The sequence below is a fragment of the Acinetobacter sp. FY731 genome (assembly GCF_059515905.1).
The window spans coordinates 115344-173014 of record NZ_JCAKNB010000002.1 but is presented as its reverse complement, the minus strand read 5'-3'; the positions used below and the strand labels follow the sequence as shown (position 1 = coordinate 173014).

Sequence of the window (57671 nt, the reverse complement as noted above, 5' to 3'; positions counted from 1 at the left end):
CCAGCAAATGGTGCATGGTTTGCGGAAATTCATTTGAATTCATATTTGAACAAACCAATTTCAAATGAAACAGTTAATCAGCTTATAAATCAATTAGAAAATAGACCGTTTCAGAATAGTAATGTGAGCTTTTTAAGTTCATTGACAAACTGTCAAATAAAGTCTTTTTGTAAGCTTGATCATATACAAGCGATACAAATTATTGCAGCTGGGTTGGATAACAAAACATCGAATCCAGATATTAATTCAGAAATTTATAAACTTTTAGCGCAATATTATGTGTCAATATTGGGTGACTATATTAAAGCAGAAGAGTTTTTAACTAAGGCAATTACGCTTAAAAATGATGTAAATGGTCATTTATTATTAACCCAAGTTTATCGATTACAGGGTAAAATTAAAGAGGCAAATGAGCAGTTACAGGTCGCTATATCTTTAGATCAAGATGGGGTTTGGTTTAAAGAGATTAATATAGAAAAAAGAAATCTTAATGGTGCTGTAAATCCGGGGAAATAGATGAAGGTTAGTGTGGTTCTACCTGCAAAGAATGAATCAGGTGCTATTGAAGCAACAATTTCCAAAATTTTGAATTTGAAATTAGTTGATGAAGTTTTAGTGGTTAATGATGGCTCGACAGATCAGACTGCTGAATTAGCAGATAAGGTTGGTGCACGTGTTATTTCTCACCCGTATTCAAAAGGTAATGGTGCTGCTATAAAAACAGGTGCTCGCAATGCATTGGGAGACATTATTGTATTTATGGATGCAGATGGGCAACATGATCCTCAAGATATTCCCAAATTATTAAAAAAGATTAATGCTGGCTATGACTTAGTTGTGGGGGCGCGCCAAAAAGGTTCACAAGCAAGTGTGGGGCGTGGTATTGCGAATAAGTTCTACAATAATTTAGCCACATATATGACAGAACATAAAGTCGAAGATTTAACTTCAGGTTTTAGAGCGGTTCGAGCGGAAAAATTTAGAGAATTTATTTATTTATTACCGAATGGATTTTCTTATCCAACAACTAGCACAATGGCATTTTTTAGAGCTGGCTATTCAATTTGTTATGTACCTATTCATGCGAGTCAACGTATTGGAAAAAGCCATATTCAACCATTAAGAGATAGTATTCGTTTTTTCTTGATCATTTTTAAAATTGCGACGTTATATGCACCACTAAAAATGTTTTTACCATTAGCTGTGCTATTGTTTCTTATGGGAACAGGATGGTATGGGTATACACTTTACGAATATCATCGTTTTACGAATATGAGCGCTTTATTTTATACAGGTAGTATTATGATTTTTCTGATGGGATTAATTTCAGAACAAATTACTGCTTTAATGTATAAAGAGAATTAATTTGATGTTGGAAAGCTTAAAACAGTTATGGGAAATTTTAACGCCACTAGATAAGCGTAAAGTTGTTTATGTGCTTATTTTAGTTGTGGGAATGGCATTGATCGAGTCTGCTGGGGTGATCTCGATTATGCCTTTTTTGGCTGTTTTATCGAATCCATCTGTGATTGAAACTACGCCAATATTAAAAAAAATATACGAAATTTTAGGTGCCGATAATACAAAACAAATGATTGTTTATTTAGGTATTATTTCTTTTGCTGTTGTTATATTCTCTACAATATTCAAAATAATTACACAATATGCTGTGAATAGGTTTTCAAATTTACAGAGACATTATTTTTCATCCAGATTATTAAAAACTTATTTAAATCAAAAATATGAATTTTTCATTCAAAATAATAGTTCGTTATTAATAAAAAATGTTTTATCTGAGGTTGATCAACTTATAGGTACAATGATTTTACCCACTCTAACAATGATGTCGTACGGGGTGGTGCTATTTGCAATGACTGGTATCTTATTAATATATGATCCAATTATGGCACTTGGGACAGCAGGTATTTTAGGTTTTTTTTATATTTCAATTTTTGTGTTTGTTAAAAGGAGACTTAGTCGTATTGGTGCTGAATTTACTCAAGCCAATACGGAGAGGTATCAAAGTTGTCAGGAAGCTTTTGGTGGTATTAAAGATGTCATTATTAATAATGCTAAACAGGGTTATATAGAACAATTTGAAAAATCATCACGGGTTTTTGCAAGGCATATCGCGACAAGGGATACTTTGGGGCAAATTCCACTAAATATAATTGAAACTATTGGATATGGTTCAATTATTGGTTTAGCTATATTGCTCGTTGTTTCAGGTAAAGATGTTTCACATATATTGCCAATTTTAGGGCTTTATGGTTTTGCAGCCTATAGAATGCTACCAGCTGCACAAAATATTTATAGATCAATTTCTCAGCTTAAATTTTCAGAGCAAGTATTGAAAGTTTTAATTCCAGAATTCCTTTTAGAAAAAGAAAGTATTGCCTCTGAATCTGTAACTAAGAAAGTTGAATTACAATTCAAAAAGTCTATTCGTTTGGAAAATATTAGTTTTGCCTATCCAAATCGTTTAGATAAAGCTGTGTTAACGAACTTTAGTCTTGAAGTTAAGAAAAATGCAAGTTTAGGCATAATGGGAAAGAGTGGAAGTGGTAAAAGTACACTTATGGATTTAATGTTAGGTCTATTAGTACCTCAAAGTGGGAAAATATATATAGATGATATTGAACTGAATGATAATAGTGTAGAAAACTGGCGTAGTTTAGTGGGATATATTCCTCAATTTATTTACTTGGCAGATAAATCTATTGCTGAGAACATAGCATTTGGCATTCCTAAAGACCAAATTGACTTAGAGCAAATCAAAAAGGTCGCAAAACTGGCTCAAATAGATAGTTTTATTACGCAAAATTTAAAAAATGGTTATGCGGAAATTGTTGGCGAAAGAGGAGTGATGCTTTCAGGCGGTCAAAGGCAGCGAATAGGGATTGCGCGTGCTTTATATAAGAATCCTGAAGTTATTTTTATGGATGAGGCTACAAGTGCATTGGATAGCGAAACTGAGCAATCTGTGAATGAAGCAATTCAATGTTTAAATGGCAAAATAACGATGGTTATTATTGCTCATAGAAATACAGCTATCCAACATTGTGAAACAATAATTAGTATTTAGTTTTATATAGGCGGTGAATGGTTTTGATGAATCAGGATTTATTAATTAGTATTATATTACCTGTCTACAATGTTCAAGACTATGTTGAAAAATGTTTAATTAGTATTTGTGAGCAAACATATTTGAAATTTGAATGTCTGATTATTGATGATGGTAGTTTGGATGGTTCAATAGATATTGCGAAAAAAATTGTAGAAAATGATAAACGATTTAAATTTTATCATAAGAAAAATGGCGGATTAAGTTCAGCTCGAAACTATGGTTTAAATTTTTTTAAAGGTCAATATGTTGTATTTGTAGATAGTGATGACTATTTAGATTGTAATTTTCTAGAGAAGTTATTAAATTCTATTGTTGAAAATAATGCGGATATTAGTGTTTGCGATATAAACTATGTAGATGAAGGAAATAATGTAATTGATGTTTTAGGGAATGATATTGATCGATATATTGAAAGTATGGATTATTTAAATGTTAATTCAAATATAAAAAATTTTGCATGGAATAAACTTTTTAAAAGAGAGATATTTAGTTGTTATCGGTTTAATGAGAACATTCGATATCATGAAGATTTGGATTTGATTTATAAGGTTATATTTCAAAAGAAAATTTCTTATGTTGCTCAACCATTATATTATTATGTTCAGCGTATGGGGTCTTTATCAAAAGTATTTAATGAAAGAGTATTATTGGATAAATTAACCATCTCTGATGGTTATTTACTTTTTGCAAAAAAACATAATTTTTTACATAGGATTAACTATATTAAATATGCGCAGGCGAAACTTGTTATCTATAGAACAGGAAAAGATATTGTAAAGTATTCTAATAATTATTTAAAAGATATGGAATATCTAAAAAAATCAATAGACCCAAATCTTATTTCATTTAAAAATATTATTAATATTTTATTTTTTGAGTGGAATGTGGCAATATCTCTATTGTTAATAAGGCTTTCCCCACAAATTTTTTATAAATTATTTGTCTATAGAAATAAGAAATTTTTAGTATAATGTAATTTGTAATATGGTTAAAATTAACAAATATGATAATTAAGAACATCGTTATTATTCTTGCTTCTGGTGTAGGGGCAAGATTTGGTTCTGAAAAGCCTAAACAGTTTATAAAGTTAGCAGGGAAAACAGTACTAGAACATACTTTAGATTGTTTTAATAGTCATAATAAGATTCATGAAATTATTGTTGTGACGTCACTGGAACAAAAAGAATTAATCCAATATATGGTATTGCAAGCAGGTTATTCAAAAATATCAAAAATAGTTGTTGGAGGAGTAACTCGACAAGAAAGCTCATGTGCTGGTATAAATGCTATTGAGGGTGATCAACATAAAGTTTTAGTTCATGATGCTGTTAGACCATTGCTTGATCATGCAACTATTGATAGATGCCTGAGTGCTTTAGATGTAGAGTCTTGTATTGATACTGTTGTATCGGCTAGCGATACAATAGTTAAAGCTGATATCAATGAATATATCGAAAGCATTCCTAGGCGTTCTGAATTAAGAATGGGACAAACTCCCCAAGGATTTATTGCAGGAGTATTACGGAAAGCCCATTTACTAGCTGCGCAGACCTCGAATATTGAAGTTACTGATGACTGTGGATTAGTTTTAAAATTTAATTTAGCACAAGTTAAATTAGTGGATGGAAATGTTAGCAATATTAAAATAACCTATCCTTCGGATATCTATTTAGCAGATCGCTTATTTCAACTACGTACTACACAAATATTAGATATCGATTTAAATTCTTTACAGAATAAAGTGCTTATTATTTTTGGGGCGAGCAGAGGAATTGGTTTGGATATCATGCAAATTGCACAGGAAAAAGGTGCTCATGTTATCGGGGTTTCTAGAAGCTCTAATGTAGACATAACGAATGTTTTATCAGTACGTACTACTTTAGAATCTGCTTTTCAAAAATTTGGAAAAATTGATTATGTAGTGAATACAGCTGGCATTTTAAAAACTGGATTACTAACCAGCCAGACTGAAGAAGCTATTGATGAGTTATTAGCAGTTAATATTAAAGGTAGCATTATTGTTGCTCAAGAATCTTTTAAATATCTGAAAGATACAGGTGGCGCAATTACATTATTTACTTCTAGCTCATATACGCGTGGTCGTGCTTTTTCAGCTGTTTATTCTGCAACTAAAGCGGCAATTGTAAATTTAGTACAAGGTTTGTCACAAGAATTTAAGCCTCATAATATTAATATTAATGCTATTAATCCTGAAAGAACAGCAACACCTATGCGTATTGAAAATTTTGGGCTCGAACCTAAAGAATCTTTATTAACAAGTAAAAGAGTTGCTGAAGTTACATTGGAAAGTTTATTAAAGAATATTACTGGCGAGGTAATTGATGTTCGTCAGTAAGTTGCTAAAAGAATGTGTTAATTATGGAATAGCTATTTTACTAGCAATTTTAGGTTGGATGTTTATTATCCCTTTTATTTACTTAATACCAAAGAATAAGCAACAGATAGCAGTAATTGGTAGGAATGGCGGTAAATTTTTAGATAATACTAAATATTTTTATTTACAGGTACTTGAGAGAAATGAACAATCGGTTACTTGTACTTTTATTACCGAAGATAAAAATGTCTATAATCTGCTAAATAGTGAAAATTTGCCAGTATTGCATTATCCATCTTTAAAGGCATATATTTACTGTATTAGATCAAATATTATTGTTGTTGATTCATTCGATTGGCCTAAAAAATTAAGACTTTTTTTAACATTTGGTAGTAAGCGCATTCAACTGTGGCATGGAGTGGGGTTTAAACGTATTGAATTAGATAAATTACGAAATGAAGTGTCCTCTAAAAAAATTATTTCATCTACTTGTTTTATAAAAATTCGTACCTGTTTAAGGAATATTACTGGTCGAAATATCAATTATAGTTTAGTTAATACAACATCTAAATTCTATTTAGAAAATGTTTTTCGGAACGCCTTTGATAGTGATTATTTTAGTGTGTATGGTTATCCGCGTAATAGTTATTCTGAAAACAAAAATAATTTAATTAATGTTGACACTAAAATTTTTGGATATTTACCAATATGGATTAAGAAAAAAGCAAGGATTATATTAGTTACACCAACTTTTAGAGAAAGTAGGGTAACGCCTATGGGGTTAAATAGTTTCAATTTGAATGCTATAGAGAAATGGTGTGATGAAAATAATGCTATTTTTATATTCAAATTTCATCCTTGGGAGCAAGGCAGTAGTGAAATAAAGGGGCGAAATATTTTCCAATATGATAAGGATGCAGATTTGTATCCATTATTTCCATTTGTTGCTGCGATGGTGAGTGATTATTCGTCAATATTTATGGATTTTTTATTATTCAATAAGCCAATTTATTTTCTTGTGCCAGATATTAAAGAGTACATCGCAAGAGATAGACAAATTCAATTTGATTTTTATAGCATGACACCAGGTGCGAAAGTTGGGTCTTGGGTAGAATTATTAGATGTTTTGTTGAAAAATGATATGGATGAAGTTGAGCGATTTAAACTAATGGAAAAAGCATTTGATGGTATAGATCAAAGTGGATCAACTACTGAGCTATTAAATTATTTTATTCAACAGAAATGGTTGGTATTAAGTAAAGCGAGTGTGTAATAGCATTAATTTTTTTAAACTATTATTTGCAATGTCTGACCATTTGTGAGAATAGATATTTAATAAAAATGGTTCTTTTATTGCAGAATCGAGTAGATGAGCAAGCTGAGTCGGTGCATTTGGAGGTGTAAGTAATTTTAAGTTCATAGTCTTGAGCATTGTTATTATATTTGGAGTATTAGTGGCAACTATACAAATTTTTAAAGTTGCATACTCACTGATTTTACAAGACGAAGCATTATCTAAAAACTCAGAATTTCGATAGGGTAACGTTAAGATATCACAACATGTCATTGCAATAGGTACTTCATTAAACGGAACATTTCCTAAATAGTGTATGAATTCATACTCTAAGCTTAAATCATTACGTTTTGTCCCCCCGAGCAAGATGTAAATATTTTTATTTAATATACGTATAAGTTTAACAGCTTCAATTAAATCATCAATTCCACGCTCTATTTCCATACTGCCAAAGTAACCTAAATAAACTTTGTTTAGATCTAAATTAAAATGTTTTCTAGATTCATTTTTCTTTCTAGGGTAAAAATGATTAGTATCGACACCATTTGGAACTAATATTGTTTTTTTGCACAATAATTCACAATCATTTTTTAGTTTTTTACTAGCAAACAAGCAACTATCGGCATGCTTGATTAAAAAATCAAATAAATTTTTGAAACCTAAATTCCTATATCCTGTAAAAACATCATATTTATCATAGATATCAAATATAAATTTAGCTCGACATAGTTTAGCTAAAATAAAAGACACTAAACCGATATAGCAATCCCCACTTGCAACGATAGTTTTAGGTCTATCTATTAATAGTATTTTTAGTATATTAATAATAAAAATAAAGCTAAATATGGGGGTGGATATGATTTTTAATGAGTCATGCTGATCTTTAATTTTTTCTTTACTATGATAATCCACTAACCATAAACTGGTTTTAGTTTCTTTAGACCAATAATAGGGTAATTGATAAATGCGTCCAAATTTTTCACAATAAGCATCTCGATTGGTGTAAAAACGTTTCCCAATAAATAATATGCTCATTTAAGACTCTTAATTAGATTATTGAATTTAAGTTTTAAATTTATCCATGAAAATTTTTGAGCAAAGTTACTGCAATTTTCAGGAGTTAGGGTTGATTGTTTTTTCAAAATTTCTATTGTTAATTTGGAGAAATTTTCATAATCATCATTATTAATTAAGAATCCCGTTTTTTTATCTTCAACAGCATCAACAATACCACCTGTTTTAAATGCAATAGTTGGTGTTCCATGTGCGGCAGCTTCTATTGCAACCATACCAAATCCTTCAGGGTCATCTAGAATATGCTGTACTGGAAATATATGTAAATCTGCGAGATAAAACCATGATGAAAGAAATTTATCATCGGAAATATTACCAATAAATACGATGCGATCTTCAATATTATGTTGCTTGGCAACATGTAAAATTTCTTCTTTGTTTTGAAGATTTTTATTTAAAGATTGTGAGGGCGTATCACCAATAATAACTAATTTTGTATTCGGAACTTTCGTAATAATTTGAGCTAAAGATAAGTCTACAAATTCTTTAAGGGCTTTTCTTTTTGTTAAGCGTCCAACAGAGATAAGAACTTTAGAGCTTTCCAAATTATAGTCATATTTCAATTGATCGATGAGTGATAAATTTTTATCTAATGGTGGATAAGTAACGCCTGGGTGAATAATTGTTATTTTATGATTAGGAATTTTCTTACTTTTACAAATTTCTAGGGTTGGTGTGCTATTTGCAATAATTTGATCTGCATGGCGAATAAACGGTATCCATATAGCGTTATATATAGGGTGGTTTGTCGCAATATCTAAACCGTGAATGTAAACAAGGCTTTTTTTTCTAAATATTTTTGCCCAAAATACAACAATAGGCGCTGTAAGCCCACTACCTGCAAATAAAATATCAGGTTTTTGCTTTAAGCAAATAAATAGTGTTTTAAAAAAAGAAAAAATTAAAAAGATTGGTAATGGATTGAGAGGGATTCCAATAAATTCACAATTTTTTGGCGCAAGTTTTTTAGCATCATAATGACTTAAAAGAATAGTTTCATGATCGTGACTAAGTTCATCAGCAATATGCCAATTCAAACGTTCCATACCACCAATGAGAGGTGGGAGGTTTCGAGTTACAAGTAAAATTCTTTTTTTATTCATAGTCACATGAAAGTTAAAGCTATTTTTATATTATAGGGGGTTTGCTTATTATTGCTATGTTAAATATAAGAAGCATTTATTTTTTTAATGTATTTTTTTCTTTATCATATCTAAAATTTTACTATTTCTTTAAGTATGAACTTCCTCTTGGTTTTATTGGCAAGCGTATTTATTTCACTTGCTTGGCTTATCCCCATACACTACCACCCCTGGGTAACCTATACGGGTGAGCTTTATGCTTTTTTTGCACTTATTACACTTGCTGTATTACTACTAAAAGAAAAAATTCATATTCCAAAAATAAGTCTAGGTTTAGTGGTGCTCGCTATTATTCCCATAGGACAATTTTTCTTTGGAAAAATTTTCTTTTTTAGTAATGCTTTAATGAGTTCTATTTATATATTAGGACTTTGGTTTACAATTGTTTTTGGCTACAACCTGAGTATTGGTAAGTTTGATAGAGAAAAAACATTTACTACATTAAGTTATGTATTTCTACTTTCGGGTGTTCTAACAGCTCTTATTGCAATTTGCCAATGGTTGAATTTAGATGAAATACTTCCGGGAATTACACGCCTAGTCAACGCACGACCTTATGCAAACTTCGCACAGCCAAATAACATGGCAACATTCTTGCTTATGGCATTACTTGCTTGCTTATATCTATATGAAAAACAAAAAATCAAAACATCTTGGTTAGTGAGTTGTGCCTTTGTCATACTGATTAGTCTTGCACTAAGCCAATCTAGAACATCATGGGTTGCCTGTGCCTGTATTATTGCCTATTTAGGGTATCAACAATTTAAAGGGCAGGTGAGTATCAAATGGTATTCGCTAAGTGTATGGCTGATTGCATTTATCGGGCTTATTTTCTTATTTCCTACTTTAGGCACATATCTGAGTCAATTTTCAGATTCACAAATTAAATCTGTTGATATTGCACGACGTGCAACAGGCGATATGTCGCGTTTAGCTATTTGGAAACAAATGTTACATGCTGTTGAATATAGACCTTGGTTTGGTTATGGTTGGTTCCAATCAAGCACGGCATACACAACTATTAGTGAATACTTTCAAGGACCTGTATGGGTGCGTAGTGCGCATAATTTTATCTTGGATTTCATTCTGTGGAATGGTGCAATTGTTGGTGTACCATTTTTAGCTTACTTTGCTTATTGGGGATATCAGCTTCAGAAGTATGTAAAATCGACAGAATCAATTATTGGGATTTTGATGGTTGGCGTATTCATTGTTCATGCAATGTTAGAGTTCCCACAAAACTATGCTTATTTCTTACTCCCTGTTGGTTTTATTATTGGTGTTATTCAGGCGCAACGCGTCTTGCAAACAGATATTGTTGTATCACCACTTTTCATGAAAGTAAGCTTTGCGATGGGAATTATTTTATTGGCTGCTATTTATCGAGATTATGATGTCGCATCAACTCGATTAAGTCAGGCGATGAAATATGAAAAATCACCTGAAAAAATTACCAATCATCAGCCTATATTTTTACTTACAGAGTTTAAACACAGAATTGACTGGGTGAAGATGGATCCTTATAGCAAAGCATCACCTCGGCAGATTGAAGATATTTCACATATTGTTTTACTTTATCCAACAAGTTATAACATGGTGAAATTTGCAAGATTACTTGCTTTTAATGGTTATGAAGCAGAAGCTAAGCATCAGTTAAAAATGATTAAAATTATTCGTAAGGCAGATGTTCCTTATGAAAACATTTTAAAACCTTAATGTTTAGATGCGAATTTAAAGCATGAAAAAGCCAGCAATATGCTGGCTTTTTTTATAAGTAAATATTTTAAAGCTGACTTTGAATGTAATTTTCAGTGCCAACACTTTCAACTAAATCGAGCTGAGTTGTTGTCCAATCTAAGTATTCTTCTTCTTTTTCAAGAATTTCTTGGACAATATCACGAGTAACGTAATCTAGTTCTTGCTCAGCTAAACCTACTGCTTTTTGAAGTGCTTCAATATTCTCTTTTACTTTTCGTACATCACAGTTCAAGATTTCAACCGTATGTTGACCAATATAAAGTTTACCTAGGTGTTGTAAGTTTGGTAGACCTTCTAAAAATAGAATGCGTTCAATTACTTTATCTGCATGCTTCATTTGGCGAATAGATTCTTTGTATTCAGCAGACCCGAGTTTTTCAATTCCCCAATCATTAAACATACGTGAATGTAAAAAATATTGGTTAATTGCAGTTAAATGATGATAAAGCACCTGATTTAGCTGGTTAATCACATCACGATTGCCTTTCATTAAACTACTCCATCCATTATTCAAAGCTTGTTCATCAAGCGACATATCTAATTATATTAACCAACAGAGGCATTATTAGCGAGTGATTTATAGAACAGCAAATGAAAATCGCAATCAAAATCAAAAGAAAGGAAGATCGTTCTAGGAAGGATGAAGTCAAGAAAAACCCGCTAGAGTCAGAAGCGGGGGAGAAATAATGATCTTTAGATCATTGGTTTTATAATTATGTTTATTTAAAAATCGGGTTAAGCTGCAATTGCTAAGCGAGAGGCAATCATTGAAATTTCATCGCTGATAATTGCGCGTGCTTCAGGAGCACAGCGACCACAGCAGGTACCAAGGTCTAGTAACTCACGTACTTCTTTGTAGCTATCTGCACCATTCGCGACAGCATCTTTAATGTCTTGATCTGTAATACCACGGCACAAACATACGTACATTGATACAACCATGAAAGAATAAATAAGATAAGTGATATTATTGATAATTATTATCGTTTGTCAATTAAAATCATTTAATTTGACGTTTATTGTGATTGAGTTTTTGAATAAAAAAACGCCACCTTATGGGTGGCATTTATGATGATTTTTTAAGTTATTGATTAATAACTACAATGCCATCCATCTCAACAAGAGCACCTTTAGGTAAGCTTGAAACACCTAATGCTGCACGAGCAGGATAAGGTTGAGCAAAATATTCGCCCATAATTTGGTTTACAAGTTGGAAATGAGATAAATCTGTTAGGAAGATATTTAATTTAGCGATATCAGCTAAAGAACCACCAGCTGCTTCACATACTGCTTTTACATTATCGAATACACGTCGAATTTGAGCCTCAATACCTTCTACAAGCTCCATGCTGTATGGATCTAAACCAATTTGACCAGAAAGATACAGAGTATTACCCACTAAAATAGCTTGAGAATAAGTACCAATAGCAGCAGGTGCATTTTCAGTATGAATCACTTGGCGGGACATCAATTTCTCCTTTTATCATTTACTTACATCATAATCGATAGAAGTTGTTGGCAGAAGCATTTCTTACATAAAATGGTTAACTCGCCTTAGACGCTGTATTTAATGTAATAGGGGCTTTTAAACGTGTAATACGAGGGAAGCCAAAATGCATACGCAAATCACGAATGACTTTTGCAATTTGTTTGCGGTCATTAACAACAATATTTACATAAGTTTTTGATTCATGCGGGCTGACGACTTCAACACCAACTTTGTCTTTACGGCATTGGTAGATCAGTTCTGAAATTTGTTCATCATTAAGTGCAAGGTCAATAATGAGATAGGCATTAAAGCTAACATCATTTACTTCTTCCGATGTCCATTGCAATGCCATGATATTTTCTGGGTGGTGTAAACGCTCATTGATTAAATTTGGACAACGGACACGATGCACAATTAAACCACGACGTGATAGGTTTCCTTGAATTGGATCGCCTAATACGGGGTTGCAACAATGTGCATATTTAACATCTACGCCTTCAGTACCTTGAATTAATCGATGTGAAGTATGTTCTTCTGGAATCTGATCTTGTGAGTAGAGATGGTTTGCCACAAGTTGTGGAAGTAAATCACCTACTGCAATTTGTTCAAATAAGCTTTCTTTTGAGCTTAAATGACGCCATTCAAGTAAATCTTGCCAATCACTCTCTGTTAAATCTTTTACAGAACGATTGAATAGCTTTAATGCGCGGTTTAATGCTTGCTGACCAACAAGTTGTTGTTCTTCTGTATCTTGTTCACGCAGAATATTTTGTAATGCTCTACGTGCTTTGTGCGTGTTAATGAAGCTCAACCAATCTGGATTTGGTGTTGCGAGTACATCGGTAATAATTTCGATCACTTGACCATTGAGCAATGGTGTCGATAACGGTTTGGTTTCACCATTAATTTTTGCACCAACAGCATGGTTACCTAAGAATAAGCTTGCTGAATATGCAAAATCGACAACAGTGGCACCCTGAGGAAGTTCATGTAAATGACCTTGTGGGGTGTACACCCAAATTTTATCTTGATGTAGATAATCTAGGAGTTCATTAAATGTAGTTTTTGCACAAGAGCCATCAACCAGTACATTTAAATTTTGCATAGATGCTTGAATTGCTGATCGGCAGGCTTGAGGTGCATTTTCACCAAGAACAACCCCGAAACGTGCAGCTTTACGCATTAACTCTGTTTGAATGGTGAGAGATAGTGTTGTTTTTTCGCCTTTTAAGCGCATCATTAAAGACTGGTTTCCGCCAGGAAGAGGGCGACGGATATGATCTGCAAAGCGTAATACTTGGAAATGTTCGCGTAAGATCTCGGCTAGGCGGTCACAGTCTGCAATGCTTTGTAGAATAATTTCAAATGCATGACTATGAGTAAGTTCTTGGAGATTAATATCATTTTTAATAAAGTGGCGAATAAGTTCAATATTATTATTTTTCTTTTTAATTCGACCAGTAATGGTGTTTGTTGTAAGTAAATCGTTTAGCTTCTGTTCCCAAATAGATTGATAATGGCAACGCTGCGGTTTAGTTTGAAGTAAGGCAGATTGCACATTTTCAAACATGTCTAAATCTAAGTTTTGGTAACATAGATGTTCTAGGTTGTCAGCCATTTCATTCATGCCGACAATACGTGCCATCGGAACAAAAATATCTGAAGTTTCTTGAGCAATACGAGCACGCTTATCAGGTCTTAAAGCTTCAAGCGTTGTCATGTTGTGATAACGGTCAGCGAGTTTGATGATGATAACGCGAGGATCTTGTAAGGTTGCTTGTAAAATTTTTCTGAATGATGCTGCTTTATTATATTCTTTATCACTGGAATGGCTGAGTTTTGTTACACCATCGACCAGTTCAGCAACGGTTTTTCCAAATTTTTCTGTAATGTCTTCTTTGCTAAATTCTGTATCTTCAATAACGTCATGAAGAAGTGCTGCCATTAATGTTTCAGCATCAAGCCGCATATGCGCCAAAATACAGCTTACAGCAATAGGATGAAGAATATAGGGTTCGCCACTTTTGCGCGTAATGCCATCATGCGCTATGTCTGCATAATCACAAGCCGCAAGCACTCTTTCGACATCGCTTTCACTTAAGTAAGCATCGATAATAGATTTAAGCTGCTGTTTGGCTTGGCTGACTTCTGCACCTGGCATAAACCACCTTTTAAATTTTAAAATTACGACATAAGGGGAGAGTGAAACTACTAATGAAAAGCAAATTGAGAAGTAAGTCAATTTATTTTTTCATTTTGGGAGTAAATAGTTTCAATTGAAAAAAATCTCTACCTTATATTTATAACCGTTATTTTTGAAAGATTAAAGTTCTAAAATTAAAAAAGCCTAGTTTTAAACTAGGCTTTTTTAAAGGTTAAATCTTATTGAAAAGAAAAACCATCTAAATTCAAGTTGTTTGCAGAAAGTGCAAGGTCAAGACTAGATGTTTGATAGTCTTGATCACGTTGTTTCAAAATGTCTTTAGAAACGTGACCAACTGCAATTTCACGTAAAGCAACAACTGTTGGCTTGTCATTGTCCCACTCAACAGTAGGTTCAATGCCTTGACGTGCCAATTGACGCGCGCGTTTGCTTGCCACTAGTACAAGCTCAAAGCGGTTGTCTACATGGTCTAAACAATCTTCAACGGTTACGCGTGCCATAAGGTTTCTCGTTTGAAATAATAAATTTTAACAGACTGAACAGTATAAGGTGCTTTGTCTTGAGACTCAAGTTTTAATCACTTCACTGAAGGAGTAATTAATTTCAAAATAAGTTCTTGGTGTCTATTTGCTTGTTGGGAAAGAGTCAGGCGGTTTGCAATAATTACTGCTTCTAAATCATGTAAAGCCTTATTAAAGTCATCATTAATAATTACATAATCAAAGTTTGTATATTGCTGCATATCTTCAACAGCACAACTTAAACGATGTTCAATAACTTCAACAGAGTCTGTACCACGGTTAGATAAGCGTTGACGCAAGTCAAACTGACTTGGCGGTAAAATGAAAATTTGTTTAGATTCAGGAAACAGTCTACGAACTTGCTGAGCACCTTGCCAGTCAATTTCAAGCAAAACGTCATGACCTTTTGCAAGTTGTTCTTTTACAGTAGCTTGTGCTGTACCGTAGTAATTACCAAAAACTTCTGCATATTCAACAAAACCACCTTGTTCAACAAGTTCAAGGAATGTTTCTTTTTCTGCAAAATGATAATGAACGCCGTCTAATTCGCCAGGGCGTTGTCCACGTGTCGTATGGGAGACAGAAACGTGTAAGTTGTTAACACGCTCAAGTAGGGCTTTAACTAAAGATGTTTTGCCTGTTCCTGAAGCAGCAGAAACGACAAACAAGAGACCCGACATGATATTTTTCCTGATATGATAAAATATCTTCTCTATTTTAGAGTAGAGCATGCTTAAACAAAATAGCTAAGCGTCGTTTTGTTTGTATTATTTTTCAATTCTTCTGCAAGTTGACTTGAACATCGAGGGTTTTATGGAAATTGTATTGGCTAATCCACGTGGTTTTTGTGCAGGTGTAGACCGTGCAATTGCGATCGTAAATCGCGCTCTTGAGTGTTTTAATCCACCTATTTATGTGCGTCATGAAGTGGTACACAATAAATTTGTAGTCGATGACTTACGTCAACGAGGAGCTATTTTTGTTGATGAACTAGATGAAGTTCCAGACGACAATATCGTTATTTTTAGTGCACATGGCGTATCGAAGGCCGTTCAACAAGAAGCAACACGTCGTGGATTAAAAGTATTTGATGCCACTTGTCCCTTGGTGACGAAAGTTCATATCGAAGTGACAAAATATGCACGTGAAGGTGTTGAAGCTATTTTAATTGGTCATGAAGGTCATCCTGAAGTTGAAGGAACAATGGGGCAGTATGACAAAAAAAATGGTGGTGACATTTATTTGGTAGAAGATGAAGATGATGTTGAAAAATTAACGGTCAATCATCCAAACAAGGTTGCTTTTGTAACACAAACAACGCTTTCAATTGATGATACTGCGAAAGTTATTGATGCTTTACGTCAAAAATTCCCAGAAATTCAAGGTCCTCGTAAAGATGATATTTGCTATGCAACGCAAAATCGTCAAGATGCGGTACGTGATTTAGCAACGCAATGTGATGTTGTGCTTGTTGTTGGTTCGCCCAATTCATCTAACTCTAATCGTTTACGTGAGCTTGCTGAAAGAATGGGTAAATCTGCCTATTTGGTTGATAATGCAGATCAATTGGATAAAGAATGGTTTGCTGAAGATTCAAAAATTGGTGTAACTGCTGGTGCATCGGCACCTGAAATTTTAATTAAACAAGTTATACAGCGCTTACAAGATTGGGGTGCTCAAGTACCAGAAGAACTTGCAGGACGTGAAGAAAATATTACGTTTAGTCTACCTAAAGAACTTCGCATTCCTGTGACTCAAGCATAATATTTTATGTAATTATTAGGTTTGTTGGTAAAAATAGATAATTACTGTTGGGTGGTTATCTATTTTTTGCCATTCGTCAAATATTTGTGTTTATTTAATTAAAATGAGATTAAGTTAAAACAATAATAAATGTGCTGCCATGCAGTGGTGATGAAAATATAAAAAATGGATTTACTTATATAGAGTTTGTTATTGCAATCTTAGTTCAAACTATCGCAATAGTGTTCGTAATATCATTAAAAAAAATTATTGATACAACAAAATATTTAAGTCTTTTGTTAGAGGTTTAGCATTCTATTTTAATGAATCGTTATCATCGGCTTGTTTTTCTAAGCAAGGAAGTAAAAGAGCATTTTGCTGGTGTGATAAATGCTGATGTTCAATTTTATTAGGTAACTTATTAATAAAATATGGTCGTGATGCCCTCTATAGTGTTAAGTCTAGAGTTTTAAAAAGATTGAGTACGGAATACAGTTTTGCGGATATTGAATTTAAATTTTGCAATTCAAAAATTAGAATAATTTAAGACTTAATTTTAATGAAAAGTAGCTTCATTTTTTATGAAGTGAATGAAAGTTGCTAATGATAAAAATAAATAATCAAAAAGGTGTGGGTATGGTTGAGGTATTGATTACATTACTTTTACTTGCAATTGGCGCGATGGGTTTTACCGCACTGCAATTAAAAGCTATCGAAGCAACTAATGAAGCTATGTCTAAAATTGAGGCAATGAATATTGCGCGAGATGTTGCCGAAAGGATTCGTGTAAATAAAGGAGGCTTGGCGACATATATTGCTGAGCTAAATAAAGTAACGCAAACAAATATAAGTACAGTAGGTCTAAAAAAATGTTTGGGAAGTACAGTTTGTACAAGTGCTGAAATGTCAAAATTTGATGCTGCTCAAATTGTAAGTCAGGCTCAAGCTACCGCTATGCAAATTTCTTTGCCGAATTGTCAGGTTTCTGGGGTGGTAAGTCGCATTTGTATTTATGTTGCATGGGGAAACACAAAACCAATTAATCATGCAGTGGATCGGCAAGCGTGTACATCTGGTGGTGCGTATTTACCTGAAGCGAAGTGCATTGTTATGGAACTATATTAATGCAAAATAATAAGTATCGATATGGTTTTACACTTGTTGAATTGATGGTTGCTATTGTACTTGGCTTACTGATTACCGCAGCGGCTGTTCAGTTATTTTTCACTGGGCAAATTTCAATGAGTGTGCAAAAGGGGATGGCAGATATTCAGGAAAGTGGGAATTTTGGTTTACGTTATATTAGTAGTGATGTTCGGCGAGCAAATTATGAAAATGTAGGGATTATTAATGATCGTTTGCTAAATGGTGGTGTCATTTTAACATCAAGAAGTGCACCGGCGTATGTTTCTAGCTCAATGTTTACATCTTCTGATATTCCAACCAACTATCCTAATGGTCTGACTATCCCTGTTCCATTAAGCTCAAGTAAAACCCAATTAAGCAATGTGCAAGATGTTGAAAAAGTAGAGTTAAAGTCAGATCAATTGGTAATTCAATACTATGCCGATCAAGATGGGACAGATTGTGAGGGAAATAGTTATACATCGGGGCGCTATATCGTGCAGCGCTATTTTTTAAGATTAGATACGAATGTTTCGAATGCTGAAGCAAATCAAGCTTTGGCACTTGCCTGTGAGGCAGGTTGGTATACAGAGACAAGTACAAGAATTTTTAAAAATCCAACCACTTCAACATTAGTTTTTGGGAAGACAGAGGGCGAAATTTTAATTCGTCGAGTAGATTATTTGCGTTTTTTACTCGGTATATCTAATAACGAAAGTAATAATAATTTTAGATATGTCACAGTGTCTGAATATCTTGCAATTAATGACTATCCAAGGCCAAGAATATCTGCAATTCAAGTTGGAATGTTACTTCGATCGAGTGATAGAGTAAATGTATCTGATCTACTATCAGTGGATAAGGTGTATACCGTTTTAGATCAAGATATTTCTTTAAAAGCACATAAAAATACAACAAGATATTTACGCAGAGTTGTGTCTCAGACCATTGCTTTAAGAAATGGAATGTACACAGAAGCGAAGGCTGTAATGTAATGAAAAAGCAGAAAGGTTCAACTTTGGTCATTGTGTTATTGCTGCTTATAGTTGTTACGGTAATAGGAACATTTGCTATACGACAGAGTATGTTGAATTTGAATGTTGCGACAAATAGTCAGGCACAGCAATTACTAATGCAGTCATCTGATGCTGTCTTATATCGAATGAGTAACTCAAATTTTGCGAGCACGAGCAGTAATCCAACATCATTATTAGGTTATGCACTGAAAAACTCTGGGAATGAGGTCGTTTTTTGCTTTAGAAGTCAATTAAAAGAAGATCTGACTTTTTCTGTTGGTACAACAAGTTTGTTGATTTGGAATGAGAATACTACCGATGTAACAGTGAATGGAATAGCAGGGTTTTGTGATTTATCAAATCAAGAAGATTATGCAAGTAGCCGAAAAGCTCAGATTACGCAGGTGGCAATTGTTGTAAACCCACCATCTAATATTCTATCAAAACCCTTGCAAAGCGTAACTTTAGGGAGTGATTTATCGAGTTTAGGTAAATTAGATGAAGATCAAACTAAGCGTATACGTGTTTATGTGACATCTGTTTTACCAAATTTGAGTACGGCAACAACAATAAAAATAGAAGCTTGTTTAAAAAGACCCAGTGGGAAACCTTTGTCAGGTAGTGCGGAAACAATAGATAGCTGTTTAACCAAAGAAAATGTTCCGTTTAATACACAGATGCAAGATTTTATTTTAGATACTTATTTGAGTATCGCAACATAACGCCCTATTACGGGGAGAACAAAAATGTATAAGAAAATTCAATTGAATAGAATAAGGCAACAAGCTCAAAAAATAACGATTTGTGCACTTTCTATAAGTCTAACGGGTATTTTTTCAATCTCAAGTGTGCATGCGAGTGATATTGAAATTTATAAAAATCCAAAGGTTAATGGATATACTATTGTCATGCTTGCGCTTGATAACTCTTATGGTATGGGGCGAATTGATGCTGGAAAAAATAAGTCTAGACTGACTATTTTAAAAGAATCTTTGACAGATGCTTTAGAGGGGGTGAAGGACAAGCAAGGGAATTTTATTGTTACTCCATTGCCCGACGATACAATGATTGGCTTATCGACATTCGGTATATCACCTAGGCATGGACGTATTGTTGTACCAGCAAGACCTTTAAATGAATGGGTGATTTCGGGCGTTAAAGATCAGCGACAATTATTAATTGAAGAAATTAATAAAATTTCGGTAACAGCAAGTACACCAATGAGTCTTCTTTATGGGGAAACTGTTGGGTATTTACTTGGAAATGCAATGACGCATCCTGTAACCATTACCACTAAGTGGGATGGAGTGGAAACGGGCATACATACAAAACTCGATCAAATTGTAGATGTATCCATTAAGTCACCTTTATTGCCAGGGGCTCTTGGTGGTAAATATAAAGCGCCAATGTCGAAACTTTCCAAAGAAGAGTAAATGAGTAAAACCATTTACTCTTTTTTATTGTTTTAAAATAAAAAATAGTGTGAATTTTGTCACATAATATTTGGAGTGAGTATGGTTAATGTACTTCTTATAAGAGGTAATTTCTTTTTATCGTGATAAATGGCCTTTCATCCCTTTTTATATTGTGTGAAATGTTTATTGAATGTTATTTTGTGTAAATATAAAAAAACTCTCAGATTATAAATTTGAGGAAGCTCATATTTTATTTTGAGTTTTGTACTAGTGTAGGGGTTGTTCCAGTGGGAATGAAAAGCAGGGTGTATTTGGGTTTAAGCAGAGCAAAAGGTTTTACATTAATTGAGCTTATGATTTCAATTGGTGTGCTTGCAATTATTACAACCATGGCAATTCCGACATTTAATAGTATGACTTTGAGTCAAAACTTAAATAAAAGTACTAGAGAGTTAACAGCAATATTTTCAGAAGCTAGAGCAAAGGCTGCTTTAGAAAGGCAAACAATAACGGTTAATCTTAATAGCCCAGCAGCAAATACAGATAATCAATTGAATTGGATGCCATCTGGCAAAGTTGTATTACGCTCAGGTGTTAATCAGATTCAATTTTTAGCAAACGGGCTGACGGGTACAGCAACAGATAGTACCTTTCAATTATGTGATCAGGCGCTTGAGGATTCTAAGCATTCAAAAATAGTGACGATTAATCGAATGGGCACAGTGCAAATAATCCGAGATGGGAGTTGCTCATGAATATTAGAACAAATCAGCAGGGTGTTGGCTTAATAGAAGTGCTGGTTTCTTTACTCATTTTGGGTATTGCTATCTTGGGATTTGTTGCATTACAAGTTCGTGCAGTTGAAGCAACATCAGAAGGTGTTTATCGGGTTCAAGCAATTAATTTAGCAAGAGATATATCTGAAAAAATTAGAACAAACAGAACTCAATTAGGGGCATATCGTACCTTTTTTGGATCAGGCCCTGAGGGGAGAGTTTCATTCAGTGTAAATTGCTATAGCAACTTTTGTACCCCTGCACAGAAAGCAGATTTTGATGTTGCCCAGACTTCTTTAGCTGCAGATCGCCTTGGTATGACCATGAACATGATTACATGTGATGGTGTTGTAAATGGACGAAGCTGTATTTATGTCGCTTGGGGAGATACAAGTGCTACTAATGGTGATGGGGCTAATGATTGCACAAGTAATGGGGCATATAGAGCAAACTCGAGTTGTGTTGTGATGGAGACCTATTAATGAAAACACAAAAAGGTTTCACATTGGTGGAGTTATTAGTTGCTTTAGTTTTAGGGTTAATAATTACAGCAACAGCACTTTTATTGTTTTTAACTGGACAAAAAAGTTACAGCATGCAGCAAGGGACTGCTGATATTCAGGACAATGCAAATTTTGGCTTAAATTTTATTACGCAAAGTGTGCGTTTAGCAAACTTAAATAACAGACAAGCTTTTATTAATGATCAGCTGAATAATGGTGGTGTAGTTCTTGCGCAAAATAATTTTAATACCGGTGTCGCAAGTGTGGCAGCGGGTTTTCTAAGCGCAAGTAATGGAGATACAGCTGGTACGGGTAATCAATGGCGTGGTGTTTCAAATGCTGCAACTCCTACAAGTAATACAACATTAGTACCCAGTGATCAGCTAGTTATTCAATATATTGCTCAAACAGATGGTCAGGATTGTGAAGGTAATCCATATGCTCCTGGGCGAGTTGTGATTGAGCGTTATTTTTTAAGAGTAGATACCAATTCTGAAGCGCGTGAAGGTAATGCTTTGGCTTTAGTTTGTGACGCAGGGTCATATGATACTACGGATACTACGGATACTACGGATACTACGGATACTACGGATATTACGGATATTACGGATATTACGATTATAGATGAAAATGCAGACTTAACAGGAAGCACAGGTACACGATACGGTGGGGCTGGGCAAATTTTAATGAAGCGCGTGGATTATTTCCGAGTTCTGTTAGGTGTTGAAAATTCAGCAGGAAATAAGCGTTATATTGGAATTCGGGAATATCGAAATTTAGAAGGTGTGAAGCCTAGAATTGTATCTGTATCTTTAGGTGTTTTAGCAAGATCAACACAACCGGTTGGTGAGGATGCTGTGATCAATCCGAACCAAATATTTGATGTGCTTGATCAACGAGTTCGAATTCACAGCAATGGTAACCCTCGAGGTTATATTCGTCAGGTGATTACACAGGAAATTGCAATACGTAATGGCTTAGGAGCAAGAGACTGATGCTTAGAAAAAAAGAACAGGGCGCAACTTTAATTATTGTGCTTATGCTACTTCTTGCTATTACGATTATTGGAACCTTAGCGGTACGTCAAAGTTTAGTGTCTTTAAATATTGCAACAAATAATCAAGCAACACAACTTATGATGCAAAGCTCTGATGCAGCAATATTTAATGTTGAGGACTCAACTAACCTTGCTCGAAGTTTGGCAAGAGATGGTATGTTTGGCTATATCAAAACAGATAATCATAAAGGTAAAGAACTTGTATTTTGCTTTAGAGGGACAAGTGCACAGTTTTTTAATTTAGCAAATGCGAGTTTGGCGTACTTGGAAGATGGTAGTGAGAAGCCTAATCTTGGTTCGATGGGTACGGCAGGCTATTGTCAAACGGGATCTTCAAATAACTTTTTTACAAGTAATCGTCGTGCTGTAATGACACAGGTTTCTATTAGTTTTGTTGCCAATGGAACAGGAAGTAAGCCATTTGAGGATTCTGTGCGTGGTACAGATGATGAAGTACCCATTGAAAAAAGAGAAAAAGTGATTGTGCATGCTATTTCTCTTATGCCAACAATATCTTCAGCAAGTACAGAAAATATAGATAAGTGTTTAAGAGGGTTAAGTAATACGACCAGTACGAATGTAGAAATAAGTATTACGAGTTGTTTAACGGGTCTAAATGTTCCTTTTACAGCACATGTAACAGAATATACATTGGGCCAGGAATTTTTATAAGGGGTAATGAAAATGAAATCATATTTAAAACAGCAAAATTATCCTATTAAGAAATTTTTGACTACATGTATTTCATCTGTAGCAACAGGTTTAGTTTGTACATCGGTTGCCGCGAGTGATATTGATATTTATCAAAATGCGACGGCTGGTGATACAACATTAATGTTTATGCTTGATATTTCTGGGAGTATGAGTAAATACAATTATACATCAGCAAAGGGCTATGCTTGTGATTTACCTAGTGGTGTGAGTGAAAAAAATAGCAATGGTTATGGGCAAGCTACGGAATCTACTATTCTCAATGGACCGAGTTATCGTCGACAATGGTGTGTTGGAACGGATGGCAAAAAATATTATGACCGCATTACACGCTTAAAAGATGGCATGATGGATTTACTATATGGTAATCCAGGACTAGGGATTACACGGCTCAGTGGCGATAAAGTGATAGGCTTATCTACTCTTGGTGCATATTCTGGTGGGTATAAAGATACAGGCGCTGTTTTAGTACCAGCTCGTCGCTTAGATGCTGTCGTGAATGGTTCAACCCAACGTGAAATTTTAATTAATCGTATTGGTGGTTTTAATGACTTTACAAATACACCAACAGCACGTTCGTATGCTGAAACAGTTGCTTATTTAATGGGAACAACAACGGCTGCATATCAGCGTAATGTGAATGAAATGCCTTATTATCGGAGTTATAAGTCGGGTGTAAATCTGATATTTCAACAGTGTACTCGATGGAATGCGTCATATAGCAGCTGTAATGCCTGGGGAGTTGCAAGCGGTTTACCTCAGGATTTGGCTGGGGTAACACAAGCTAGTTGTACGTTTAGACCAACGAATAATAGTAGTAATGTCAATGGAACCTGTTATGACTTAACTGGTGTAATTGAGTTAGCAAACTCAATTACCGGATTCCCATTTTCAGCATCAGAGACTAAAAATGGTAATGTATACCAATCTCCAAGTTCACTTACGCAAACGGTAGATGGTAAACAATGTAGCGGCCAAGGTATATACGTTCTTACAGATGGAGAACCTTCTAGTGACACTAGCTCATTACCTTTGGCGCAAGGTGCTTTAGGCAACTTGGGTAGTGAGTTTACTTGTGATAATAGTACTTGGAATTGTGTTAATAAATTAGCTGCTAGTATTTTAAATGAAGCAACAAACCCTAAAAATTTAAAATTCAAAACAGCTGTTGTGGGTTTTGGTAGTAGTTTTAATAATATTCCTTCGTTTGATAGAAAGCTGACACAAGCACAGAATTTAGCACCATTTTTAGATAATCAAGGAAAAAAGAGAAATAATTTAAGTAGTGTGGAGGAGGCTGCATATTGGGGTATTGTTGCTGAGGGTGGGTGGTATTCAGGTAATAGTTCGCAAGATATTGTGGACAGTGTAAACTCATTCTTAGGTGATTTAGGTAAAGAAATACCTGCTGTCACCACTGGAACACCTGAAATTCCAGTAGATGCTTTAATTCCATCAGCACTGCAAAACTATGCTTATTATCCTCAGTTTCAACCAACACCATCATCAGCTTCACAAATTTGGTTAGGTAATGTTAAAAAATATAAAGTAAGTACAACAGGTGATTTGGTTGATAAATTTGGTCGATTAATTGCGGATAAACAAGGGCGATTATTGCAAACAGTTTCAAATCCGCTGGCTGTTCCAGTTGAAATATTTGATTTATGGTCACCAAATGCAACATCTATACCAACAGATAGTGAAAGAGAAAATGCGCTGATAGGTGGTGCTAAGCTACAATTACAGTTAGATCCAAAAAATCCTAAAGAGCGAAAAATTTTTAGTACGCGTAATTTTTCAAAAGAACCAACTACAAATACTTTACATGAGTTTTCTAAAGAAAAGCTATCAGGAATGGGGCTTAAGAAAGGTGATAAAGCTGCTTCCTTACTAGAGTTGTTAGGCTATCTTGTAAAACCAACGGTGAGTGATACTACAAATATTTCTGCAACAGATCTTGAGAATACAGCTGGTATTCGTTTTGGCGCAGTGATGCATTCAAAACCTGTGTTACTCACTAATTCAGGACAAGTCACAACAGGAAGTAATACTTTAGGTTCAAAAAATAGGAAAGACTATATTTTATTTGGTACAACACAAGGCTTATTACATGTGGTTGATGCTGCAACTGGTGTGGAGAAGTTTTCATTTGTTCCAAATGAAATGATTGAAGACCAAAACTTAGCATTTGGTAGTCCAGATATTCCGTTTTTAGGCAAAGATAAAATGTTTTATGGTGTAGATGGTGAGTGGACTGCTTATACCGAATATGTTTTAGACAAAGATAGTACTCTTACGGTTGGTCTTGGGAAGGATGGTGCTGTAGGTTCGCAAATAGTATATGGTGGTTTACGTATGGGTGGGCGTAGCTATTATGCCCTAGATTTATCTAATATTGATCAACCTCAACTCAAATTCCAAATTACACCAAGTGGTACTTGTAGCACAGATAATCCATTGGGATGTATGGGACAAAGTTGGTCAAAACCAACTATTACGCATGTAAATTGGAAAGGTAAAAAAACATTAGTCATGCTTGTTGGCGGCGGTTACGATGCTGGCGGTGTGGATGGTAATGCAAAAGACTCACAAGGTGTTAAAGGCAACTATGCTGGATATGAAAGTGAGTCTTATGAACAAACAAATAAACGTGGTGCTGGTGTTTATATGTTTGATGCCTTAACTGGTAAGCTTTTATGGTGGTCTGGTGCAAATGCAACAGCAAGCACAGATCAATATGTTGCAACGCCTGCAGCTGATATGAAGTTTAGTGTTGTTAGTCAAATTAAAGCTGTCGATCGAAATTCTGATGGATTAAGTGATCATCTTTATTTTGGTGATTTAGGTGGGCAAGTTTGGCGTATTGATTTAAATAATGACTCAGAAGTAAGTAGTGATAAGTTTGCAAAAACGCCTGTTAAATTATTAAGTTTGGGTGGGACAGATCAAGCGAGAAAGCGTTTTTATGATATGCCAGCATTTTCAACATATACAGAAGGGACTAACATTTTTGGTGTAGTTTCTGTTGGCTCTGGAAATAGAAGTTTGCCATTAAAAGATTTTACCGTTGGTACTACAAATATCTCGCATGATGGTGTTTATAATATCTACGATAAAGATGTTGCGCGTTCAGATTTATATGATTTAGTGAATGAGTCTTCTACAAGTACTAATAAAGTATATAAATATGTACCTAGTGGTAAAGGTCAAACACAAGCCTTGTTAACAACGGTTGGTATAACTTTACAGCCTAAAACAACAGTGGGTATTACAACAGATTCTGCGAATAAACTACTCAATATTAATGATGATAACCGTTTTACTACAACCGCTACGGTGGCACCACTTGGTGCAACACAAGGTTGGTATTACTTATACGAGAGCAATAAATTACAGAGTGAGAAAGTTTATGCTACTCCACTTGTAATTAATAATGATTTATATGTTACGACATTTGATGGAAGTCGCCCTGGTTCTTCAGGTGCATGCGGTGCAGGTGTGAAAGGCGAGAGTTTTATGACTTTATTTTGTATGCCTTATGGTCAATGTAAGTCAGGATCTGCTGAAAATTATCGTTTGAATTTGGGTGCAGGTATTGTTGGTGGTGCCATTGGTGCTGGTGATGTTGAAGGGATGATTCGCCGTATTGTTGCAACACTAGATACTACAGGGCTTGAAAATAATGAAATTTTAAAACGTAAATATACAACTGGTAATAGACTAGTTCCGCAACGTTGGTATGTAAAATAATAATTTGGAGTGAATAAAAAGATGAGCTCTAGATTCTCTAGTTCTGGATTTACATTAATAGAGTTAATGATTGTTGTGATGGTTATTGCGATTTTTTCTTTAATTGCAATTCCATCATACCAATCATATGCTCGAACGGCGTTAGAGAGCCAAGTTCAACAAGAAATACAGAACTTGGCAATGCGCTTGGAACGACATAAATCACGTAATTTTAATTATAAAAATTTTGAAACTACACAGGTGGTTATACCATCTGGTGCTACTGGGAAAGATATTAAATATACACTTGAAATTAGAAATGGAGTTACTACGCGAATCCCAAGATTAGATCCAGATACTAATACACCAATAATAGATCCAGATACTAATGAACCGCTAACAGATGATGTTTCTTTACTATTAACAGATGAAAGAGTTTCTGGGCAAAATTGGGTCATTAAAGCGGAAGCAACAAATGAAAAAAACTTTAATTACCTACTGAGTAGTCAAGGAATTAGATGTAGAAATAAAGCAAAAGCGAATGTTACATTCACTGGTTGTTTGCCAGCGGGGACGGAGAGGTGGTAAGTGAATAAAGGTATGACATTAATAGAGCTAATGATTGTGATAGTGATTGTTTCTATTTTAGGCGCTGTTTCGTATCCAGCATATCAAAATCATTTAAAGAAAACTCAACGAGTAGAAATGCAGGCAGAACTTATAAAGTTATCCAGTCATTTACAACGCTATAAAATTGCAAATTTCACATTTATGCCTGCGAATACACCGATAACACTAGCAGACTTGGGATATACATTGGATAACGGCAGTTTGTTATTGCCAACAATTAAGCCTACATATGCAATTACTTTAAGTAATGTAGCTGCAAATACATGGACTTTAACCGCTGCTCCAATTAATAGTCAATTAGGTGATGGTTTTATCGTATTAAATCATCGTGGAGAGCGTTGCTGGAATAAGGGTACAGGTAAAACCAACGGTACTGCTTGTGTACTTACGGCAAGTACAAATTGGGACGGTAAATAAGTTAAATTCAAAATTGTGGATAAATCATTTTTTAACCTTTCACTTTCTTAGAATTTCAAGTAAAATACTGCCCTCTATGAAAGGGGTTTGAAATGTATCGATGGTCGATACACAGATAATCCGTAAAAACTATAAGGTTCTATCATGGTTGTTATTCGTCTTGCACGCGGTGGTGCTAAAAAACGTCCGTTCTATCAAATCATTGTGACTGATAGCCGTAATGCACGTGACGGTCGTTTCATCGAACGTATTGGCTTCTTCAACCCTACAGCTCAAGGTAAAGCAGAAAAACTTCGTTTAGATGCTGACCGTTTTGCTCATTGGGTTTCACAAGGTGCTCAACCTTCTGAACGTGTTGCTTCTTTAGCTGCTCAAGCTAAGAAAGCTGCAGCTGCTGCATAATTTCAAATTAAGTAGTAGATAGCCCATGACACCAACACAGAATGTTCCAGAAGATCGTATACAGATTGGACAGCTACGTTCAGCATATGGATTAAATGGGTGGCTCTGGGTTTATTCCAATACAGAACCTATGAGCAACATCTTTGACTATCTTCCTTGGTACATTGAGACTAAGGAAGGTTGGCAAACAGTAGATGTAAAACGCTGGAAACCTCATGGCAAAGGCTTAGTTGTTAGTTTAAAAGGTGTGAGCGATCGCACTGCTGCTGATGGCTTAGTTGGCGTAAATGTATGGATTTCTAAAGCGCAACTTCCAAAACCTGGAATGGATGAGTTTTATTGGTCTGATTTAAAAGGTCTAACAGTGTTAGGTCTTGGTGAAGAAGAACAAGAAGTAAATCTTGGTAAAATCCATGAAATGTTTGAAACAGGTGCTAACGATGTCATGGTGGTTCACGCAACACCAGATAGCGTTGATGCTGAAGAGCGTATGATTCCATGGCATAAAGATGTAGTACAGCGCGTTGATTTAGAAGCTGGTCGTATTTACGTGAATTGGGGCGTAGATTACTAATATTTTTTGGAAATAAGGGAGTCTGCGATGTTTTTTGCAGTCATTACGCTTTTTCCTGAAATGTTTGAAGCGATTACAGCCTACGGAATTAGCGGGCGTGCAGCAAAGCGCGAAATAGTACAAGTCACTTGTATTAATCCTCGTGATTATGCTGAGGGCAACTACAAAAGAGTGGATGAACGTCCATTTGGTGGCGGCCCTGGTATGGTAATGATGGCTGAGCCTTTGTCTCAAGCAATCAAACATGCCAAAGAGCTTGCAATGCAAGCAGGAGCGGTTCGAGTTCCAGTGGTGTATATGTCACCACAAGGAAAAACCCTAAACGAACCTGCGGTACAGCAATTTGTCGAATATGATGGATTAATTGTACTGTGTGGACGTTATGAAGGTGTCGATGAGCGTTTGATCCAACAATATGTTGATCAGGAATGGTCAATTGGAGATTACGTATTATCTGGCGGAGAGCTTCCTGCGATGGTTTTATTAGACAGTATTATTCGGAGACTTCCGAATGCAATGTCTGATGAGCAATCACACATTCAAGACTCCTTTGTGGATGGTCTTCTAGACTGCCCACAATATACCAAGCCAGATCATTTTGAAGGTTTGGATGTGCCTGAGGTGTTAAAATCTGGGCATCATGCAAATATTGAAAAATGGCGGTTTTTGCAGCGATATCAGCGAACACTTGAACGCCGCCCAGAGTTGGTGGAACAAGTAGAATTGACCAAGCAGCAAAAAAAATGGCTAAAAGATTCGCAAAATAAATCGTAATTTTTATGATTTAATTTGCAAAAAAATTCAAAGCTTTGTTTTGGATTAATACTTAATTGTTTTGATTAAGTATTCTTTAATAGGCTCTTTATGCATTGAAGTGGTCAAGCATAAAGAGAAAGATAATCGGGTGTATGCGCTTTAGCCTCTATACCCAGCGATGTTCAGACCTCTTCTGACTCGCACATATTGGAGATACCCCATGAGCGGTAAGCATCCTTTAGTACAAGCTGTTGAAAACGCACAATTAAGAACTGATCTTCCTGCATTTGCACCAGGTGATACAGTTATTGTTTCTGTAAAAGTTAAAGAGGGCGACCGTGAGCGTCTTCAGGCTTTTGAAGGTGTTGTAATTGCGAAGAAAAATCGTGGTTTAAACTCTGCGTTTACAGTACGTAAAATTTCTAGCGGTGTTGGTGTTGAACGTGTTTTCCAAACACATTCTCCAATCGTAGCTAAGGTTGAAGTTAAACGTCGTGGTGATGTTCGTCGCGCTAAACTTTACTACCTACGCGAATTGTCTGGTAAAGCAGCACGTATCCGTGAAAAATTACCAGCTCGTAAAGTTAAAGCTTAATTTAAAGTTTTACACGAGTTCGAAAAATGCGCCTTTGGGCGCATTTTTTTGTGCTTAAATTTTAAATATGCTGAACGAACATTGATAACAATACCTGCAGATTGTTACCATGACGTAGCTCATAAATAACCTAATTTTTATATGAAAAAATCGTCTCCTAAAATCCAGCGTCGTCATATTAGTGGTGTATTTCTTTTAAATAAGCCTTTGGGCATTAGTTCTAATGGTGCATTACAGAAAGTGCGTTGGTTGTTCCGCGCACAAAAGGCGGGGCATACAGGAGCTTTAGATCCTCTTGCTTCTGGACTTTTGCCTATTTGTTTGGGAGAGGCAACGAAGTTTTCACATTATTTATTAGACTCAGTTAAGCGCTACCAAACAACGATTCAGTTAGGGAATAGCACAACAACTGGAGATGTAGAAGGTGAAGTTTTCTTAGAAAAAGAAGTGCCAGAGTTAACCGAAATTAAAATTAAAGATGTATTGGAAAAATTTGTAGGGGATATTACTCAAGTTCCACCAATGTATTCTGCTTTAAAAAAAGATGGGCGTCCTTTATATGAATTAGCGCGTCAAGGTATTGAAATAGAACGTGAGGCACGTCCAATACATATTTTTGCTATTGAATTACTGTCTTTTACAAATGAAAGTATTACTTTGGATATTACCTGTTCTAAAGGCACATATATTCGTGTATTAGGTGAAGATATTGCTCAAGCTTTAAATACATACGGACATTTAACCTATCTGCATCGTATTCAAACAGGGGCATTTGAGCTTATTCCAAATTACACCATAGAATACTTGGAAAGCTTAACTGAAATGGAGCGTGAAGCTTTATTACTTCCAGTTTATGCACCTATTGATCACTTTCCAAAGATTCAAGTACCTGAAGGGCGTGCTGAATATTTTAGCCGAGGCATGGAAAGTAATATCGATCATAAGGCTGAAGAGCAAGTGGTGGTGTTTGATGGCGATAAATGTTTAGGTTTAGCCGAAATTACCGATAAGAAGAGATTGGTGCCGAAAAGAGTATTAAACTTGTAATACAGTTTTAACATTTGATAAAAAGCAAAAAAGGAAGAGACCCGTGGAAATTGAGATTATTCTCAGCTTAATTTTTTTTGCTTTTTGTGCAGGAGCAATTGATGCTGCTGTTGGTGGCGGTGGGCTGATTCAAATTCCCGCTATTATGGGTGCAATGCCGCAGCTAAGCCCTGCAACTGTTTTTGGTACCAATAAATTAGCATCCATTTGTGGTACGGCATCGGCAGCTTATAGTTTTTTAAAAAAAGTTAAATTACGTTGGAAGTTACTTGCTGTTATTGGGCTTTGTGCTTTTGTTAGCTCTTTTGCAGGTGCTGCAAGTGTTTCCATGATTCCAAAAGAAGTATTAAGACCATTTGTATTGGTCATGTTGATTGTCATTGCGATTTATACTTTTACTAAAAAGGAATTTGGTCAAGTACATGTGAGCCAAGAACTTACACCTAAGCTTTTAATATTGGCAGCTATTGGTAGTTTAGTTATTGGTTTTTATGATGGTATTTTTGGACCGGGAACGGGTAGTTTTTTCATTTTCTTTTTTATTCGGTTTTTACAAGTCGATTTTTTACATGCTTCGGCATTGTCAAAAATTGCAAACTTTATGACAAATTTTGCAGCCCTAAGTTTTTTTATTCCCACAGGTCATGTACTTTTTGCAATGGGATTAATGATGGCTGTTGCCAATGTTTGCGGTTCATTAGTGGGCGTAAAAATGGCACTAAAATATGGTAGTGGCTTTATTCGAATCTTATTTTTGATATTGGTTTCGATATTAATTGTTCGGCTGGGTTATCAAACATTTTTCACAGCTTAAAATAAAAGGGATGTTTTTACATCCCTTTTATTTTTATTTAAGTGGCTGCTTTACTTCCTGATCTTAGTGTTACGCCAATAGAAGCTAACATGACACATGCAAGTGCAATCCATTGTAAAAAGCCAATTTTTTCACCTAGTAAAAATAGCCCTGCTAATGCTGCAAGCGCAGGTGATAGGCTAGATAATGTTCCGTAGCTAAGTTTGTTCAAGCGCTTTAAAGCTTGTAAATCTAAAGCGTAAGGAATGGCTGTGGCTAAAATGGCAATAGCCAATGCTTTGCCCCAATATTGAGTATCGAGTAATGCTGATGCGTTGTTATATAAGCCTATTGGCAATAAACTAATTGCAGAAAGGGTAATGGCAATTGTGAGGGCATGCATGCCAATATTCTGGTGTACCACTTTTTGACCAAAGTAAATATAAAATGCCCAACATAGTCCAGCGGCAAGAGCACAAACAGCACCAAAAATAGAAAAATTATCGCTATGTGCTTGTCCCCATGGCACCATAAGTGCAATACCAGCTATTGCAAGTAATACCCAAACTAAATCACTACGTTGCTTAATTGAAAGCAATGCTAAACCTAAAGGACCAATAAACTCTAAGCCAACGGCAATTCCCTGAGGAAGTTTACCTAAGGACATATAAAATAAAACATTCATACAGCATAAAGCTGCGCTATAGCACAACAAATCTCGCCATTTTAAAAATGATAAACGCTTTAAAATATGCCAAGAGCGGAACATGATGCAGATAATAATTGCTGCAAAGCATAAGCGTAAAATAGTGACAGAAAGTGGATCCAAAACACTAAAAAGCTGTTTGGCAAATGAAGCACTAATTTGATACGAAATCATGGATAAAACCATGAATAAAACAGCAAGAAGTTGTGACTTTGGCATTTTTAAATATCACTATACCTAAGGCGGTATAGGTCTTGAGGTTGAGCGTTGAGTATAGCAATTCTATGTATTGTTTGATGTTGGAAATATTGCCAAAATGTAAATTCAAAGCTTTAAATTTAAATAATATTATTTATTGTTTACTGAGGAAAAATTTGAATTCAAAATATTTTAAATTCAAATTTTAGATTTTTTCTTTGCTTGCTGCGTTGTGTAGGTACAACCAATAGATGCGGTAATAATGGTGGCTAAAGCGAGCCATTGATTCCATGCAAGCTGTTCACCTAAGAAAATAAAGCCAGAAAAGGCAGCAATAGCAGGTTCAATACTCATTAATGTACCAAAACTTAATGCTGTTAAGTTTCTAAGAGCAATCATTTCCAAAGTAAAAGGTAATGCACTTGCAAGTGTGGCAAGAATAATAAAATATATTAAATTTGAAGGCTCAAAAACATTGACTGACATGCCTGAAATAAGGGCAATAGGCATTAAACACAACATGCCAATAAACATGCCTAAGCAAACAGTATGATTACCCGAAATGCCAGATGGTTTTTGTCCTGCGACAATATATAGTGCCCAACAAGCTCCAGCACCCAAAGCAAAAGCAATTCCAACTAAATCTAGACTTTGTGCAGCTTGCTGAAAGGGAAATAACAATACTAAGCCAATAATGGCAAGTCCAACCCAAATGAAATCGAACTTTTGTCTTGCATAATAAAGTGCAACACTTAAAGGTCCAATAAATTCAAAGGAAACAGCAATACCTAGGGGGAGTCTTTGAATGGATAAATAAAATAGAGCATTCATGCCTGCAAGAGCAATACCATAACCGATCACAGCAGACCATTTCACTTTCTTGAAATTGATTTTCCAAGCTTGAAAAATAAGTGCCAAAATTAATGAGCCGAGTAGCAAACGCATGGCAGAAATAGTTAAAGCAGGAAATTGTGCAAACAGATATTTGGCAAGAGCACCACTACTTTGCATACTAATCATGGCAATGAGTAATAAAAACAAAGCTTGGATGTGTGGTGCATTTTTTAAATTGGACATGAACTAAATTCGTAGAGTTTTCATTTGTAGCGAAGAATGAAAAGCTTTTATTAAGCAATAAAAAACCACAGCACGAATGCTGTGGTCTTCAATATAACCGAATATTAGAACAATACACGTACGCGAATTGTACCTTCAACTTCGTGAAGTGTATCAAGCGCTTCTTGAGATGCAGTTGCATCTACGTCCATGACTAAGTAACCAACGTCACCTTTAGTCATTAAAGATTGACCTGAGATGTTAATGCCGTGTTCAGCAAACAAGTTGTTAATTTTAGAAAGAACGCCTGGAATATTCTTATGAATGTGAAGTAAACGATGCTTACCTTCAGTCAATGGAAGTGCAATTTCAGGGAAGTTTACAGCAGATAAAGTCATACCTTTATCTGAGTAAGCAACGAATTTCTCGCCAACTTCTAAACCAATGTTTGCTTGCGCTTCGATTGTAGAACCACCAACGTGAGGTGTTAAAATCACGTTTGGAATGTTACGAAGAGGAGAAACAAATTCTTCACCGTTCGCTTTAGGTTCTTTAGGGAATACGTCAACAGCAGCACCCGCAAGGTGACCAGCTTTAAGCGAATCAGCCAAGTCTTCAATTACAACACATGTACCACGTGCCGCATTGATGAAGATTGCACCTTCTTTCATTTGTGCAAATTTTTCTTTAGTCATGAAGTTACGTGTAGACGGAACATCAGGAACATGTAGTGATACAACATCAGCATTTGCTAATAGCTCATCTAGGCTACCAACCTGACGTGCATTACCTAAAGGTAATTTAGTCACTGTATCGAAATAAATCACTTTCATACCCAAGCTTTCTGCAAGTACAGAAAGTTGAGAACCAATAGAGCCGTAACCAACGATACCTAATGTTTTACCGCGTGTTTCATACGAACCTACAGCAGATTTGTTCCAACCGCCAGCATGTGTGTCTGTAGATTTTTCAGGTACACGGCGAAGAAGGAGAATTGCTTCAGCAAGAACAAGTTCAGCAACTGAACGAGTGTTTGAATACGGTGCGTTAAATACAGGAATACCACGACGCATTGCTGCATCTAAATTCACTTGGTTTGTACCAATACAGAAACAACCAACAGCAATAAGCTTGTTCGCAGCTTCGAAAACTTCTTCAGTTAATTGAGTACGGGAACGAATACCAATGAAGTGAGCATCTTTAACCGCTTCTTTCAACGCTTCACCCTCAAGCGCAGTTTTACGGTAATCGATATTGGTGTATCCAGCAGCATTTAAAGTGTCGATTGCGTTTTGATGAACGCCTTCTAACAACAAGAAACGAATTTTATCTTTAGGCAAAGAAAGATGTTGGCTCATTACGGCTCCGCTACAAAGGCCAAATTTAGTGGCGATATAATAGCATAGGAAATTGGGTGATATACATTTCCTTTATGGCTTTGGGAGTAGGTATTTTTCTAAAATATGTGACAAGGTTTGTCGAAATTGGTCTAACTAACTGTGTAATTTCAAAGGCGACATTCTTAAAATACGATTTTCTGCGGGTTTTTGTAAAAATGGCATATAATACTGCCTCGTGTAAAAGCCACGTTGCAAAAATGTTGGTTTTATAAGCACGAATGGCTTTAAAAAATGTGCAATAGAACATGATAAATAATGTTCTAAAATCAGCATATTAAGGCTTCAAAAATAACTTGTTTACTTCTTGCAAGGTCTGAAAACGATGAACGCTCCAGTCGCTTTAACCCCAGAGTTATTGACCCAATTAACTGCAATTGTGGGTGAAAACCGCATTAAAACAGATGCAGATAGCCTCGAAAATTGGGGACGTGACCATACTAAGCACTTCGATCCAAATCCATCGGTTATCGTTTTTCCATCCACCACTGAACAAGTTCAAGAAATTGTAAAACTTGCGAACCAATTTAATGTTGCTGTTACCCCAAGCGGTGGTCGTACAGGTTTATCTGCGGGTGCTGTTGCTGCCAATGGTGAAATTGTCGTGAGCATGGACAAAATGAACCAAATTCTTGAATTCTTCCCAGCAGATCGTATGGTTCGAGTTCAAGCAGGTGTGGTGACTGAACAACTTCAAAACTATGCAGAAGAACAGGGCATGTACTACCCAGTAGATTTTGCATCTGCGGGTTCATCGCAAATTGGCGGTAACATTGGTACAAATGCTGGCGGTATTAAAGTTATTAAATACGGTATGACGCGTAACTGGGTTCTAGGTTTAACCGTTGTTACGGGTAAAGGTGACATCCTTCGTTTAAACAAAGGCATGATTAAAAACGCAACAGGTTATGCGCTTCAGCACTTATTTATTGGTGGTGAAGGTACTTTAGGTTTAGTAACAGAAGCTGAAATTAAACTTGAACGTCAGCCACACGATTTACAAGTAATGGTATTGGGCGTTCCAGATTTTGATGCAATTATGCCTGTGCTACACGCATTCCAAAAGAAAATTGACTTAACTGCATTTGAGTTCTTTGGTGAGCTTGCAATGCAAAAAGTACTTGATCATGGTCATGTTCAACGTCCGTTTGAAACAGAATGTCCATTTTATGTATTGCTAGAATTTGAAGCGCCGTATGAACCAATTATGGATGCTTCAATGGAAATTTTTGAGCATTGCATGGAACAAGGTTGGGTGCTTGATGGTGTGATGAGCCAAAGCTTAGACCAAGTGGAAAGCTTATGGCGTTTACGTGAAGATATTTCAGAATCTATTGCACCATTTACACCATACAAAAATGATATTTCTGTATTAATTACTCACGTTCCTGCATTTATTAAAGAAATTGATGCAATCGTGTCTGAAAACTATCCAGACTTTGAAATTTGCTGGTTCGGTCATATTGGTGACGGTAACTTGCACTTAAATATTTTAAAACCTGCCGATTTAAGCAAAGACGAATTCTTTGCAAAATGTCAGGTCGTGAATAAGTATGTGTTTGATACTGTGAAGAAATATGATGGTTCTATTTCTGCGGAACATGGTGTTGGTATGACGAAAAAGCCATACTTAGAGTACACGCGTACAGCAGAAGAAATTGAATACATGAAAGCGTTGAAACAAGTTTTTGACCCGAACGGTATTATGAATCCTGGTAAATTATTTGATCTTTAATCATGACATTTATAGTTTTTAAATGTGATTTTTAATGAATATTGAATACGGTGAAATATGTTTCTTCTTTCTATGAATTGAAGCATGTATTTCGCAAGAGGGTGTAGGTTTTATAGATAGACCTCTCCCTAACCCTCTCCTAAGAGGAGAGGGAATTTCATGAATATGTAAGTATTCTTTGAAGTAAGTTTTTAAATGTTTTGAAAAGTTAGATAGATTATGTTGTTACAGACTAACTATCGTGTAACTGTAAAAGGCATAGCATCATTGGTGTTATGCCTTTTTTATATTGAGTATTAAAAAATGATGAAAAAGTTATTCGTAATGGCAACGTGTGTGGGGCTTTTGGCTGGCTGTGCGACTACGAAGGATTTTGTGTCTAAAGTAGGGACTTCACATACGCCACTTGAGCAAGTTTTAAAGGCTCAACCTAATTTAAAAAATGAGTTGAATATGGTTGAAATTCGTCAGGTATTTAACCGTGTGGAATCTCCAAATGTGGCGCAAGTGATGGTGTTACAAGCAGGTTTAATGGATGATTCTGTGAGTGCGATTCGTACTATTTATAGTTTTAAATTGCAAGATAATGTTTGGAAGCAGGTAGATAAGAAAGAAGCGTATAAATGTGTACGTGGTAAGAATACGAAAGCTTTCCAAACAGCACTTTGCTCGTAATGTTAGTCTAAAATATGATTGATTTTTAAGGTTTTATACCTCATAAAAGCGTATCTATTGATACGCTTTTTTATTTGGGGAAATATAAGAACAATGAATATTTTAATTGTCGGGAATGGTTTTGATTTGTCGCATTATTTGCCGACCAAGTATGACCATTTTATGATTGCAATGGATGCGATAGAAAATTGGGATATTGCTAAAGGTGATATGGGCTTTGATGATCTATTTATAAAGGATTATTGGCATAAAAATAATGAAACAGAAGAATGGCAGAATAGTTTTTTTCAACATACAAAGGCAATGTATAAAACTGAAGAAATTAAAATTTCTGTCGATAAAATACAAAATCTACAGGCACAATTAAAAGAAAATGTTTGGTATCAGTATTTTTCTGATTATGTGAGAGAAGTTAAGACGTGGATTGATTTTGAATTAAAAATTTATGAAGCATTATCAACAGTTGAAATTTTTTTTGATAGATATCATGAGCTAAAAGATAATTTGGGTATTGTAAATAAGATTATTGTGGGATTGAATGGTCAAAATAGTAATAATTATTTATGTTTTAAAGAAAGAGAACGGTTAGTTTTAAAGTCACTGGGTATTATTGAAATAGAATCTGAACATAATGAAGAAATTTATAATATCTATAAAATTAAAGATAATTTTCTAGATGAATTTAAGGGTGATATTACGTTAGACTGTCAAAAAATAATTAGTTTTTTGATGGCTAATCTTTTAGACCTAAAGACAATATTTTCTGATTTTTTAATGACTGTAATTGATAACTTAGAAATAAACTTTACTCCTGAAAATGTCTTATTTTTAGATCTAATATATACATTTAACTATACCGTAACTTTAGTGAAAAAATATAATACTCCAAGGGGGATAGTTAAATATATACACGGTGAAAATGAGAAAAAAAACATTGTTTTAGGTGTTTCTGATTTAAGCGAACAATTTTTGAAAAATTATAAAACTTATGGATTTACTAAGTATCATCAAAAGCTTTTAAATGATACTGAATATCAGTTTTTAAGTGAGAGTGCACCATTTAAAGCTAATTTAAATTTCTGGATGTCAAAGACACAAAATCTTGATGATAAAGATTATTTTTCTACAATAGGTAGAGAGTATCAAACTAATATTTATATTTGGGGACACTCATTAGACAGATCTGATGAGAACTATATAAAGGAAATATTTTCATTTAATGAACCTAGAGATTGTAATGTTAGAGTTCAAATTTTTTATTTTGATATACAAGCTAAGTTTGATTTATTGGCAAACTTAATTGGTATTTTGACTAAAGAGAAAGTTGAAAAATGGATGAAAAAAGGTTGGCTTAAGTTTGAGCCTAACCCTGATATTGCAAAATTAAATAATATTACGCCTGTAGATTTACCGAAGCCTTGAACAGCATAAAGACAAAAAATCATCGCTCTGCTATAATACACCTACTCATCCCAAGGTGTATTGGCATGAGCAAAAATCTCACAGCAAAACCAAAGAAAACACATCTCGTGAATACGATGTACTTCTAAACAAACTTAACTCCATACAAATTTCAAAGTTAAAACTCAATGCATGTCATTGGGTAGAAACTTCATTTCCCTAAAATAAAAGTGGTTTAGGCAAAGTTGTCCCCACACGTAGAAATAAATGCAAAATATACAAACCGTAAAACTTAACCGTGCCACCTTTATGTTTCCGTTGGCGTTGGTACTTTTTGAATTTTCCGTCTATATCGGTAACGATTTAGTCCAACCTGCCATGCTTGCCATTACCAAAGACTTTGGCGTAAGCAGCGCGTGGGCACCATCTTCTATGTCATTTTACCTATTGGGTGGGGCATTTGTTGCATGGCTACTTGGACCACTTTCAGATCGCTTAGGACGTAAAAAAGTCCTATTGGGTGGCGTACTATTTTTTGTACTCACATGCTTACTTATTTTACTTACAACCAATATCGAAAGCTTTTTAGCACTGCGTTTTTTACAAGGTTTTGGTTTATCTGTTATTGCCGCCGTAGGTTATGCTGCCATTCAAGAAACCTTCGATGAACGCGATGCCATTAAAGTCATGGCACTTATGGCAAACGTATCATTACTTGCGCCATTGTTAGGACCTGTACTTGGCGCATTTATGATTGATCATGTGTCTTGGCATTGGGGCTTTATAGGCATTGCCGTTATTGCACTTATCAGTTGGTTTGGTTTAAAAGCCAAAATGCCCGATGTGAAAGTCAGCAGAACAAAAAAACCATTAAGCTATATATTAGATGACTTTAAACAAGTCTTTAAAAACAAGCGGTTTGTTGCGCTTACCTTGGCTTTGCCACTCGTGAGCATGCCACTTATGTTATGGATTGCACTATCACCTGTCATGCTTGTGGAATACATGGGCTTAAGCAGTATGCAATACGGACTTGCACAATTTCCTGTATTGGGCGGTTTAATTGTAGGTAACTTAGTTTTACTTAAAATTATAGATAAATATGCTTTAGGACAAACGGTGCTCATGGGCTTACCACTCATGCTGACAGGTGCAATTATTTTAGTGCTTGGTGCCATTTGGCAAGAATACTTTATTCATAGCTTAATTTTAGGAATGACGCTCATTAGCTTTGGTGAAGGCATTAGTTTCTCTGTACTTTACCGTTTTGCACTCATGTCATCTGAAGTATCTAAAGGAACAGTTGCAGCAGCAGTTTCTGTATTAATGATGCTGAGTTTCTTTATATTCTTAGAACTTGGGCGTGTGTTATATGAAAGTTTTCATATTTGGGCGTATAGCTTAATTTGTTTAGCATTTATAGTATTTTGGTTTACTTTGCCGCGGTTACATTTGAAAAAAGTCATGCAAGAACGTGTTGAAAAAGGTCAGTTTTAAATCATCAATATTGCATTTTTACATCAAAAAAAACCTCCACATTTTGAGGTTTTTTTTAAAGCTTTTATATTAAGAATAGCGTTCTGGATGCTCTAGTTTTCTCAATTTTCTATCAAAAACAAAAGGACCAAATGGCAAAATAGATGCAATTAAACCTAAAACAAACATCTTAATAGACCATTTTTGCTTTTCACACACAATAAACAATACTGCAAGAAAAGCGATAAATAATAGCCCATGCCCCATGCCAACGTATTTTACCAAAATAGGATTATCCATTAGGTATTTCACAGGCATTGCAATAAAAAGTAAAAGTAAGAAGGAAATAGCTTCTAAGAAACCAACACATCGTAAGGTTTTAATATTCATGGTCACTATATTTAAAATGAGAATGAACAGGCAGTGTAGTGCATAAAGTTGAAAAGTTGAACGATAGATCGAACAAAACTGAAAAATAGTTCAAGGGAAATATCATTCCCTTTTTATTTGAAAATTGAATCTTTACTTAATATCTAGTTCGAGCAATTTATTTTGCAGTTTTAATAATTCAGGCAAGGTTTCTAGTAATAGACTCATTTGCTTGAGTACTAATAATAAATGTTCCGATAAGTGCGCTTCTGCATTGAGTTGTTTAATTTCCTCAAGCTTTTGTTCAATGTCAGTCAATGAAAGTGTCTGTTGCTGAATAAGAACATTGTCTAAAGTATGTTGTGTCCATTGCATGAGCGCTAATACATGAGGTTCATTTACGTATTCTCTGTGACTTCCTAAAGCAGATATATAGCTGAGTTGGCTGTGGCTATAAACCAAATAGCGAAAGGCATGGTGAATGAGCTCTGGATTAGGATTGGGTTCTGTACTTAAACTTGAAATCATATTTGAAAGTTCAATTTGAGTATTGTGCGCGGAGCGCCGTGCAAGCCGATAATCAAAACTATTATTTTTTCCAAATTGATACTGCAAAACGACTGCATGGAAATAGTCCAAAGTTGCTTTGGTGCTTTTTTTCATTGTGGTTGAAATGTTGCGGAAATCCCAGTCGGGCCAAATAGTACTCACTGCAAACCATGCAATAAAACAGCCAAGCAGGGTGTCTATAATACGCGGTAAAATAATGGCATATCCTGCGCCTTTTAAATTAAAAATAAGCAAAACCATGAGCGTTGCCATAAGTGTTGCCATGGCATATTTTTTTGCACTCAAATAGAAAAAACACACGCCAAAAATAATAGTGAGAAGTAATTGACCTTCAATACTCGGTACAAAATATAAAATTGGTATACCAATAAGTACACCTAAAAGCGTGCCTAAAGTTCGCATTTTTAAGCGGCTTTTGGTGGCAAAGTAACGCATTTGGCAAACGAATAAACTGGTTAATAAAATCCAATATCCATTTTTTGCAAAGGGTAACAAGGAAATGGAGTATCCCACTGCAAATACAAAGGCAATGCGTACTGCGTGTCTAAATAATGCAGATTGAGGTGTTAAATGTTGTTTTAATTTTAGCCATAAATCTTCAGCACCGTGAATATCATCATCTAATAAATCGAAGTTTTTAAGATGTTGCTGCGCCTGTACTGAACTTTGTTTTTGTAGTTCTTTTAGATTTTGAAATCGAGCTAGGAATTTTTCTAAATTACTTAAAATAAGCTGTAAATTTTTAACTTCTAAATTGTACGGATTTTCCCTAATCCAATCCTGCATGGAGCTTTTTAAATAACTCAATGCCAAAATTCGTTCTTGGCTCGCTTCATAGTTTTTATTATTTAAAATGGCTTGAGCTAATTCTTGGCAACTACGAGCATGTAAACGAATATTCTTTTGAATTCGATAGATTAAATCGGTACGACTGAAGTTTTGATGAAGATGTTCATAATGCAAATAGTTGGAACTTGCTTGTTCGTGAATATCTTGTGCAAGAAAATATAAATTGAGCCAGTAAATGGTATTTTGATTTGCTCTAGAGGCTTTTAAACGGGTAAGTAAAGATGCTTTGGTTTTATTGAGCGCAAGAACAACTTCACTATTTTTAAGTGAAAGATCATACAAGAGTTGTTCGACATTTTCGGTATTGTCTGGGTCAAACAGCTTAGCTTTTGCATAGAGTAAATCTGCTATTTTTTCGAAGTTTTGGCTTAAGTTATCTTGTACAGCAAGGGTTGGTTTAATGAGGTAAAATAAAATAGCAGTAAAGCCATACCACAATGCACCCGCCACAAAGCAGAATGGTTGAAAGTACCATTCGGTGTATTCGTCTAAGCCAAACATGGTGTAAATTGAAAGTAAAATAGTACCAAATGAAATGGCTGCATAACGCTGACCTAAAGCACCAAGTAAAATTAAACCTGCACTAGAAAGTGATAAATATAAAATGAATAAAAATTTATATTCATGCAAAAAATCAAGAATGCTACTTACACCAAAAAATAAAATACAGACATAAACTAAATTACGTAATCTAATACTTAAGCGATCATCAAAGTCGGTGAGGGCAGTTGCTATAGCACCTAAAGTGGTGGGTACAATTAGTTCTTGAGCGCCTAAATAATACAAACCTAAAGTTGTACCTGTTAAGACAATAAAAATTTGTAAGCAATATATTAAAATGGCATTAGATTTAAATGACTGAAACCACAGGCTGAAACTATTCACTTTTTATAATTTAAACTAGTTTTTAGGATGAATTTTACACTGAACTTTTTTTGGTTCACTGTCAATTTAAACACAGCGAAATTTTATATATTTAAAGTATTTGATGGTGTTCATAAACTAAAAGTTATCCACATTTGCTGTAGAAAGTTTGCCATGTATGCACAATGTGAAAGGCTAGAATAAAGGTATAAATAAAAAAGGAGCGATTTAAATCACCCCTTTTTTATAGATATTTATTTAGTTATTTTTTTTCTTCATTTTTCGTAGGTTCATCATCTAAGTCATAAGCCAAAGTTCCTTTAGGCATAAGGATAGGTTCTGGTTGCGCTTCATGTAACCATTCACGCCAAATAGCTAAAAGTACTGCAAGTATGACAGGCCCAATAAATAAACCAACCATTCCAAAACTTGCTAAGCCACCTAATACGCCAAACATAATAAGTAAGAATGGAATTTGTGTTGCACCTGAAATAACCAATGGACGAATTACATTATCGGCAGTACTTACTACACAAACGCCCCATGCCATAACGCCAACAGCTTCTATAGCATGTCCTTGAGAGAATAACCATAAAGAAACAGAGGTATAAGCAACAGGAGGGCCAAAGGGAATAAGTGCAAATAAGAAGGTAACAATGGTAAGTACCATAGGGTTAGGTACACCTGCAACAAAGTAACTTACGCCAGCCAAAAGCGCTTGAGCAACAGCAGTTAAACCTACGCCATAAACAACGGCACGAGTTGTGTCTGAAATAGTTGAAATATAGTGATGAATTTGAGGACCAACAACTTTTTCAAATGCTTGACGGACTTGGTTTAGAATGGTTGGACCATCTCTATAGAAAAAGAATAAAGACATTACAGAAAAGCACAGTTTGAAAATGTTTTTACTAACTTCATTGAGTACAACTTTTCCGTAATTTAGATGACCTTGAATCCATGCTGAAATATTTTTAATGATGCTATTAGGATCTTGATTAATATCATTCAGTGTTCGTGTGACTTCTTTGCCAATTAAAGGAAGTTCTCGTACAAAGTCAGGTACGCTTAAATGACCTGAAAATACTTGTCTTTGAAGGGATAGATATAAATTTCGTCCTTCATGTTGTAATAGGAAAATTGCACAAATAACAGGAATACCAATAACCAGTACCACCAAAATAATCATGATGGTTGCGCTTAAAGTTGGTTTATTTTTTCCACAGAAATTTAGAATTCTTTGATATAAGGGCCATGTCATGTAAGCAATAATGGCAGCCCAAAGTACAGGTACAATAAAGTATTTTAGAACATCAAAGCCTAAATAAAGGAGAATGAAAAAAAGACCAAATAACAATATTTTTTGTATTGTTGGAGCATGTTTTTGTACTGAATTCACTGAGTTATTCCTTAATTCATAAGCCATATTAACTCAAAATAAATCTTCCGCAAATGCATGCTGAAAAAGTAATGATGAATAACTTTTATGACCTATGCCTGAATACTATGAAGCTGTTTTACTTGGGGTTAGAACCACTCACTCGGATCTTCAATAATTGCTTGTAAAACAGGCTGCCATTGTTTTTGAATTTCTACAAAGTTCTTTTGTGTTTTATCAAAAATACTTAAACCTTGCATAGCCAATTGACCATAAGCGGCACGTTCTGAAATCCAAGAAATAGGCGCCTGTTCAACTTTAGCAAAGAAATCTTGCATTTCTTTTGAGTTCATACCATTTGGCTTTACTCGGTTTGCAAGCAGAAGAATTTTAACTTTTCCTTTGCGAATACGCTTAATGTCTTGTAAGTGTTTTAAGAAACGACGTGTACTATCAATATCAAAGAAAGAGGGTTGTAGAGGAGTAATAATGGCATGAGCTTCACTCACAAGTTGCTCTGCATGCTCACCTGAAAGTGCGCCTGGTGCATCAATAATTAAATATTCAATATTTTTAGGAATATCACCCATAGATTTTTCATATCGCCAATCGAGGCTTGTAATAGGTGCTGCAGTTTGAGGCCGTTGTTTAAGCCATTGACGTGCAGATTTTTGATTGTCTGCATCGGCTAGCACAACGCGGTATCCTTTTTGTGCTAAAGCCGAAGCTAAACTAATCGCTGTAAGTGTTTTTCCACAACCGCCTTTTTGATTTGCAACGAGTATTGTTTTCATGATTCGACTGATAAAGAAAGATATAATTCTGCTTACAGCTAGCATATCATTGTTTATTGGTAGAAATATCACACAACACAAAAGTTATATACAGTCTTATTCATTTGATTATTAAAAAACTAGGAAAAGATAATGTCCATTTGGATGGCAATGTTAATTGGTGCATGTATTGGAATTGTGCTTACAACACTTATTTTAAGTGGTTCTAGAAATGGTCGTATTAAAGCAGAATATGAGCAATATATTGCGGAGCTAGAGCTAGAGCATAAACAAGCGTTAATACATGCACAAAAACGTAGTGTGAATACAAGTCGTGCTGTACTCAAAGGAAAAATGGCAGAACAACTAGCACCCATTATGCCAGAGTTTCAATATTTACCGAGTGATGCAAAATTTCTTGGTGATCCTGTCGATTATGTTGTTTTTGATGGATATACAGATTTCAGAGATGGCGATGGTTATGCCGAAGATATAGAAGTTGTCCTTATTGATATTAAAAGTGGCGGAGCAAGATTAACGAAGGGACAACAAGCAATTGAACAAGCCATTAAAGAGGGGCGAGTTCGTTTTGAAACTATTCGCATAGATTTTGATCACTAGAAATACTCCACATAAAACTCTAAATAGATGAGTATTGTTACGAAAAATATAAATTTTTATCTTAAACTAGGTTTAAGATAAAAGTGATATAAAGTTAAAGACAGTAAAATGAACAGCTTAAATAAGTTCATGTGGTGTTGTTAAAATAATTGAAATTGGTGAGGTGCTTATAATGAAACGTTTATGGTTGAGTATGTTATTTGTGGGTTCAATGCTACAAGTGACAACACATGCATCTACGGCATATAACATCGCCAAAGGTTTAGATCCTGTAGAAAGTACGCAATCGATTGCGCCATTAAAAGATTTTAAAGGTGATTTTCGAATTTTGGGTTCAAAAATTTATACAGATGATGAGCAAGCAAAATTTTCTCCCATTGATTATGCCGTAAGTTGGGGGTTGTTTGCACAGCCTGAAATTGCAAGCCAAATTTATGTAAGACAATACGACCGCTTTTTAAATTGGAAAATGGATAAAGTGCCCGTTCCAAAAGAGTTAGCAGTACAAATGGTGTCGAATATGCACATCATTCCAGCTAATCCTGAAATTGCAAAGGAAATTAAACTTGTTAAACGAGGTGATTTAGTTCGTTTAAAGGGTGAGTTAGTCGAAATTAAAGATAAAGATTTAGTATGGACATCATCGCTTAGCCCAACAGATACGGGTGACGGTGCTTGTGAGGTTTTTCGTGTCAGTTCAATTCAGTGGATTGAAAAAGTTTAATGTTTAGATTTAAGTATGTCATCAAAAAACCGCTTTAAATAAGCGGTTTTTTGATGACTATATTTTAATTATTTTGCTGTTAACGCATTACCTTCAAAGCTAATACCATCCCAGCCATGAATCATGAATTGGCGGATATTTTGATGATCTATTGCTTCAGGTGTTGCAAGTACAGAGGCGTAGTGTTCTGCAAATAAACTTAAAGTTTGAGCTTGATCTAGATCGTTTAGTTGGGCAAAAGAAAATACTTTCGCGCTGCCTTGGTTTTCAGTTGCAGCATTGGCTTGAGCACCATTTTTAAAAGCAGTTGCTGTGTGCGTAAAGCGTGCTTCAATAAATGCAATTACGTCAGAAAATTTTGCAGTGCCTGCTTCAAGTTGAGCCAATAGTTCTTGAGCCATGATTCTCTTTGTCCTTTAAAAATCGTAAAAACCTTGTCGACTATAACAATTTTTTCATCAAATTTAATCATTCAAATTGAGTTTTAGTGCTATAAATAAATGCAAAAGATAAATGATTGTTTTTAATACATCATGTGAAATACAAGTCGGATGGAATATGAATTGGTTATTGGTCGCGCTTGGTGGGGCAGTTGGTGCAACTTTTCGCTATGGCGTAGGTGTGTGGTTTTTAAAGCCGACAGGTTTATTCCCGTGGACAACATGGCTCGTCAATTTGTTAGGCTGTTTTCTTGCAGGTGTTTTTTTTGCATGTAGTCAGAAGTTTGTTATTTTACAAAATGAAGCGCGCTTACTTTTAATGGTAGGCATTTTGGGTGGATTTACGACATTCTCAAGTTTTGGTTTAGAGACTTTTCAGTTGATTAAGCAAGATCAAATTGCATTAGCTTTCGCTTATATGTTCAGTAGTATTATTTTGGGTGTGGTTGTATTAGCGATTGGTTTTTACATTTTTCAATTTATTTTACAAAGTAAATAATTCAAAAAATTAAAAAAGCCTAAGATCTGGAGTCTTAGGCTTTGGGGTTATTTAAAAATAACGCTATTTTCTTAAAATTATCTGAACAACTTGTTATCGTTTGAAACGGGCAAAGCGTTTATTGAAGCTTGCCACACGTCCTTCATTTGAAGTTTGACGTTGTTCACCTGTATAGAACGGGTGAGATGCACTTGAAATATCCAATGTAACGTATGGGTAAGTTTTGCCTTCGTACTCTTTGGTTTGGCTTGTTTGTAAAGTACTTCCAATCACAAAAAAAGCATTGGCATTGGTGTCGTGAAAAAGTACATCTCTATATTCTGGATGGATATTCGGGCGCATAGAATTATTTTCATTTAAAGATATAGTGGAAATGTTATAACATAACAATAATGATGTAAAGTGATCCTTTTTTACAGATTGTAAAAAAGGACTTATAGAGGAAATTAAGAGTTGCGTGGTGGTACTAGTTCATCAAATAAATCGGTTAAATTATCTTTCACTTTCAAGTGAATTAAATTCCAATATTGACCTGAAACAGTTCGATTCACCATTAGTGTATCTGGCGAAGGTTTGAATACATCCCAGTATTTTAAAGAGCGTTTGACGAGTTCTACACCATCATGATGCGCTGTGTTTTCAGCAAAATCATAGTTGGTTATAAGAGGGCGCATGAGCACTTCTAACCATTCTTCATAGAGTTCTTGTGGGAACTTACTTTGCTCTGTTAAAGAATTTAGTTCATCTAAGCGTTGTTCAAGTTCAGGAATATTGTGTTCACGAGCTGCATTTATTAAGTTTTTAAATGTGATAACAATATCATTTGGAAGCGTTTTTACACCGCCATAATCGTAAATGATGACATAACCATCTTCACGGAATGCAAAGTTGCCAGGGTGAGGGTCGCAGTGGAATCGTTTTAAATAGAAAATTTCTTGTCCAATGGCTTTAAATAAACGACGACCTAACTTATTGCGTGTTTCTTGTGGCCATGTACTTGCAGTTTCAATGCTTTCACCTTGTTCTAAACTTAAAGTTAAAATATGGCGAGATGAATATTCAGAAAAGACACGTGGAATAATGATTTTGCTATCAAGTGCTGCATGGAAGGTGCGTGCAATTTCTAAGTTTTGGGCTTCAATTTGATAGTTAAGTTCATTATCTAAACTTTCTTGAATTTCTTTAAAAAGTTGATCTTGAAGTTTACGATCAATTTTTAAAACACCCATAAGACGAAGAGCTAAGCGCACTTGTTTTAAGTCACTTTCACAAGCTTCATCCACCCCAGGATACTGAACTTTGACGACCACTTGTTCACCACTAGGTAAAGTCGCTTTATGCACCTGTCCAATAGATGCAGCTGCAAATGGTATTTCATCGACATGTTTAAAAATTTGATTGAGTGGTTTGCCTAATTCTTTTTCAATTTGCTTTTTGATTTCTGCAAAAGGCATAGCAGGGGCTTGGCGCTGTAGTTTTGAGATTGCTTTAGCAACTTCAGGTGGGAATATATCTTTATATTGAGAAGCGATTTGCCCAACTTTCATCACCGCACCTTTCATTTCACCTAAGGTGTCGGCAATTTGTAAGCCAATTTCTTGGAACATTTGGCTACGTGAAGCATTTTTTTTATCTTCATCGGCTGTTAAGTTTTTAATGGAATTGGAAACGGTTTTTGTCGCAATACTTGCTGTCATACTCGCAAGTTTCATAAAGCGACGACCCGGGGTACTTGCCGATTTAGCCATTGATGTTCCTCAAGATCATCTTTTTTCTCTGCCTCTGATAATAAGTCTTGAATAGTAAATTGCCTACTGTATTTTGTTAAGATGATGGATAGTTTATGAATTTTTAGTAGAAAACATAAAAAAGCCGACACGTTGGTCGGCTTAAATTTGATATGGCTTTAAGAGTTAAAGCGTAAGGAAAGACGTTTATTATTAAAGTATAAACGTGAAATTAAAAGTACACAGGCAATGCTTAAACCAACAATAAGACCAACCCAAACACCTGCTGCACCCATAGGGGTAAAGCGAGCAAGATAAATCCCAATAGGGAAGGCAATTATCCAATAGGCAAGCATAGTAATCCACATTGGTCCTTTAGTATCTTGCATGCCACGTAAACAGCCTGCTGCACTTACCTGCCATGAATCCATAAGTTGATAAGCAATTGCAAATAATACGAGATAAACCGCAATTTGGGTCACGTCATAATCATTGGTATAGAACGATACAATTTCAGTTCGGAAGAACCAAAGTAAACTCATTGAAATAAGAGCAAATACTGTTCCTGTTGCTAAGCCTACAAGTTGGACTTTACGCATCGCAAAAATATTCTTTTCGCCATAATAAGTTCCAATACGAATAGTCAGCGCAATGGCAAGTGACATTGGAATCATAAAGAGTTGAGAGGTAATTGAAATTGCAATTTGGTGCGCTGCAACAGTCACTTCACCAAGTGGGCTAAGTACAATCGCTGCGGTGCTAAAAATACTCACCTCAAAGAAAATAGCTAAGCCAATAGGAAAGCCAAGTGCCAAAATGCGTTTAACCCAATGTTTATTAATTTTTTCAAAAAGGGCAAAAGGTTGCGATTTTTGATACGCAGGTGCTTTTAAAATATAGAGTGCTAAGGTAATAAACATGAGCCATTGCAAAATAGAGGTGGCAAAACCACAACCTGCAGAACCTAACTCAGGGATTGGTCCAAGTCCGTACATGAAAACAAAATTCAGTGGAATAAGAGCAACAAGAGCAACCAAACTAATGACAGTGACAGGACGAGGATGACCTAAGGCTTCTGAATAGCCACGTAATGCGCCATACATGGTGACCGCGGGCATACCTAAGCCAATGGCATGTAAGAATAAACTTGCTTTTGGAAGCAATGCTTCGGGAACACCAAATAAAGGAAGTAAAAATGGCATCGTTTGTAAAATCAAACCTGCAATAATTCCTAAAATAAGTGCAACCCATAAAGATTGACGAGCAATGGTTGCAATTTTTTCAGGCGTACGTGCACCTTGGGCTTCAGCAACCAAAGGTGTAGTTGCAATCATAATGCCACTAAAAAGTAGCATAATTGGAATCCACAAGCCCACACCAACGGCAATAGCCGCAAGGTCATTGGCAGATAAATGTCCAGCCATAATCGTATCAATCAGACCAAAACCTGCTTGAGCAAATTGAGTGATTAAAATGGGGATCATTAATTTAAATAATTGTTTTAACTCGTAACTTGTACTTGTAACTTTAGACACTAAAAAACTCTTAAATTGGTGCTTAGTACTTAAAAATTAGCGTTGTAAAGTGAGAAGCACACCAATGAAAATCACGATACCACCGAAGAAACGTTGCCAGTTAATAGGTGTTTTATGAATACCCAATAGACCGAAATGATCAAAAATCATAGATGTTATAATTTGACCAAAAATAATTAAGCCTGAAAGTGTAAGTAAACCCAATTTAGGTGCAGTAAAGAGGCTCATACTAATCGCATAAACACCTAAACATCCACCAATCCATAAATACCAAGGCATAGCAATTAAATCGCTAAAATTTGGTTTTGGTGAATTTTCAACAAACACTAAAAAGCAAAGTAGTATTGTACCAATCAAAAATGAGAAAAGGGCAGCTTGTAAAGGAGTTTGTACATAATCGCGTAGTTGAGTATTAATTGCGGTTTGAAAGGTCAAAGCAATACCAATAGCAAATGCAAGAGGAAGGAATAAAATAAGCTGACTCGATATTTTCATCATTTTTAGCAGTCTATTTTTTATGTAATTTTCATCAGTTTAAAGCAAATACCAATATATTTCATGAGCTATAGAATCACTCATGGTAAAATTCATAAAGTCTTACTTTTTGAGCATTCTCCTTGTCTGAGCTAAACCCTGCAAATATTCCATTATCTTTATATATTCACATGCCTTGGTGTGTGCGAAAGTGTCCATATTGTGATTTTAATTCGCATGCGGTACCTGATGGAAAATTGTCTTTAGACTTAGAAGAAGAGTATTTGAGAGCATTGGTTGAAGATTTCAAAACTCAAATAGATTTTGCACAAGGGCGTAAAATTCACAGTGTATTTATTGGTGGTGGTACACCATCGCTTATTTCTGCAAAGGGTTATGAATGGTTATTTGCTGAGTTAAAAGCATTATTACCTTTTGAAGATGGTTGTGAAATTACTTTAGAAGCCAATCCTGGAACAGTTGAACATGATCCTTTTGCAGGATATTTAGCGGCAGGGATTAATCGTCTTTCTATTGGTGTGCAAAGTTTTAATACAGATCATTTGCAGAAGTTAGGTCGTATTCACTCAAACAATGATGCAATTTCTGCAATTAAAAATGCCAAAGAAGCAGGTTTTGAGCGTGTAAATGTCGATTTAATGCATGGCTTGCCAGAGCAAACTTTAGAACAAGCTTTGTTAGATTTAAAACTTGCAGTTGAAAGTGGAGCAACGCATGTTTCTTGGTATCAACTGACTATTGAACCCAATACCGTATTTTTTAGAACACAGCCCATTTTACCTGTAGATGATGTTTTAGAAGATATTCAAGAGCAGGGTGAGGCATATTTAATTTCGCAAGGTTTCGTGAACTATGAGGTTTCTGCTTGGCGTAAAGAAAAACCTTCTGCGCATAATTTAAATTATTGGCAGTTTGGTGATTACCTTGCAATTGGTGCAGGTGCACACGGTAAAATAACGCATAAGGATGGTGTGTATCGTTATCAAAAAACACGTTTGCCGAAAGATTATTTAGCTAAAGTTCCTGCTGAGCATTTGCAATATAAATGCATTGAAAAAGATGATATGCCGTTCGAATTTATGATGAATGCACTTCGTTTGAATCATGGGGTAGATGCCAAACTTTATACTGAACGTACAGGTTATAGCTTGAGTGATTTGTCTGATTTATTAGCATCATTACGTAAGCGTAAACTTATGGTAAATGATGAAAATAGAATTTCATGTACTGAGCAAGGTCATGTATTTCTAAATTCGGTGTTGGAAGAGTTTTTATAAAAAAACTATTTATTATCAATAAAAAGACCGCCTAAGCGGTCTTTTTTATGTACATGCAAATTAGTAATCGAAACTAAAATGTTCAGGTGCAAGTGATGTCATTGATTTTGATGGGTTAATCATTGCTTCTGCATGACCTTGAGTGCGTGGCAACATACGTTCGAAGTAGAAATCAGCAACTTTAATTTTTGCTTTATAGAATTCAGGAACGTCAGCGCCATTGCCTTCAGCCAATTTTTCAGATGCTACAGCAGCTTGCTGAGCCCAGAAGTAAGCCATCATTACATAACCAGAGAACATTAAGAAATCTACAGATGCAGAAGATACGATATCGCGGTCTTTACGAGCAGCAAGCATTAAACGAACGGTTAACGTATTCCATTGAGCACAAAGTTTTGTTAAGTCCCAAGCAAAACGACGCATGTATTTATTACGAGCATGCACACCACAGAACTTCAAAATTTCCGCTGTGTAGTCACGAATAACTTTTCCTTTAGAAGATAAAAGAACTTTACGACCAATTAAGTCTAAAGCTTGAACACCAGTTGTACCTTCATACAGCGTAGAAATACGAGAATCACGAACAATTTGTTCCATACCCCATTCTTTAATATAACCATGACCGCCATAAATTTGCATGCCGTGGTTTGCTGCTTCATAACCCAGTTCAGTTAAGAAGCCTTTTAAAATTGGAGTAAAGAAACCAAGGTGTTCATCATGCTCTTCAAATGCAGCTGTATCACCACGAAGTAGAGCATCATTCATTTTATCTGCAAGTTGAGCTGCATGATAAATCATAGAACGACCGCCTTCAGCGATTGCTTTTTGTGTGAGTAGCATACGACGTACATCGGCATGATGAATAATGGCATCGGCTACTTTTTCAGGGTCTTTTTTACCTGAAAGTGCACGCATAGACATACGATCTTTTGCATACGGTAAAGCACCTTGGAATGCGAGTTCAGCATGTGCAATGCCTTGAATTGCTGTACCAATACGTGCTGTGTTCATAAATGTGAACATAGCATGTAAACCTTTATTTGGCTCACCAATTAAATAGCCAGTTGCTGCATCAAAGTTAAGAACAGCAGTTGCTGATGCACGAATCCCCATTTTGTGTTCTAAAGAACCACATGTCACAGGATTACGATCACCTGTAGCACCATCGGCACTTGGTAAGAACTTAGGTACAATAAATAATGAAATACCTTTTGTGCCTGCGGGTGCATCTGGTAGGCGTGCAAGAACAATATGAATAATATTTTCTGTTAGGTCATGTTCACCCGCAGAAATAAAGATTTTTGTACCTGAAATGGCATAGGTACCATCTGCATTTGGTTCAGCTTTCGTTTTTACTTGGCCTAAATCTGTACCGCATTGAGGCTCTGTTAAGCACATTGTGCCAGCCCAAGTACCTGCAACTAAATGAGGAAGATATGTATTTTTTTGCTCATCTGTACCAAATTGCATAATGGTGTTAATACAGCCAACACTTAAGCCTGGATACATTTGGAACGACCAGTTTGCCGTACCCATCATTTCAGATTTAATTAAATTTAAAGATTGCGGTAAGTTCTGACCACCGAATTCTTCAGGATAAGACAAACCTTGCCAACCACCTTGAACAAATTGGTCATAGGCTTCTTTAAAGCCTTTCGGTGTTTTAACTTCGCCATTTTCAAAATGACAACCTTCTTCATCACCAGATTGGTTTAAAGGAGATAAGATGTTTTCACAAAAATCTGCTGCACCTTCTAAAATCATATCAATGGTTTCAGAATCTGCATATTCACCGTTAGAAAGAGTTTGATAATGTGCAGGGAAATTAAAAACTTCATTCATTAAAAAGCGAATGTCGTGTAAGGGAGCTTTATACGCTGGCATATGTTTAATCCTACTATATAAATTGTTTTGGATTATCTAAGTCGATGTTTTGATTATTCACATCTACAGTAAAATTACATTGATAGTTGAAGCTATTAAAAATGTCAGAAAAGCGAATTCATCATGTAGATAAAAAGAAATGATGATTGATTTTATACTTTCTTTTGCTTGCTATTTAATCTGATACTAGCGTGTAAATCTCATGAAAAATAGTCAATTCATGCAAAAGTCGTATCAATTCTGTACACATTTATTTTATTTATTTGAACTAATAAAGCGATGTCAGAAAAACCAATACGTTTTCAGGTGATCTGCCATGAAAAAAGAGCCACCAAAGTGACTCTTAAAATTATTATGTGAATATTATAAAAAATCTTTAAGGTTCGGTTTAATGCCATTCCAAATTGAAAAAGATTCAATTGCTTGACCTATAAGCATTCCGAAGCCTTCAGAGGTTGGTACACCACGTTCTTTTGCTTGATCTAAAAATGAAGATGGTTTTCCATATGCCATTTCATAAGCATATTTAAATTGTAATGCTTCAGGTAAAACAAGAACATCTCCACTTAAGCTTGCAGATGTGGCATTAATTACAATATCAAAATGACCCGCTAAATCTGTGAGTGCAATCGCTTGCAGTTCTGCTTGTGGAACAGCATCTTTTAAATCGGCAACAAGTTGTTCTGCGCGTGCCAAAGTACGGTTTGCAATCACGATTTTTTTTGCACCTGCATGTACCAATGGATAAATTACGCCACGTGTTGCACCACCAGCGCCAAGAATTAAAATATCGGTATTTGCTAAATTCCAATCTAATGCACGAATGGCATCGACTAAACCTTGACCATCTGTATTATCGCCATGAAGTTTTTCATCTTGCATCCATAAGGTATTTACAGCTTTAGCAATTTGGGCGCGTTCAGTTAAAACAACACATTTGGAAAAAGCTTGTTCTTTAAAAGGTACGGTAACATTCATACCAATACCACCTGTATTAAAGAATTCTTCTACGCTCGTGTCGAAACCATCGAGTGGGGCAAGGCGTTTGCTATAAAGCAAATCAATTCCTGTTTTTTTGGCAAAAGCATGGTGAAGTTCAGGAGAACGTGATTGCTCAATTGGGTTGCCAATTACAGCGAATTGTTTAGTCATTACGCATTATCCTTGTGCTGAAAGGACATTCAATATACGTGAAAATGCGTAATCTAAAAAGTCGGAAAAGAAATAGGTGAAATTGCAGATTTTTATGAGTAAGTTTTATTTGCTTGGGTTACAAATATCGATAATTGCTTCAAATAGCATTACGACAGCAATAAGAAATAAGGCAATACCTGAAAGTACACTAATAGTAATTGATACGCTGTCAGATAGGTTGTTTTCAAAAGCAAGCGTTACACTTAAAGAACCCACTAAAAGAATGAACATTCCAAGAAAAGCGAGGGTGTTTTTATTTATTATTTTATTCATGATTAACGTCCTTTAATGGCTTAGGCATAATGTGACATTCAAGTGTTTCAATAAGATGAATAGCTGTAAAAATCTAACGAAACTTGTTTTATTAAACAATAAGCAAGTGAAAGATGATAGTTGTATTGTGTGAGTAAATATATCTAGATATAAATAATAAAAGCATATGTAAAGAACGCCCCAATTGGAGCGTTCTAAGTGACTATATTTAAAGATATTACTTTAAAATTTTGAGCCAATTTTGCGGTTTTAAATAAAAATTGGTCAGGCGTTTTTCTGCTGAATTCTCATCCCATTCAGGGCGGTATGACCAACCTGCAAGCGGAGGCATGCTCACTAAGATCGATTCAATACGACCACCAGTTTGTAAGCCAAATAATGTACCGCGGTCATAAACCAAGTTGTATTCTACATAACGACCACGACGATATAACTGGAAGTCACGTTGAGCAGGTGTGTAGGGTTTGTTTTGATTGCGTTCGAAAATGGGCACAATGGCTTCTAAATAGCCATTGCCCACGGCCTGCATGTATTTAAAGCAAGTTTCGAAATCCCATTGATTTAAATCATCAAAAAATAGCCCACCTACGCCACGTTGTTCATCACGATGCTTTAAGTAGAAATAGTCATCACACCATTTTTTATGTTCATCATAAACGTCATCCCCAAATGGTGTACATAAATCATGAGCGGTCTGATGCCAAGATAATACATCTTCATCATTTGGATAAAATGGGGTTAAGTCGAAACCACCACCGAACCACCAAATTGGATCTTGTCCTTCTTTTTCAGCGACAAATAAACGTACGTTGGCATGTGAGGTGGGAACATTTGGGTTTTTAGGGTGAATTACCAAAGAAACACCCATTGCTTGTGCTTTTGCGCCCGCAATACTTGGATGGCGTTCTGTTGCTGAAGCGGGAAGTTTTGAAATGTTGATGTGGGAGAACATCACACCACCTTTTTCAATAACTGTTCCATCTTGTAAAACACGTGAGCGACCACCGCCACCTTCAGGGCGTTCCCATTCATCAATAATAAATTCAGCAGAACCGCCACCTACTTTTTCTTGTTGTTCTAGGCGTGCACAAATACGTGCTTGTAAGTCAGTTAAATAATCACGAACACGTTGAATATCGGCTGAAGTAGGATTTTGCATCGCGACCTTCATCAAGAATTTTAGATGTACACATCAAAACATAAATTGCATGAAATATTAAAGAGATTTTCCCGATGTTGAATATTGGATGTTTAAAATACTTAAAAAAATTATGGGTATTTATCGAGGTGTTGTAATATTGATGTGAGCCAATCACAATATGTGAAAAATTGGTTTAAGATACATAAAATAGTGGTCACAAC

57 protein-coding genes (1 of these 57 only partly in view) are annotated in these 57671 nt (G+C 35.4%); 33 read left to right on the top strand and 24 right to left on the bottom strand.

Annotation, left to right across the window (positions count from 1 at the left end):
* The 6 genes from AC5YC8_RS03005 to AC5YC8_RS02980 all read left to right on the top strand — a co-directional run.
* A protein-coding gene (locus AC5YC8_RS03005; protein WP_496163490.1) for a tetratricopeptide repeat protein crosses the window boundary here: on the top strand, positions 1-516 show its 3' end. Its footprint begins 1425 nt before the window's first position; 516 of the gene's 1941 nt are visible here — the last part of the coding sequence; its start codon lies beyond the left edge, outside the window; the stop codon is at positions 514-516.
* Positions 517-1365, top strand: a complete 849-nt coding sequence (locus tag AC5YC8_RS03000; RefSeq protein ID WP_496163489.1) for a glycosyltransferase family 2 protein — start codon at positions 517-519, stop codon at positions 1363-1365.
* 70 nt (positions 1366-1435) lie between these two features.
* Positions 1436-3085 (top strand): ABC transporter ATP-binding protein, encoded by a 1650-nt coding sequence (locus tag AC5YC8_RS02995; RefSeq protein WP_496163488.1) that lies wholly within the window; start codon positions 1436-1438, stop codon positions 3083-3085.
* Positions 3086-3102: 17 nt separating this feature from the next.
* Positions 3103-4098, top strand: a complete 996-nt coding sequence (locus tag AC5YC8_RS02990; RefSeq protein ID WP_496163487.1) for a glycosyltransferase family 2 protein — start codon at positions 3103-3105, stop codon at positions 4096-4098.
* Positions 4099-4130: 32 nt separating this feature from the next.
* A complete protein-coding gene (gene ispD / locus AC5YC8_RS02985) occupies positions 4131-5483 on the top strand; it encodes a 2-C-methyl-D-erythritol 4-phosphate cytidylyltransferase (protein WP_496163486.1) in 1353 nt (450 codons plus the stop codon).
* Positions 5470-6735, top strand: a complete 1266-nt coding sequence (locus AC5YC8_RS02980; protein ID WP_496163485.1) for a CDP-glycerol glycerophosphotransferase family protein — start codon at positions 5470-5472, stop codon at positions 6733-6735. Before ispD ends, AC5YC8_RS02980 begins: the two co-directional genes overlap by 14 nt.
* Here the strand turns inward: AC5YC8_RS02980 and AC5YC8_RS02975 are convergent.
* The gene (locus tag AC5YC8_RS02975) at positions 6715-7791 is read right to left on the bottom strand and encodes a glycosyltransferase (RefSeq protein WP_496163484.1); all 1077 of its coding nucleotides are present in this window, start codon (positions 7789-7791) and stop codon (positions 6715-6717) included. The genes AC5YC8_RS02980 and AC5YC8_RS02975 overlap by 21 nt on opposite strands.
* Entirely contained in the window at positions 7788-8876 is a 1089-nt protein-coding gene (locus AC5YC8_RS02970) for a glycosyltransferase family 4 protein (RefSeq protein ID WP_496163483.1), read from the bottom strand. Before AC5YC8_RS02970 ends, AC5YC8_RS02975 begins: the two co-directional genes overlap by 4 nt.
* Positions 8877-9068: 192 nt before the next feature.
* Between AC5YC8_RS02970 and AC5YC8_RS02965 the strand changes: the two genes are divergently transcribed.
* Positions 9069-10688 (top strand): PglL family O-oligosaccharyltransferase, encoded by a 1620-nt coding sequence (locus tag AC5YC8_RS02965; protein WP_496163482.1) that lies wholly within the window; start codon positions 9069-9071, stop codon positions 10686-10688.
* A gap of 67 nt (positions 10689-10755) precedes the next feature.
* On the opposite strand, the gene bfr is transcribed toward AC5YC8_RS02965, so the two are convergent.
* The 6 genes from bfr to gmk all read right to left on the bottom strand — a co-directional run bounded on the left by bfr (position 10756) and on the right by gmk (position 15584).
* Positions 10756-11220, bottom strand: coding sequence for a heteropolymeric bacterioferritin subunit Bfr (gene bfr, locus AC5YC8_RS02960; protein ID WP_496163643.1), 465 nt, complete (start codon positions 11218-11220; stop codon positions 10756-10758).
* A gap of 245 nt (positions 11221-11465) precedes the next feature.
* Positions 11466-11660 carry a bacterioferritin-associated ferredoxin gene (locus AC5YC8_RS02955; protein WP_496163481.1) on the bottom strand — a complete coding sequence of 65 codons (195 nt, stop codon included), beginning with the start codon at positions 11658-11660 and terminating at the stop codon, positions 11466-11468.
* Between the two features lie 154 nt (positions 11661-11814).
* Positions 11815-12198, bottom strand: coding sequence for a RidA family protein (locus AC5YC8_RS02950; RefSeq protein ID WP_496163480.1), 384 nt, complete (start codon positions 12196-12198; stop codon positions 11815-11817).
* Positions 12199-12274: 76 nt separating this feature from the next.
* Positions 12275-14380 (bottom strand): RelA/SpoT family protein, encoded by a 2106-nt coding sequence (locus tag AC5YC8_RS02945; protein WP_496163479.1) that lies wholly within the window; start codon positions 14378-14380, stop codon positions 12275-12277.
* Positions 14381-14601: 221 nt separating this feature from the next.
* Complete coding sequence (gene rpoZ, locus AC5YC8_RS02940; protein ID WP_004896248.1) at positions 14602-14883, bottom strand: DNA-directed RNA polymerase subunit omega; 282 nt, start codon at positions 14881-14883, stop codon at positions 14602-14604.
* A 77-nt stretch (positions 14884-14960) separates the two neighbouring features.
* Entirely contained in the window at positions 14961-15584 is a 624-nt protein-coding gene (gene gmk / locus AC5YC8_RS02935) for a guanylate kinase (protein ID WP_496163478.1), read from the bottom strand.
* A 133-nt stretch (positions 15585-15717) separates the two neighbouring features.
* Here gmk and ispH point away from each other — a divergent pair, with 133 nt between their 5' ends.
* The 18 genes from ispH (at position 15718) to AC5YC8_RS02845 (ending at position 32214) form a co-directional block, all read left to right on the top strand.
* A complete protein-coding gene (gene ispH, locus AC5YC8_RS02930; RefSeq protein ID WP_496163477.1) occupies positions 15718-16668 on the top strand; it encodes a 4-hydroxy-3-methylbut-2-enyl diphosphate reductase in 951 nt (316 codons plus the stop codon).
* Positions 16669-17250: 582 nt separating this feature from the next.
* Positions 17251-17772, top strand: coding sequence for a type IV pilus modification protein PilV (gene pilV / locus AC5YC8_RS02925; RefSeq protein ID WP_496163476.1), 522 nt, complete (start codon positions 17251-17253; stop codon positions 17770-17772).
* Positions 17772-18767: a PilW family protein gene (locus AC5YC8_RS02920; protein WP_496163475.1), complete on the top strand. Its 996-nt coding sequence runs from the start codon at positions 17772-17774 to the stop codon at positions 18765-18767. Before pilV (AC5YC8_RS02925) ends, AC5YC8_RS02920 begins: the two co-directional genes overlap by 1 nt.
* Positions 18767-19510, top strand: a complete 744-nt coding sequence (locus AC5YC8_RS02915; protein ID WP_496163474.1) for a PilX N-terminal domain-containing pilus assembly protein — start codon at positions 18767-18769, stop codon at positions 19508-19510. Before AC5YC8_RS02920 ends, AC5YC8_RS02915 begins: the two co-directional genes overlap by 1 nt.
* 24 nt (positions 19511-19534) lie before the next feature.
* On the top strand, positions 19535-20221 hold the full coding sequence (locus tag AC5YC8_RS02910) for a vWA domain-containing protein (RefSeq protein ID WP_496163473.1): 687 nt from the start codon (positions 19535-19537) through the stop codon (positions 20219-20221).
* Positions 20222-20496: 275 nt separating this feature from the next.
* A complete protein-coding gene (locus AC5YC8_RS02905; protein ID WP_496163642.1) occupies positions 20497-20958 on the top strand; it encodes a pilus assembly FimT family protein in 462 nt (153 codons plus the stop codon).
* A complete protein-coding gene (pilV, locus tag AC5YC8_RS02900) occupies positions 20955-21461 on the top strand; it encodes a type IV pilus modification protein PilV (protein WP_496163472.1) in 507 nt (168 codons plus the stop codon). The genes AC5YC8_RS02905 and pilV (AC5YC8_RS02900) overlap by 4 nt, the downstream gene beginning before the upstream one ends.
* Entirely contained in the window at positions 21461-22477 is a 1017-nt protein-coding gene (locus tag AC5YC8_RS02895) for a prepilin-type N-terminal cleavage/methylation domain-containing protein (RefSeq protein WP_496163471.1), read from the top strand. Before pilV (AC5YC8_RS02900) ends, AC5YC8_RS02895 begins: the two co-directional genes overlap by 1 nt.
* Positions 22477-23211: a pilus assembly PilX family protein gene (locus AC5YC8_RS02890; RefSeq protein WP_496163470.1), complete on the top strand. Its 735-nt coding sequence runs from the start codon at positions 22477-22479 to the stop codon at positions 23209-23211. Before AC5YC8_RS02895 ends, AC5YC8_RS02890 begins: the two co-directional genes overlap by 1 nt.
* A 12-nt stretch (positions 23212-23223) precedes the next feature.
* Complete coding sequence (locus AC5YC8_RS02885; RefSeq protein WP_496163469.1) at positions 23224-27000, top strand: pilus assembly protein; 3777 nt, start codon at positions 23224-23226, stop codon at positions 26998-27000.
* A gap of 21 nt (positions 27001-27021) precedes the next feature.
* On the top strand, positions 27022-27567 hold the full coding sequence (locus tag AC5YC8_RS02880) for a type IV pilin protein (RefSeq protein WP_496163468.1): 546 nt from the start codon (positions 27022-27024) through the stop codon (positions 27565-27567).
* Complete coding sequence (locus tag AC5YC8_RS02875) at positions 27568-28026, top strand: type IV pilin protein (protein ID WP_496163467.1); 459 nt, start codon at positions 27568-27570, stop codon at positions 28024-28026.
* Positions 28027-28170: 144 nt separating this feature from the next.
* Complete coding sequence (gene rpsP, locus AC5YC8_RS02870; RefSeq protein ID WP_004826436.1) at positions 28171-28428, top strand: 30S ribosomal protein S16; 258 nt, start codon at positions 28171-28173, stop codon at positions 28426-28428.
* Between the two features lie 25 nt (positions 28429-28453).
* A complete protein-coding gene (gene rimM, locus AC5YC8_RS02865) occupies positions 28454-29002 on the top strand; it encodes a ribosome maturation factor RimM (protein ID WP_496163466.1) in 549 nt (182 codons plus the stop codon).
* 27 nt (positions 29003-29029) lie between these two features.
* Positions 29030-29776, top strand: a complete 747-nt coding sequence (trmD, locus tag AC5YC8_RS02860) for a tRNA (guanosine(37)-N1)-methyltransferase TrmD (protein WP_496163465.1) — start codon at positions 29030-29032, stop codon at positions 29774-29776.
* 202 nt (positions 29777-29978) lie between these two features.
* Positions 29979-30353: a 50S ribosomal protein L19 gene (rplS, locus tag AC5YC8_RS02855; RefSeq protein WP_496163464.1), complete on the top strand. Its 375-nt coding sequence runs from the start codon at positions 29979-29981 to the stop codon at positions 30351-30353.
* A 141-nt stretch (positions 30354-30494) separates the two neighbouring features.
* Complete coding sequence (gene truB, locus AC5YC8_RS02850; RefSeq protein ID WP_496163463.1) at positions 30495-31400, top strand: tRNA pseudouridine(55) synthase TruB; 906 nt, start codon at positions 30495-30497, stop codon at positions 31398-31400.
* 43 nt (positions 31401-31443) lie between these two features.
* Positions 31444-32214 carry a sulfite exporter TauE/SafE family protein gene (locus AC5YC8_RS02845; protein ID WP_496163462.1) on the top strand — a complete coding sequence of 257 codons (771 nt, stop codon included), beginning with the start codon at positions 31444-31446 and terminating at the stop codon, positions 32212-32214.
* A gap of 37 nt (positions 32215-32251) precedes the next feature.
* Here AC5YC8_RS02845 and AC5YC8_RS02840 read toward each other — a convergent pair whose 3' ends face one another.
* From AC5YC8_RS02840 to serA, 3 genes are all read right to left on the bottom strand, one after another.
* Positions 32252-33118, bottom strand: a complete 867-nt coding sequence (locus AC5YC8_RS02840) for an EamA family transporter (protein ID WP_496163461.1) — start codon at positions 33116-33118, stop codon at positions 32252-32254.
* A 177-nt stretch (positions 33119-33295) separates the two neighbouring features.
* Positions 33296-34174: an EamA family transporter gene (locus AC5YC8_RS02835; RefSeq protein WP_496163460.1), complete on the bottom strand. Its 879-nt coding sequence runs from the start codon at positions 34172-34174 to the stop codon at positions 33296-33298.
* Positions 34175-34278: 104 nt separating this feature from the next.
* Positions 34279-35511 carry a phosphoglycerate dehydrogenase gene (serA, locus tag AC5YC8_RS02830; RefSeq protein ID WP_496163459.1) on the bottom strand — a complete coding sequence of 411 codons (1233 nt, stop codon included), beginning with the start codon at positions 35509-35511 and terminating at the stop codon, positions 34279-34281.
* A 364-nt stretch (positions 35512-35875) separates the two neighbouring features.
* Between serA and AC5YC8_RS02825 the strand changes: the two genes are divergently transcribed.
* The 4 genes from AC5YC8_RS02825 to craA all read left to right on the top strand — a co-directional run bounded on the left by AC5YC8_RS02825 (position 35876) and on the right by craA (position 40858).
* A complete protein-coding gene (locus AC5YC8_RS02825; RefSeq protein WP_496163458.1) occupies positions 35876-37285 on the top strand; it encodes a D-2-hydroxyglutarate dehydrogenase in 1410 nt (469 codons plus the stop codon).
* Positions 37286-37591: 306 nt separating this feature from the next.
* Entirely contained in the window at positions 37592-37960 is a 369-nt protein-coding gene (locus tag AC5YC8_RS02820) for a hypothetical protein (protein WP_496163641.1), read from the top strand.
* A 93-nt stretch (positions 37961-38053) separates the two neighbouring features.
* Positions 38054-39382, top strand: coding sequence for an AbiH family protein (locus AC5YC8_RS02815; RefSeq protein WP_496163457.1), 1329 nt, complete (start codon positions 38054-38056; stop codon positions 39380-39382).
* Positions 39383-39628: 246 nt separating this feature from the next.
* Positions 39629-40858 (top strand): chloramphenicol efflux MFS transporter CraA, encoded by a 1230-nt coding sequence (gene craA / locus AC5YC8_RS02810; protein ID WP_496163456.1) that lies wholly within the window; start codon positions 39629-39631, stop codon positions 40856-40858.
* 69 nt (positions 40859-40927) lie between these two features.
* On the opposite strand, the gene AC5YC8_RS02805 is transcribed toward craA, so the two are convergent.
* The 4 genes from AC5YC8_RS02805 to AC5YC8_RS02790 form a co-directional block, all read right to left on the bottom strand.
* Positions 40928-41227, bottom strand: coding sequence for a DUF3817 domain-containing protein (locus tag AC5YC8_RS02805; protein ID WP_496117370.1), 300 nt, complete (start codon positions 41225-41227; stop codon positions 40928-40930).
* Positions 41228-41359: 132 nt separating this feature from the next.
* A complete protein-coding gene (yccS, locus tag AC5YC8_RS02800) occupies positions 41360-43510 on the bottom strand; it encodes a YccS family putative transporter (RefSeq protein ID WP_496163455.1) in 2151 nt (716 codons plus the stop codon).
* Between the two features lie 241 nt (positions 43511-43751).
* A complete protein-coding gene (locus tag AC5YC8_RS02795; RefSeq protein WP_496163454.1) occupies positions 43752-44888 on the bottom strand; it encodes an AI-2E family transporter in 1137 nt (378 codons plus the stop codon).
* Positions 44889-45016: 128 nt separating this feature from the next.
* Positions 45017-45661, bottom strand: coding sequence for a ParA family protein (locus tag AC5YC8_RS02790; protein ID WP_496118391.1), 645 nt, complete (start codon positions 45659-45661; stop codon positions 45017-45019).
* A 132-nt stretch (positions 45662-45793) separates the two neighbouring features.
* Here AC5YC8_RS02790 and AC5YC8_RS02785 point away from each other — a divergent pair, with 132 nt between their 5' ends.
* On the top strand, positions 45794-46261 hold the full coding sequence (locus AC5YC8_RS02785; protein ID WP_496118389.1) for a Holliday junction resolvase-like protein: 468 nt from the start codon (positions 45794-45796) through the stop codon (positions 46259-46261).
* 193 nt (positions 46262-46454) lie between these two features.
* The gene (locus AC5YC8_RS02780) at positions 46455-46985 is read left to right on the top strand and encodes a hypothetical protein (RefSeq protein WP_496163640.1); all 531 of its coding nucleotides are present in this window, start codon (positions 46455-46457) and stop codon (positions 46983-46985) included.
* 68 nt (positions 46986-47053) lie between these two features.
* Here the strand turns inward: AC5YC8_RS02780 and AC5YC8_RS02775 are convergent, their stop codons facing one another.
* Entirely contained in the window at positions 47054-47386 is a 333-nt protein-coding gene (locus AC5YC8_RS02775; RefSeq protein WP_496118387.1) for a HopJ type III effector protein, read from the bottom strand.
* 157 nt (positions 47387-47543) lie between these two features.
* Between AC5YC8_RS02775 and crcB the strand changes: the two genes are divergently transcribed.
* Entirely contained in the window at positions 47544-47924 is a 381-nt protein-coding gene (gene crcB, locus AC5YC8_RS02770; protein ID WP_496163639.1) for a fluoride efflux transporter CrcB, read from the top strand.
* Between the two features lie 93 nt (positions 47925-48017).
* Here the strand turns inward: crcB and AC5YC8_RS02765 are convergent, their stop codons facing one another.
* The 4 genes from AC5YC8_RS02765 to AC5YC8_RS02750 all read right to left on the bottom strand — a co-directional run bounded on the left by AC5YC8_RS02765 (position 48018) and on the right by AC5YC8_RS02750 (position 51684).
* Positions 48018-48266, bottom strand: a complete 249-nt coding sequence (locus tag AC5YC8_RS02765) for a type B 50S ribosomal protein L31 (RefSeq protein ID WP_496118383.1) — start codon at positions 48264-48266, stop codon at positions 48018-48020.
* 104 nt (positions 48267-48370) lie between these two features.
* Positions 48371-49672 carry an ABC1 kinase family protein gene (locus AC5YC8_RS02760; protein WP_496163453.1) on the bottom strand — a complete coding sequence of 434 codons (1302 nt, stop codon included), beginning with the start codon at positions 49670-49672 and terminating at the stop codon, positions 48371-48373.
* A gap of 158 nt (positions 49673-49830) precedes the next feature.
* On the bottom strand, positions 49831-51135 hold the full coding sequence (locus AC5YC8_RS02755) for an MATE family efflux transporter (protein WP_496118405.1): 1305 nt from the start codon (positions 51133-51135) through the stop codon (positions 49831-49833).
* A gap of 87 nt (positions 51136-51222) precedes the next feature.
* Positions 51223-51684, bottom strand: a complete 462-nt coding sequence (locus AC5YC8_RS02750; protein ID WP_496163452.1) for a DMT family transporter — start codon at positions 51682-51684, stop codon at positions 51223-51225.
* A 119-nt stretch (positions 51685-51803) separates the two neighbouring features.
* Between AC5YC8_RS02750 and hemW the strand changes: the two genes are divergently transcribed.
* A complete protein-coding gene (gene hemW / locus AC5YC8_RS02745) occupies positions 51804-52958 on the top strand; it encodes a radical SAM family heme chaperone HemW (protein ID WP_496163451.1) in 1155 nt (384 codons plus the stop codon).
* A gap of 60 nt (positions 52959-53018) precedes the next feature.
* On the opposite strand, the gene AC5YC8_RS02740 is transcribed toward hemW, so the two are convergent.
* The 4 genes from AC5YC8_RS02740 to hemF form a co-directional block, all read right to left on the bottom strand.
* Entirely contained in the window at positions 53019-54842 is a 1824-nt protein-coding gene (locus AC5YC8_RS02740) for an acyl-CoA dehydrogenase C-terminal domain-containing protein (RefSeq protein WP_496163450.1), read from the bottom strand.
* A gap of 363 nt (positions 54843-55205) precedes the next feature.
* Positions 55206-55994, bottom strand: coding sequence for a shikimate dehydrogenase (gene aroE / locus AC5YC8_RS02735; protein WP_496163449.1), 789 nt, complete (start codon positions 55992-55994; stop codon positions 55206-55208).
* A gap of 105 nt (positions 55995-56099) precedes the next feature.
* Positions 56100-56309: a hypothetical protein gene (locus tag AC5YC8_RS02730; protein WP_496118374.1), complete on the bottom strand. Its 210-nt coding sequence runs from the start codon at positions 56307-56309 to the stop codon at positions 56100-56102.
* A gap of 217 nt (positions 56310-56526) precedes the next feature.
* Positions 56527-57468, bottom strand: a complete 942-nt coding sequence (gene hemF / locus AC5YC8_RS02725) for an oxygen-dependent coproporphyrinogen oxidase (RefSeq protein WP_496163448.1) — start codon at positions 57466-57468, stop codon at positions 56527-56529.
* Positions 57469-57671 lie beyond the last annotated feature (203 nt).

Bases quoted from the DNA above. Each gene is read 5' to 3' on its own strand.
- AC5YC8_RS03000 (WP_496163489.1), top strand. From the start codon at position 517: ATGAAGGTTAGTGTGGTTCTACCTGCAAAGAATGAATCAGGTGCTATT.
- AC5YC8_RS02990 (WP_496163487.1), top strand. From the start codon at position 3,103: ATGGTTTTGATGAATCAGGATTTATTAATTAGTATTATATTACCTGTC.
- ispD (WP_496163486.1), top strand. From the start codon at position 4,131: ATGATAATTAAGAACATCGTTATTATTCTTGCTTCTGGTGTAGGGGCA.
- AC5YC8_RS02980 (WP_496163485.1), top strand. From the start codon at position 5,470: ATGTTCGTCAGTAAGTTGCTAAAAGAATGTGTTAATTATGGAATAGCT.
- AC5YC8_RS02975 (WP_496163484.1), bottom strand. From the start codon at position 7,791: ATGAGCATATTATTTATTGGGAAACGTTTTTACACCAATCGAGATGCT.
- AC5YC8_RS02970 (WP_496163483.1), bottom strand. From the start codon at position 8,876: ATGGAACGTTTGAATTGGCATATTGCTGATGAACTTAGTCACGATCAT.
- AC5YC8_RS02965 (WP_496163482.1), top strand. From the start codon at position 9,069: ATGAACTTCCTCTTGGTTTTATTGGCAAGCGTATTTATTTCACTTGCT.
- bfr (WP_496163643.1), bottom strand. From the start codon at position 11,220: ATGAAAGGCAATCGTGATGTGATTAACCAGCTAAATCAGGTGCTTTAT.
- AC5YC8_RS02955 (WP_496163481.1), bottom strand. From the start codon at position 11,660: ATGTACGTATGTTTGTGCCGTGGTATTACAGATCAAGACATTAAAGAT.
- AC5YC8_RS02950 (WP_496163480.1), bottom strand. From the start codon at position 12,198: ATGTCCCGCCAAGTGATTCATACTGAAAATGCACCTGCTGCTATTGGT.
- AC5YC8_RS02945 (WP_496163479.1), bottom strand. From the start codon at position 14,380: ATGCCAGGTGCAGAAGTCAGCCAAGCCAAACAGCAGCTTAAATCTATT.
- rpoZ (WP_004896248.1), bottom strand. From the start codon at position 14,883: ATGGCACGCGTAACCGTTGAAGATTGTTTAGACCATGTAGACAACCGC.
- gmk (WP_496163478.1), bottom strand. From the start codon at position 15,584: ATGTCGGGTCTCTTGTTTGTCGTTTCTGCTGCTTCAGGAACAGGCAAA.
- ispH (WP_496163477.1), top strand. From the start codon at position 15,718: ATGGAAATTGTATTGGCTAATCCACGTGGTTTTTGTGCAGGTGTAGAC.
- pilV (WP_496163476.1), top strand. From the start codon at position 17,251: ATGATAAAAATAAATAATCAAAAAGGTGTGGGTATGGTTGAGGTATTG.
- AC5YC8_RS02920 (WP_496163475.1), top strand. From the start codon at position 17,772: ATGCAAAATAATAAGTATCGATATGGTTTTACACTTGTTGAATTGATG.
- AC5YC8_RS02915 (WP_496163474.1), top strand. From the start codon at position 18,767: ATGAAAAAGCAGAAAGGTTCAACTTTGGTCATTGTGTTATTGCTGCTT.
- AC5YC8_RS02910 (WP_496163473.1), top strand. From the start codon at position 19,535: ATGTATAAGAAAATTCAATTGAATAGAATAAGGCAACAAGCTCAAAAA.
- AC5YC8_RS02905 (WP_496163642.1), top strand. From the start codon at position 20,497: ATGAAAAGCAGGGTGTATTTGGGTTTAAGCAGAGCAAAAGGTTTTACA.
- pilV (WP_496163472.1), top strand. From the start codon at position 20,955: ATGAATATTAGAACAAATCAGCAGGGTGTTGGCTTAATAGAAGTGCTG.
- AC5YC8_RS02895 (WP_496163471.1), top strand. From the start codon at position 21,461: ATGAAAACACAAAAAGGTTTCACATTGGTGGAGTTATTAGTTGCTTTA.
- AC5YC8_RS02890 (WP_496163470.1), top strand. From the start codon at position 22,477: ATGCTTAGAAAAAAAGAACAGGGCGCAACTTTAATTATTGTGCTTATG.
- AC5YC8_RS02885 (WP_496163469.1), top strand. From the start codon at position 23,224: ATGAAATCATATTTAAAACAGCAAAATTATCCTATTAAGAAATTTTTG.
- AC5YC8_RS02880 (WP_496163468.1), top strand. From the start codon at position 27,022: ATGAGCTCTAGATTCTCTAGTTCTGGATTTACATTAATAGAGTTAATG.
- rpsP (WP_004826436.1), top strand. From the start codon at position 28,171: ATGGTTGTTATTCGTCTTGCACGCGGTGGTGCTAAAAAACGTCCGTTC.
- rimM (WP_496163466.1), top strand. From the start codon at position 28,454: ATGACACCAACACAGAATGTTCCAGAAGATCGTATACAGATTGGACAG.
- trmD (WP_496163465.1), top strand. From the start codon at position 29,030: ATGTTTTTTGCAGTCATTACGCTTTTTCCTGAAATGTTTGAAGCGATT.
- rplS (WP_496163464.1), top strand. From the start codon at position 29,979: ATGAGCGGTAAGCATCCTTTAGTACAAGCTGTTGAAAACGCACAATTA.
- truB (WP_496163463.1), top strand. From the start codon at position 30,495: ATGAAAAAATCGTCTCCTAAAATCCAGCGTCGTCATATTAGTGGTGTA.
- AC5YC8_RS02840 (WP_496163461.1), bottom strand. From the start codon at position 33,118: ATGCCAAAGTCACAACTTCTTGCTGTTTTATTCATGGTTTTATCCATG.
- AC5YC8_RS02835 (WP_496163460.1), bottom strand. From the start codon at position 34,174: ATGTCCAATTTAAAAAATGCACCACACATCCAAGCTTTGTTTTTATTA.
- serA (WP_496163459.1), bottom strand. From the start codon at position 35,511: ATGAGCCAACATCTTTCTTTGCCTAAAGATAAAATTCGTTTCTTGTTG.
- AC5YC8_RS02825 (WP_496163458.1), top strand. From the start codon at position 35,876: ATGAACGCTCCAGTCGCTTTAACCCCAGAGTTATTGACCCAATTAACT.
- AC5YC8_RS02820 (WP_496163641.1), top strand. From the start codon at position 37,592: ATGAAAAAGTTATTCGTAATGGCAACGTGTGTGGGGCTTTTGGCTGGC.
- AC5YC8_RS02815 (WP_496163457.1), top strand. From the start codon at position 38,054: ATGAATATTTTAATTGTCGGGAATGGTTTTGATTTGTCGCATTATTTG.
- craA (WP_496163456.1), top strand. From the start codon at position 39,629: ATGCAAAATATACAAACCGTAAAACTTAACCGTGCCACCTTTATGTTT.
- AC5YC8_RS02805 (WP_496117370.1), bottom strand. From the start codon at position 41,227: ATGAATATTAAAACCTTACGATGTGTTGGTTTCTTAGAAGCTATTTCC.
- AC5YC8_RS02790 (WP_496118391.1), bottom strand. From the start codon at position 45,661: ATGAAAACAATACTCGTTGCAAATCAAAAAGGCGGTTGTGGAAAAACA.
- AC5YC8_RS02785 (WP_496118389.1), top strand. From the start codon at position 45,794: ATGTCCATTTGGATGGCAATGTTAATTGGTGCATGTATTGGAATTGTG.
- AC5YC8_RS02780 (WP_496163640.1), top strand. From the start codon at position 46,455: ATGTTATTTGTGGGTTCAATGCTACAAGTGACAACACATGCATCTACG.
- AC5YC8_RS02775 (WP_496118387.1), bottom strand. From the start codon at position 47,386: ATGGCTCAAGAACTATTGGCTCAACTTGAAGCAGGCACTGCAAAATTT.
- crcB (WP_496163639.1), top strand. From the start codon at position 47,544: ATGAATTGGTTATTGGTCGCGCTTGGTGGGGCAGTTGGTGCAACTTTT.
- AC5YC8_RS02765 (WP_496118383.1), bottom strand. From the start codon at position 48,266: ATGCGCCCGAATATCCATCCAGAATATAGAGATGTACTTTTTCACGAC.
- AC5YC8_RS02760 (WP_496163453.1), bottom strand. From the start codon at position 49,672: ATGGCTAAATCGGCAAGTACCCCGGGTCGTCGCTTTATGAAACTTGCG.
- AC5YC8_RS02755 (WP_496118405.1), bottom strand. From the start codon at position 51,135: ATGATCCCCATTTTAATCACTCAATTTGCTCAAGCAGGTTTTGGTCTG.
- AC5YC8_RS02750 (WP_496163452.1), bottom strand. From the start codon at position 51,684: ATGATGAAAATATCGAGTCAGCTTATTTTATTCCTTCCTCTTGCATTT.
- AC5YC8_RS02740 (WP_496163450.1), bottom strand. From the start codon at position 54,842: ATGCCAGCGTATAAAGCTCCCTTACACGACATTCGCTTTTTAATGAAT.
- aroE (WP_496163449.1), bottom strand. From the start codon at position 55,994: ATGACTAAACAATTCGCTGTAATTGGCAACCCAATTGAGCAATCACGT.
- AC5YC8_RS02730 (WP_496118374.1), bottom strand. From the start codon at position 56,309: ATGAATAAAATAATAAATAAAAACACCCTCGCTTTTCTTGGAATGTTC.
- hemF (WP_496163448.1), bottom strand. From the start codon at position 57,468: ATGCAAAATCCTACTTCAGCCGATATTCAACGTGTTCGTGATTATTTA.